This window comes from Janthinobacterium sp. 64, from assembly GCF_002813325.1.
In the GTDB taxonomy this organism is placed as follows: Bacteria; Pseudomonadota; Gammaproteobacteria; order Burkholderiales; family Burkholderiaceae_D; genus Janthinobacterium.
Genome location: NZ_PHUG01000002.1, coordinates 173,015 through 230,685, shown reverse-complemented (window position 1 = coordinate 230,685; position 57,671 = coordinate 173,015). Strand labels below are relative to the sequence as shown.

Genomic DNA, 57,671 nt, shown 5'->3' with positions numbered 1-57,671 from the left:
GCTGCCGAGCAAACGGCAGCAGTTAGCACCGCCCAGCGGGAGCATTTAGCCGAGCGTGTAACCGAGAATAAGCTGCGCATCGAGTCCCTGGAAGGTCAGTTAACCACCAGCCAAGAGCGGGAGCGCCGCCAGGTCGCCGAACTAACATCGACACGCGTGGCCATCGAGGCGGGCAACGCACGATTGGAGCAAGCAGAACGCACCATCAGTTCGCTCAGGGAAAACCTCGCAGCCTCGCGCTCCAGCGAGCGCCAGGCAATCGAGACCACGGCTGAATTGCGCGGCAAGATCGCGGCCTGACTAGGCCTGATACTGGCATAAATCGATGCACATCGGAACGCCAGACATCACACCCAGGAAAACCCAAAACCGGGGCAGCTAATCAGCGCTGCAATCTGAAGTAACTTCCACCAGGGATAGCGGCGCTAACGCACTCACTTTGCAGTGGCGTCAGAATTCGACGATCATGTTGTTTAGCTGTAACTGCTCGATTAGCTGCGCAGCTAAGCAAATACAAATGCATAAAGGAAAGCGACCAGCACGTCAGAGGCTTCAACGGGGACGCTAGCGAAAACCAGTCTGATAAAGAACAAACTAAAAGGGCATAGCCATGAACGTAAAAACCGAAATCAGCAAGTTTCACGCTCTGCTGTACCTTGCCGGCATGCGGTTCGATGTGGACGATGAGATCGCCTATCAAAAACGGCTCTTGCTCTCTCTAGGGGCAGCCCCTGATGAGGAAATCCACAATCGAGATGCGCGCAAATACATCTCGACCAGTCAAGCAGAGGTAGCACTAGCGTCCGTGCGACAAGGAGCCATGCTTGCTGAAGTTCCGCTTAAAAGACAACCCCATATTAGCCAAAGCAAATACAGCCCAACTCCAAAGGAAATTTCCGCAGCCTACTTGCGCGCCCGCGGCAAGTAAACATATGCGCACATTTTCGGCGCAACGCACGGCGCATGAGTCGGCTGACGATTGCTGCTCGCAGTATCAACACCAGCTATTGCCTCGCTGTCGCTCCAGACCAACGTGCAGGGATGCTGCGTACCTGCCAGGCGGGGGAAGAATGCCAGCCACAACAGACGTACCCGCAAAGAAAATCATGCGCCATATCCGGCAGTTGCCGAAACAATGGACAGTGCACCGCGCCATGTAGTGACAGGCGACGCACAGGCAATCCCTGCCGTCTGACAGACATACCTCTGCCGCCGCACGCACGAAGACTAGCCGGCGCCTGCCGGTATGGGCACTGCGTCAACCTCGGCCAATACTCCCGGCCGGCGCCGCTCCCAAGCCCTGATTTGATCGAGCGCACCCTGCTCCGTGTAGATCATGGTGGTGTCGACACTGGCATGGCCCAGGGCGGCGGCGACGTCCACCACACTGTGCCCATGCAACAACGTCGCCTTGGCGAAGGTGTGCCGCAGCCAGTGCGGCGAGGCCTTCAGCAATTCAGTGGCGGCATCGTGCATGCCGTCGCGCTGCAGCACCTGCGCGGCATCCGTGATCCGGCCCTTGACGATCTTGTAGAGTCCCTGCCGCGTGGTGACGCTGCCCCAGGCGCCAAAGAAGCGCCGGTCGGCCGCGCCCTTGACGGCACGGGCGTTGATTGACAGCGGCCGGGTGCGCGGAGACAGCACGATGGGCTGCACCTCGTTTGGAGCGGGCAGCGCTGGGAGCCCGAAACCCAGCCGGTAGGCGATCAATGCATCCATTGCCACGCGGGTGAGCGGAATCGAACGTTCATTGGCGCCTTTGGCATCCTCCTCGTCGACGCGCACCACCCAGTAGGTTTTACCCGCTTCCGGATCGCTCAGCGCATACACGGCCCCCATGCTGGCACCCACCAGTTCTGATGCGCGCAGGCCCGTTTCGCGCAGGAAGACCAGGACAAAACGGTCACGCAAATGCCGCTGATACGCCACCTGCCCCTCGTCCCGCTGGCGCTCCATCACGCCCAGCACCAGGTCATAGATGTCGGGTGCAATCGACCGGCTGGTGTCCAGCCGGCGCGGCTTCGGTGTCCGGGTGAGTATCATGGGATTGACGCGCAGGTAGCCGGTGCCATGGAAGGCCGTGAACATCGCGCGCGCAAAACGCATGATGTCGGCCTGGCTGCTTGGTGAAGGCTGTTTGCGGAACGGCGTGTAGCCCATGTCGCCAGCGCGCGCACCGCGCGCCGAGATGGCCCGCGCCGGCAGCGCGCTTAAAAAATCGCGGAACGCCTTAACGTCCGGAATCGTCCAGCGCGACGGCGGAAGACGGGCGATCTGCTCGCAGTACCAGCGTAGCTTGGCCAGGTGAAAACGGTACGTCGCCAGCGTTTCACGGGAACTGTTGCGGCTATTATCGGCCACTTCACCTAGCCAGATCTCCGCTGCTACCCAGTCGTCGCTGACCGCGCCGAACAGGTGCGCAGGCGGCGCCGTACTCGCCAGCGCGTCCTGCGATCCATAGCTGGTCAGCTCGCTCATCGGACGGGGCCGCCATTACGCTGGCCGGGAATCGGCGCGCCATGCCGGTAGGCGATCTGGCGGAACGTCTCCAGCGTCGCCTCCTGATCCTTCAGCTGCTGCACCAGATAGGCATTGTTCTCCTTGACCGCGCGCGTCTCGCCACGCACCTCATCCATCGCCCGCAAAGCAAACTGGCGCATGTCCTGCAGCGCCTGGGGCAGCTGCTCGTTCGCCTGCGCCTGCTTGGCGGCCGCAGCCTGGGCCAGCGCGAGCTGCTCCTGGTAGAAGGCAGCCTGGCTTTGCACCACTTGTAACTGCGCTACCAGGCGGGCGGCCGTTTCGCGCGCGCTGGCCAGCTCCGCTTCGGTACGCTCCAGCCGTTCGCGCAGGTAATCGGCATGCGCACGGTGCTGCTGCAGTAGTGCCTCGGTGCCATCCTGGTCACGCCCGCTGCCGGCCAGCGCCTCCTTCACTACCTGGCGCAACAGCTCGGCCAGTGGTGCACCGCCCTCACCTGCCTGGCCAGTGACTGCGGCAACGGCGGGAACCAGGGCCAGGCGCTGTTCCAGGGCAGTCTTTTCGGCAGCCAGGGTGGTGGTTGACGGCCGGCGCTCCGGTGCATAGGCCGCCAGCAGGCGCCGGTACACATCCGGACCATAGGTGCGACCGGTGGCGCTGTGCACAGCCGCGACAAAGTCGCGTACAAACGGACGGTGGTTGCGCAGGTCATTGGCGTGGCGGGTCACGATGGCAGGCAGCAAGGCCAGCAACGCGCGCGCCTCATCATCGGCCAGGCTGAAGGACGGGCGGCTCATGGCCTGCCCCCATGCCCGGCGCGGTAGTGCAACGGCGCGCCTGTGGCGAGCACGCCATTGTGCGGCGTCGCACGGGCCACGTGCGCCAGTGGCAAGGGCTGCAAAGGGACATCGGACAACATCATGCGCTCCCGCGTCGAGGTAGGGGGCCAGCTGCGACAGCGCTGACGGGCGCCGCCAGGACTGGGCGGACTCAGGGCGGGCGCCAGGGCGCCGCGTGACAGGTAGTTTAACCGGTATAAAGATACCTGTAAATATCATCTAGTTTACTTAGCAGCGATTAAGTAAACGAATCCAATGCATCGGCCTCAAATGCTATTTGGGCGGCCATTTGACTAAATATGTTCCCATATTGTGACTAAATTTGTTCCCGCCCCCTTGGGACACTTTGAGGCACACTATGTCCCTCAAGCATTGTGGAATCTCAACATACAGGAATGCATTCTCCAAAAATTGACATTCACTGAAAGGCTCTTGGCGCCGCTGGTGCAGCATGCCGATCGACAGACGGCGAACCTCATGCGAATGCAAGCGCTGCTGGAAGGGCGCACTAGGTGCGCCCCATCACTTACCAGCTAGCTGGCCAGTGACGTGGGGCGTATGCCCCTTAAGCGAACCCGGTCCGGGAGAATGGCAAGCGGCCAGGCCGTTACCGGACGCGGCGCGGTCGATCGCCAGCCACAGCAGCGGCCAGCTGGTGACGGCGCACCGTTCTTGTGATTGCGGCCGCTGCGGGCATGCTGGCGACACCAGCGCGTTCCTGCGGTACGCTGCCCCGCAGGTGGATACTCGCGCCGCCTCGAGGTGCCGCGCGCGCCTGCTGCTAGTGGCGTGCCCTCGCCCACCGGCCAGTTTGCCAGCGCCGTGGATAAATGTTGCGCATGAGCCCTGGGCGGGCCCGGCCCGAGAGGCTGGCCAGCGGCCAGGCCTTCATCGGGCGCGGCGGAATGTTCGTCAGCTGCTGACGGCGCTGCAACGGCACCGGCCAACTGGTCGACGTCGCAACCGTTTTTGAGATTGCGACCGCCACGCGCTTCGGGCGTTCTGGCGCCACCAGCGCGTGCTAGCGGCACGCCGCACTGCAGGTAGAGCTTCCCTGCCTGGACGCGCCGCGCGCGCCTGCAACACCTGGCGGTGCATACCAGGTGTGCGTCCTCAACCACCGGCCAGTTGGGCAGCAAAGTGGGGCTGTTTGCGTATGCATCGGGCCTGGTCCGGGAGGCTAGCCAGCAGCCTGGCCGTCAACCGCAGCCGGCTGCCGCCACTGCACCGGCCAGCAGGTCAACGGCACAGGCCTTTTATGGGAGACAGCCACACGCGCCACAGGCATGCTGGCACCACCGGCGCGTGCCAGCGGCAGGCCGTCACCGGGCGGCGTGCCTGATTTCCTGCCGCTACACGCCACCGCTGTCGGCGCCGACAAGGCACCATCTGATCAACGGCGTCAAAGGTAACCAATTGCGTCCGGGCCCGCAACAGCGGACACGCGATGCCGCGCAATGACTTGACACCCGAATGACAGGGTGCAAATCACCGCGTTCGATAAATCCGGCACACTGCAGTCAACGTCGTCGGAAATCTTTACACACGCTGCCAACAATTCCCGAAACGAATCGTCGAACGTCGCAACGCAAACAGCAATCTACTGATTTCATGCGACTTTTTCTACATACTGCGACTGCGGCCCACTTCTTGCATTCGAACTGAATACAGGACTACGGCGGCCAGGTGAAGCGGTTCGAGACAGCGCCCTGCTTCGACAGCGCGACGTCGATTCATAGGAGACACAATCATGCTCTTCCTTTTCTACCCGAATGGATCAACTGGTACGCAACGCCGCTGGCCAGCCAGGCGAACAAACCTTGCCCGTAGTCTTGCGGCGCTATCCGTGGCACTGCTCTTCCTTTGTCCCACCTCATGGGCGGCGCCGATTTTCTTGACGATCCACACGCCAGCTTTGCATGGCATCGCAGGTCAACTCGCCTTCAACCTGATCGATGGCGGTGGCCCCACCAACAGCGTTACGATTGCCGGCTTCTCCTCTGACGGAAGCCTCGGCTCCGTGCAGAGTGTCGGCTCCGTGACCGGTGAGCTACCGGCGGCGGTGAACCTATCGGATGGCCAGTTCTTTAGCGAGTATTTGCAGGATTTCGTCTTCGGCACCGCCTTTTCCTTTACAGTCAATGCGACGGCCCATCCTGCCGGCGGCACCGGTTTTCCCGATGGCTTCTCACTATTCCTGCTCGACCCAGTCAGCGGCCAATCATTGATCACGTCATCGGACCCAACCGGCGCCAATGCATTACTTCTATTAAGCATAGGCAACTCGCCACAACTCGTGCTGTATCAAGCTACGGGAGTGGAGATCACTGTGGATGTGGCAGCGATACCGGAACCCGGTACGCTACCGCTCATGGTGGTGGGTCTGCTTGCTGCCGCCTTGCTGGTGTGCCGACGGCGCCGGTCAGTACGTGACAACGTCGTCTCAGCAACGATCAATGTTGTGTTCATCCCATCGATATGGCAGCGCAACGCCAGTGTTTGTGTGCTTGGCATGATAGGTAGTTTCCTCGCAACCCACGCCTGCGCCACAGACGTGACGGCGACAACACATATATCGCGCAGCGCGTTAGTGCTCAACCGTAGCACCGCCACATTCGACAGTGTCGTGACCCTAACTAATACCGGCCAACAGAGCTATGCCTCACCATTACGCTTGATCGTACAAGTCAATCCGAGTGTCGTGTCATTGTCGAACGGGACAGGCGTGACGACCGACGGCAAAGCGTTCATCGACATTCCCTTGCCAACCGGAAATTTGAATCAGGGACAGTCAGTACGTACGACAGTGAAGATCAACAACGTGCCGCGGATACCGTTTACGGTCCAGTTTTTCGCGGACGCAGCAGTAGCCGAACCGCCGGGCCTACCACCCGATCCAGGACCAGGAGGCGAAATTCCGCTGCTCGGAGTAGACAGTGACAGGGACGGCGTACGCGATGATGTGCAACGCTATATCGCCCTCACCTATAGAACAGATGCGAATACGGTAAAGGCATTGCGCGAATTATCCAAAACCTATCAGGCAATGCTCGCAATACCGACCGGTAACGCTGCTGAGGCCAAAGCCATCAATATCAAGGCATGGCGCAACCGCAGTTGCCTGGTCTTTTTATACGGTGCGGTCGAAGGCCACCGCCGTGCCCAAGAGCTCTTTGCTTTGCAATTCAACACGTTGGCCCGTTATCGTATGTGGTCCCGACAGGATGATCTGCTGGCCGGCGAGGTCTTCGAGTCGCCACCGAAAAGTGCAGCGAACTGCGATTTCGCGATCACAGCACGCTAACGCTGTCCTTTACTTCTCTCGATGACTCGGAGGCTGTCATGCTGCGTCTTACATTTCAAACGCTGTCACTGCTCACTCTGCTGCTGACAAGTGGACTAGCACTTTCTCAAACGAGCCCTTCGTGTTCCACCGACCGTGTCGTCTTTTCCATCAACGGGGTGCTGACGAGCGACACCGAAGCACAACAGAATAGTGATGTGCTGATGGAACGCTACCTGGCCGCCAATCCATCCGAAACAGTGCCACCCAGGTTCAAAGTACTGTACAACCCCTCTGGCAAGAAATATGCACGTGGAGCTGGCGGCGCAATCGATTTTATCGAGGTCATCATGCAGCAGACCGGCCTTGGCTTATCCCGAGCAATTAGGATGGTTATGTCCTTGGAGCCGATTCCTGAGCCGCTCAACACGCCGATTACAACTATTTTGAGTGCGGTCGCTGTCATGAACGGCAACCCGGATGCGGGGACTTTGCAGCGGATGCTCAACGGCGTCAATGCCGATATCGATCAAGGCAGCAAGGTATTATTAGTGGCCCATTCGCAGGGGAATTTGTGGGCGAACTCCATACTTGCGCTGACCGTCGATCAGCACCGACGCGCCGCATTGGGCCAGGTTGGCATCGCTGTGCCCGATACGCGCCTGGAAAAATCCTCTGTATCACACGTGACGCTCACCGAGGATTTGGTGATCCGCGCTGTTCCCTTCGCGCTATCTACCACTACCAGCAATGGCTATAGCCTGCGCGACATCCTGACTAGAACGATGGGGCATAATTTCATCAGCGCTTATATGGACGCCAAGCGTCCAGCGGAAAAGGATATTCTGGCGGCCACAAAAAGCTCCTTCGCGGCGCTGACCCCTGTTCCCAACCCAAGCGGTCAGGGACCGTTCACGGTAACGCTAACGTGGGGTGCGCAGCCGGACGTTGATCTGCATGTGTTTGAACCTAACGGCACCCACGTTTACTATGCCAGACAATCGGGCGCCGCCGGCTACCTTGACGTCGACGACACCACGTCTTTCGGTCCCGAGCACTACTATGCAAGCTGTACTCGTATCCTGACAGGCGAGTATCAAGTTGGCGTTAACTATTATTCCGGCAATGGACCTGAAGTAGCCACCGTCTTTATTCAAGCTGGCACTGCTTCGCTTTCGCGTCAGATACCGCTCCCTGTCGCACGTGGCACATCCGGCGACAATAGTCCATTGCCTGTGGCGCGTGTCACGATTCAGCGCAACCTTACAACCGGGGAAATTGAAGGCGCCATCGTGCCATGAAACACCTATCTCGATGACATTGTCTTGACTGATGAATTCGCTTTAGTAGGGGAATGTGGAAATCCAAGGAAGGTGCGGTGAAAGCCTATAACGAGGGGCGGCAAGCGCGCGGCGACGTCAAGCGTTCCATGTTTGAATATTTCAACAGGTCCCCTGTACCATTTTTACTTGAAACACCTACCCGATTCATTTGGAGTGCCGAGCTAGGTCCCAACATGTACACCGGAAGCATCAAATTAGCGTCCCTGCAGATACCGAAAATGCAGCCGATCCAATATCCATTGACGCCCTGCGCCCCGACCCCGAGGTGGCGGCCATTGCCAATCGGCGAGCGTTTCCAAGGCTGAGAATTTAGGGGTAGTCTTGGCATCGTGCAGCGTTCCGGTCGTACCATTACCTGGATGACGAACCACTGCAACGCGAATATGGTGCGCCTGCTCGATGGCATGTGCACATTTCCCGCCATAGGCGCGGTCGATATAGAGCTTGTCCAGGCGAGGGCTCATGCTGCACGCTTGCGTCACCACGGTTGCTGCCGCATCCCGGTCTTGCACGCTCGCGGCGGTGACGGACACGGCGATGATCAGCCCCATGGTATCGACCACGAGATGACGCTTGCGCCCTTTAACCTTCTTGCCTGCATCAAATCCGCTTGCGCGACCTTGTGGCGAGATACGGGTGGACTGTGCATCAATGATTGCCGCGCTTGGCGTACTTGCGCGTCCCATGCGTACCCGCCATTGTTTGCGCAGCCGGACTTGCATCTGTTCGAATACACCGGCGTCAACACAGCGCGAAAACGCCTTGTAGACTGCCCGCTAGGGGGTAAACGACTATCGGGTAACAGCCGCCAGGCACAGCCTGTCCGCAGCACGTAAGAACACACATTGACAAGATCGCGGTGGCTGTAATGCACGGGCGTGCCTCGCTGTCCGGGCATTCCCTCGAACAAATCAGCAACCAGTTCCCATTAGGCATCTGTCAGGTTCGTGCTGTACGGATAGATCGCCTTTCTCCTGTGGGCCGCCGTGTAGCCATATCGCTTGGCTCCCTCGGCTCGCACGGCGACCGTACCGCGTAGTTGCTTGCGCCGTACGACGTCTAACACGCGTAGGACACGACGAATCGTTGCTGCGCACACGCGTAGAGCGCAGCGGTGATGCAGTTCGTCAGCGATTTCCTGCAAGCTGGCCTGGGCGCGTTCTATGACGATATCGTGCAAAACTGCGATATGTTCAGATTTGAACGCTGGCAGTCTGCCGCCAGCACTGCTTGACGGTTCAGTGCCGTCTTGTGGATGTGTCGTTGCCATGGCATGCTCTTCCCACATCGAGATAGCATGCCACAATTTCCTTGTTGATTTGGTCTACACCCTCTAAGGCTTGGCTTGCGGTGGTACATGCACATCGCTCCAGGTCAACGCCCGGTAGCAATCATTTGCAGCAACCCTACATGATCAGCAGACGACACCATCTGCCGGATTTCTGTCAGCGGAGTAGTCAACTACATACTCGGCGATGAGGTTAGGCTGCATTCATAGCGCTTCTGAGCATCTCATGTCTGTGCCAAGCACTGCTAGCGTTATGCTGCACCAGGGCGAGCATGGTTTGTTTCTGCTTGTCGTGCATTGTTTTTCTCCTGGAAGGATTGGCGTGTGAGAAGGATGAGCCAACGTCGAATGCTCCAGCCGTATAACCAGGCTGTTTAGCCTGTTTTACTACAGCTCTAACCACGTCACTCTTTTCTTGAAATGATATTTGATTGGCACCAGTTCCCCTTCCAAGACTCCCTCAAGACGCCGCCGGCCAATGCAGATAGATGGGGCTTTCCTTGATGGCGGTTGACGTTCCTCAGGCGGATTTTAAAGAATTGCAAAGTCATCCACCAGCCGATGGCACATTGACACGCTGAAATACAGCCATCCCTGATATTACTCAGTAATACCGTCTAACTCTTTGATTTAATACAGATTATATCGAAACGGTGTAGCGATAAGCCAGACCAGAGATGACAAGTGAAGGTAGCCCATGGATCACGGGACTGCCCCGCATGGCACATTGAATGCCCGTCCGCGTTTTATTGAGGAAGCAGGCCTCCTGGTTGTATGTTACAAGGCAGAGTGCCTTTGAACGTTGATATCCCCCCTAAAGAACAGGAATTCCTACAGCGCTGCACAATGATTTCCGGGTTGCATCACTGGGACCCGCCTCCGCGAGTGAGCTGATTGCGCCATCTCCCCACAGGCAAACAAGCGCTGTCCTCACTTTATAACATTGATCGCGCTCAATTAATTTGGGTATCCGCAATCGACGCAAAGGAATGACGTCTTCGTCTTCCGATCCGTAAGATGCATTCGGATGGCGCACTATAGTCGCCCTCACACTTTGCCGCCGCTATCCGTCAGCACATCGAGCAACCGCAGACCAGGAACTAGCCATGCCAAACCAGAGATCTTCGCAGCCAATATTCTTAACCTGCCCTGAAAGGCGAGGTTTTGCGTGCAACAGATCAAAGTCACATCGCGTGGTACCTTGCATTACAGAGATTGATTGTATAAAAGGTCCATACCCACACCGCGACATTTGTGATCGGATAACTCGATGTCACCTACCGCTGTCCCGATGCTGCAGTTCAGGAGAGGCTGGCTCCTCAACAGTAGCCGCTATCTGGCCGCGACCACTGTTCTGATGACCTACTGCGCAATTTCTTTGGGAACTCCAATAAAATCAATGAGTTAGACAGTATTACTGAGTAATATTGAAGGAACGGACCGTTGAGCGGTCGCTGCCTCTGTCACCGGTTGTGGGGAAAGTGTCGTTTGCCACACAGAACCGTAACCGTCTGCACGCTGCAGCAGTCGGCAATGTCTGCGCCCGATGCCTTACAACGTCGCGGCGCCGGCACGGCCCGACTGAATGTTGAAATTGCCCGTCATACGGATGGGGATGCGGCCTTTGTGCACGCCCTGGCCCTTGCCGGACCGCACCATCACCAGGTCGCCAGTGCGAAAACCCAATGCGGTCTTCTTCCGCCTCAGGTGCAGGCGCGCTAGAAGCCGAACCGGTGGCGCAGGGTCTTGCAGAGCGGACACGACCCGGTGCAGGTGATGTGCAGGATTGTCCCGTGCATGCCGTGCCCACACAGGCAGCGTCCAGCGCATGCGTCTTGACCAGGCCGAACCGGCTGCGGTTCCACTTCGTGTGCCCGCCGGTTCCCGTCTGAATCCAAAGAGCGGTCTTTTAAGTGTCGCCAGCAGCACGCGCGTGGCATGACGGCGGCCGCATCGCGCAGCGGCATTCTTACCTGGTGCAGGATGCGTGTCAGCCTCGCCGAGGTATTCACCAAGAAGTCCCGGATGATCTGCGCAGCCTTGTTACTGGAGCAGAGTCTGCACGCTAGTGTCAGGTTGCTCACATGGTTCGAGGCGCCGGCGGCACGCATGAATGTGTTCCATCTGCAGCGGGACGACGGTGGCATCACAATAGGCAGAGGTGTGCCCAAATTTTCCATCCAGGTACTCGTGCACTTCGTAGTCGGCAAGCATACCCTGCTGATAGCCGACGCCGCTGATGTACGAATTCTGCGGCAGTTGCATGTCGAAGCACACCAATTCCTGAGCCAGGTGCGCGACCGTTTCCAGGCGGCGTAGCCGGACAACGCATGCCATGGTCGTATCGATGCACGGCTGCTGCCAGTCCGTCGGTCTGCTGCGGTTGTTGAACTGCTGTGAGCGATAGCGAAGATTGTCCCGGCGCCAGCGCCGCGCGGCTGCACGGGCCGAGCAGGGCATCACGGATGGCAGTAACACTGCTGTAGCAGCTGGAACAGGAAATACACTCGGCCACGCCGCTGGCGTCGACAGCGTCTTCGATACGGCAGAGCGCCAGGCTGGTGGTTTTTCTGCCGAAGTCGAACGACAACTGCAGGGGCTGCAAGACGCCTGTTTCTCGAAGACGCTCGGCAAACTGGATATAGAACGGAAACAGCTATGAATCCGCGTACTGCAGCAGGCAATAAGGCTCTCTTCTCGCTTCGGTGTACACGGCATCAAGGACTGCTACCGATTATCCATAACCACTACAACCACGTTGAGTCTTTTGTCGCGTTGCCATGAAAATCCGTAACAGTTTGCACTTACGTGCCTTCCGGTGGAGGTAGCAGATTCACTACCTCGCTCTCCTTGAGAATGTTGCAAGCCGGTATCGGCCGGAGTTGGATGACGCATCCCGGCCTCGGTCTTGCACACACTTGCAACGCAGTACCTGAATTCTCGGGGTATTCGCCTTTCAAGCTACGCCCTTCTGGGTGTGGTAATTGAGAACAAATAACATCGTAGTCTTCGGCAATTGTGAGATGCACATCTATACCTCTATCCTATCTTATGGCGAAAGTGCAGGACTGACTCGCCAGTAAACATGATCGCGCAGCGTGAATGCAAGGACATGGCGATTTCTGGCCTCAAGAGTTTGGCTCCCCGTAGAAGCTCCCTTTAAAAGAGCAATGCCTTGAACTGAGAGTAGGTCTGCAGACATGCCTCCGAACAAACAACAGAACAGCTGGCACAACAGGGTTGAAGAACATCTGGCTAGCGTGGCACCAAGTCACTTGTGCTCGAGTGGCCTGAGTGCCTTCTGTCGTGCCGCGTAGGCTAGAACCACAAGAGAATGCCAGGACTTGATAGCGGATAGATGACAGCAGACTGCGCAAGCCATACTAGCCACAATGCAGTTGACGTCTAGCCAGGTGAAAGACAAGGAATCTTCCCAGTCTAACGCCAGGTTGTCAGCACACTGTCAGAACGACTCCAGTCGTCTCGCCGCATCTATTCTATCCAGACAGCAGACAGTAGGGTAGTCAAACACTGACAGACATGTCGGAAATACCATATCGATGTCCTGAATGTACATTTCGTTATGGGGCGTCAGGCACTGATTGTTGCAGTATTTGCGGCCAGTATATTAGCGAAAACTTCTGCTCAACCGGCGGTGGGTGAGATTGTGGCGGCATCTTGGCAACCAAGAAACCTATACGCCGGCGATGGCCTAAATAATCAAGAAACCGTTCTTTGTATGCCAATCAATTCTGCAGCGTGAACAACTGGCAAAAGACGATACCAGCCAACTATCGCCGGCACGTCTCCAAAGCGATTTTCCTGTCAAGTTACCCACGCGGGTATTAGGTGAGCTTTATCAGGGACTACTTTTGATAGTCCCTGATAAAGCTCACCTTTAATGGATAAAAAATATCAGGTTGTTATTAGCTATCTGCGTAACAGCACCTCTACAGCTTCATGTAATGCTAAATACACCTGGAAAGCTATTGGTGGCCAGCATGCAACGGTTTCAGGAAGGATAAGAAGTGATGCTTGATCATGGAAATGATGTCTGTCAGTGAATCTACATTAGGAATGCATAGCGATGACATGGAATTGACTCCCTGCCACATCTCACCTTGAATGAAAATCCATGCTTCTAGAATAAGAGTGCTGTGATGGAAATGCACCTGGCACGTTGTACGGTATGGAGCGAGATGCTAGATAAAGCCATTCTCGGGGAGTGGTCCCTGTTCGATCTCACCATTCGCATCAAGGCTAGTTTTCTTACCTAGGCAAAAATAGCCCGCAGATGATCCTGGATGCGGTGTTGTTACGTCACAATCCACAGCGCTCCCCAATGCAGCTGAAATTGGCCATGCTTCTCCTGCATAATCTATGGATGTTGAATCGAGAGAAACTGGTACTGGCATTGCACAGCAACGAGCCATTTTTATGCAATGGTTGCCATGGTTGGATAAGATATGTGTGATCGAGTGGTCGATTGGATGTTTGGCTTCAGTTACGCCAACAACATTAGATTTATCGCCGTTCTCTTGAGACGGGTGGATATCGAAAACGTGGCAGATCTCTCGGCGTTTTATTCCACCAGAGTATCCGGATATGAGCAATCAACTTCCAAAAAAAAGCCTGGGGAATCCCAGGCTTTTGACGTATAACAGATCATGTTATTACTCAGTAATACTCTGTAAGTCATTGATTTAATTGAATTTATTAAATTATTCCGTTACTTCGTCAGCCATTTTTCTTAGCATTTCATCAATCTTTTGATGCACCATCGCAGCATCGATCGATCGGTCTGAAATACGCACGATGATGTCGCGGTCCTTCGCCTGTGTCAAATACCGCGGTGCACCTGACGAAGAAGGAATCAAGTGCTTCTGCGCCCGGGGAGGGCGGCTGGCGGCGTTAATTTGCTGTGTGACCCACACTTGTATCGATCCCTGGTCAGCGCCTTCCTTGAGGCGCTGGATGGCCTTCAGGATGACGTGGTGGTGGGTAGGATAAGTCTCCCACAGCGAATGGATCACTTTTGCCGCATGCGCGCCAAATAATCCGGGTTCTTCATCCAGCAGGCTGAGTACTTCGGCAGGCAGGTTGAGCATCGCCAGGCCATTGGAGACCTTGGCCTGAGAAACCAGGAACATCGCAGCGACTGCCTTTTGTGTGGTCGCATATTCCTTGCTCATCGCCTTGCGGAACATCAGTGCTTCTTCGTACTCGGTCGGAGGCGCGCCGGTGTTGTCGACCATGACGTCCAGTTCGGCTTCCCGATCCGTTCTCGAGACAACCAGGACGCGTGCCTGCTTCCAGCCGATGTTGATGGCAGCCTTTTTGCGCGTCTGGCCTTTGATGATTTCGTAGCGGCCGTTAGGCATCTGGCGTGCCGTAATGGGTGTGCTTTGTCCAGCGCTCAGGAACGACTGTGAAATTTCATCGATACGTTCCGGGTCATACTTCAACCGGGTTTGAAATGGGCTGTCGTCGAGCAGATCCAGATCAATCAGCTTCTCCACGCCGAGCGCATTCACCGGCGCTACAACCGCTGGGGTGTTAGCAGGCTGGGCGTTGTAAGCCACTTCAGCTGGTTGATCCTGGCGAATCTCTGCCGCTGGGGATTCTGCTGGGGTATCAAATGCAGTCGATGCGGTGATGCCGGCCTGCGGCACCAGACGGCCAGACTGAATCAGGCCGGATACTTTCAATGGTTTTCTGCTCATAATTTTTCCTGCCCTGGTAATGTCGTGCCAGCCAAGCGCAGGCCGTATAGTTTGATAAGCGACTTGGTTAAGTCGATGATGTCGCGTGCGCCCCCGCTATTGGGCTCTTTCTCCAGTACGGGGCCATTGCTACTGATGTTGTCGGGATCCGATTCGCGCAGGAAGCCGACAAAATCACGGATGATGGTGTCGTTGATCTTGCCAGGAAATTTCGGCAGTAGTTTTGACAGCTGGTACTGGTGCGGTGTTTTCGACGTATTGAACTGGTTCACCACAATGTGCACGTCCAAATGAATTCCTTGCCGCCCAAAAGCAGCATTGATTTCTTGTACGTTCGATGCGAGCACGTCGAGTGCTGCAATGGCCTGTCCTTCGGCTGTCACCACGGTCAGCAGGGTCTTGCAGGCAACCATGAACGTCGTGGCCAGGACGGATGTTCCTGGTGCGGAATCAATGATGATGACGTCGTACTGGCTGAAAAACTCGATCTCCGCCTCCAGCAAGCGTGTAAAAGCCTGCTCCCGGTTCATGGCGCCCATCAGCCAAGATTCGTCGACCATGGTGATGTCGCTTGGGATCAGATCCAGCATGCCATCAGGATAGATCGAGCGGATCGCCTTTTCTGGATGCGCACGCTGACCTTGCGAGGTGCGTTTCATCAGCTCGCCAATGTGCGTAATTTCTTCGTCAAGCCAGTTGATGCCATACAGGCTCGTCAGCGACGACTGTGGATCACCATCAATCAATAGTACGCGGTAGCCTGACAAGGCGATGCAGCTGGCGACGTTACCGCAAATGGTGGTCTTGCCGACGCCGCCCTTGGCCATGCGCGTGTCGATTACTGGTGGCAGTGTCAAAGGGCGTTTGGTATCTGGAGGAATATTCAGAAGTCCGAAGCGGATAGCGCGGATTTCAGCGGCACTGTAGAGCTTGTGCTTGTTGTCTGCTTGTTCACGATACCGTGTGCGAAACGTTTTTGGCGTACCGGTGAAGCCGCTCAATTCCATCGCTAGTTTCTGCTTTACACCTTCAAATGCGCGCATGTGGATCCCGTGGTGATGATTATTTCAATGATGATAGCGGGTTTCAATGTACTTTTCAATCGAACTTTTCCAAATAAAGGGAGATTGACGAAAATAAAGTCTATCGACAAGTTAAAAGGAATAGTCTCTTTTAAAAGCCTGGATGCGTTTTTCAGGCCTTCATGAGGGTGAAAATTGTCGTTATGGTATGTGAAAAGCGGATGTCCATGTCTGTACGACAGAATTTAATTGTTTTTCATTCAATAAATGCGATGAAGATACTCAAGGCCTGTTATAGGTGAGCTTGAACAGGGACCACGAACATAGCTCATGCATTGATTTATTGATAACTTAATAAGTGATCTATTGACCCAGGTACGTTTGGGGAGCTTTTACAGGGAGCGTTAGGAAAGGAAGTCGGTATATGGTGAGCCTTTACAGGGACATCAGGTCAAGCAAGCAAATATTCTCTGAATTCATAGCAAACTGTCTGTCCAGGTACTGGTCGGACGTGATCCGAGTGGATGAAAATTAGTCTGAAGCAGAGCGATCTGAAAACTTGGCGGGTATGTTAGTTTCCTTTTAGAAACTTTCGTAAAGCATTCTCCAGTAATCTTGATTCACACTCCCTGTAATACCTCACCTTTAGAATCCTGTCTGGATAACGTTTGCGATGAAAATATGTATCTACGGACTGACAGTATGTTGAAATTTGAGCTCAGAGGGATCATGCAGGAGCTTTTACAGGGACTAAGATTGATGAGACTCATTCTTTGTTTATTTATTAATCAATTGCTTAATTGGTAAAGATAGAATGTGTTTTTTGCAGAAAATGATGTTTTTATAACAATTTAACCCATACTTTTTCTCGCTATTTACCTATGGGGAGCTTCTACAGGGGCAGAGTAAGAGAGTGTTGCTATCGATCTATCATTTGTTAAAGAGATATGTCTCACATAGTATGTGGTCGCCAGATTAGTTTTGTTTATGGAAAGTTTTTTAGTGTCTTAATGTCGAAATCGAGTAGTCCATGTCCTGACGATGTTTTTTGTATGCGCTATGCATGCAAAGCTAGTACATTTGCTTGTATTGCATGGCTTATGTTCTTTATGAAGCGATATCATTGTTTTATAGCAAGTGAAATTTCTTGATTTTTTACTAAATTATCTCTATTTCTAGGCAGTTGAGTCATCGTTAAACGTTCATTGGGATATTTTTTTGCTTGAGAGGTTTTTTGATAAAGAACCCTTTTAAAACCTTAAATACAAATTAAGCGCGCGTAGACCGAGCATTCATGCGGCTTTCCGGGGGATTCGGTGAGCTTGGCCGGGGACAGGGGTGAGGCTGTACAGGGAGTTCGGTGAGTCGTGTCAGGGAGTGAATGTTTTTATGGTGAGACTGTACGGGTACCGAGGGGAGGGGATACGGTGACTGAAGGTCATCAAGGTGAGTTTTCACAGGGACAGTGTTTAAGAGGAGATGTGGATAACTTTTTCCCATCAGGCGCTGCTTCGGGTGGAGGCGGGTGAAGTGCTGTATGAGTTTAGGCTGTTCTTTTGCCGGGTACTACTGGCCAGCGGTGGTCTTGCGTTGTTACAGCAGTGGGCTGTCAGTTTTTTTGGGGAGGTTTTACAGGGAGTAGATTTGATTGCCGTTAGATAGAGGCCTTGGTATCGCCTCGAGATGTCTCTTGCAGGAGCTTCCACGGGGAGTGCTTTTGGTAGTGCTGGATATTTGTGGCGGTGTGCTGGCGTGCTATGGTCTTCAGGTGCCGTTTTTACGCGAAATAGGTCAATTTGGTCGAGTGGTATGTGGTTGAGGGCACTGCGAGGCGTCTACAGCGTCGATAGGTGAGATTGCACAGGGAGCATGAAGGACGTGATGGACGAAATTGCGTAGCTCTGGGTAGATTGCTGGTTCGATGGACGTGTCGATGCAATAGTACTGGACACAGCCAGCCATGCGGCTCTGGTGTCAGATGCTTGTTTATGTGGCTGTGATATCAGGTGAGCTTGCACAGGGAGCTTGTTAGTCAACGGTGCATGTCCGCAGTATGTGGTCCGATTTTAAGGTGAATTATTTTTCAAAAAAAAATCACTTTTTTTGGTGAAATTTCCTGTGCGAGCATGCAAAGGTGAGTCAATTCGCGTTATAGTTCGCACCATGTAAAGGCGAGTATGGGCATGTGGAGCCATGCTTTCTCGATGAAAGAGGATCGGCGTGGCAACGAGAAAACCCAAAGCAGCCAAGAATGGCGAACTGACATCACCATCGATGGAATTTCGCAAGACGAATGATGCGATCGGTCTGCGCGTGCGGGAAGGCAAGATGTCTTTGCTCACCCGTAAGGTGTTCAACGTCATGATGTATCACGCCCAGCAGCTGAAGGTCACGGGCGTCAATTCGCCGATCGATACGCCGGCGTCAAAAAAATACTTCTGGATTCGCTTGGCAGATCTGGCGCGTGATGCTGCCTACGATAGCAAAGACACCGAGTTCCTGAAGGCCCAGCTCGAAGAGATGCAAAACATCAAGCTGCTGATGGAAAATGACCGCCAGTGGACGTCCGAGCGCCTGGTCGCTTCGGTCACGCTGGTCAATCCGATGGGCTTGAAAAAGCATTCCGGGCAGGTCTGGTTTGGCTTTGCATTTCCACCGGAAGTGCATGAGCTGGTCATGGCCCCGGGAACTTACACGCGGTTCAGCATTTTCTACCAGGGCTTGCTGCGTTCCGGTTCGTCGCTCGCGCTGTATGAAATTTGCCGCCGCTATGCCACCAATCCATCCAAGGTCACGCTGATCGAGACGTATGAACACTGGTATGGTGCGCTGACCGGCAATCCTGTTTCCGCGGATGCGCCACCGCCGCAGTATAAATATTTCAAGCGCGATGTCATTCGGCCAGCGATGGCAGAGATCAATGCGCTCACGGATATCCAGGTTGAGCTCATCGAACACCGCGTGGGCCGGCGCGTCGAGCGCCTGCAGTTTCGCGTCGAGCATACCAAGCAGCCGCAGCTTGGTTTTGCAGCGCCGCCCGTCATCGATCTGGAACTGATGGGCAGCATCATGAAATTCGGTCTGACCCAGGTCGATGCAGCTGATGTGATGGCGCAGCATGGCGACGACAAGATCCGCAGCGCCGTGGCCTTTGTTCAGGCTCGGATTGATCACAAGAGTAGTGCGCCACTGGATTCTCCAGCTGCCTATTTCCGTTGGACGATGAAGCAGGGAGCTGATGCGGCGAAAAACTTGCAGCTCAAAAGCAGCGCGGCAAAAAATAGCGTCGCCAAGAAAGACAGCGGCACAACGGTATTGGAGAAGTTCCTCGCGGCGCGCGCGCAGGACGCGTATGACCTGTACAACGAACTCGATAACGCCGATCGCAACGCCATTTTTGAGCGCTTCAAGGATCAGAATACGAACACGGCCGTCAATCTGGACCGCGGCGTCGAGAACGTCCTGGCACGCTCGCTGTTTACCAACTGGTACGCCCAGGAGCTATGGGGTGAACCGACCATTGAGGCACTGGCGGCCTTCGTTGAACAGTTCAGCCTGGCACCACGCTAGCTTCGCGCGCAGGATCAGCTGCGGCGCCACTTTCGGTGTCTTGTTCGGCCTGCATATGCAAAGCAGCCCAGTGTCAGACCGCACCATGGACTTTATGTAGCCGACAGGTCGATGGTGATGCCGCGGATAAGTGCCGCGCGCAGCTGCGCTGCATGCTGTTCCCGGAAGGCGGCCGGCACCGTTCCTGGATCAGCTGTTTGCACGGCGAGCTGATTGCCTTGCAGCGTGGCGCGCAGCAGTAGCACACCGGCCGATGCCATCACCGTTCCCGACAGCATGTGTACTGGCAGGGCAGGTTGTTGCAGGACCTGGTCGGCAGCCGTCGCGGCGTGGTGGTTCGACGGATTCAATGGTAATGAGCGCAAATAGTCGACCGCTTTTGCAAGGGCGTTTTCTAGCTCGGTGATACGTTGTTCTGCCGCTGGATTAATCGGATGCATCGTGGCAGCTTTCAGAAGAGGGTGGTGGAGCATTGTTCAGATTGTTGCTGGACGTCGATTCTATCGTGCTTTGCTGTAGCCCGGAACGGCGGCACCATGCCGCATGGGCATGTGAAAAGCGCCGGGCAAACTCCATCCTGGAGTAGCCCATGTATTCCCGCACGGCGTCCAGGCCCAGTCCATCCTCGAGCAGGCTGGCGCCGTAGGAGTTGCGCAGGGTTTGCGGACTGACCCGTTCGCCGCCAGCCATTGTCCCCAGGTCCGCCAGCAGTTTTTTCGCACCGATGAATGCTCGTGCATAGTCGACCGGATGCTCCTTGTCCGAGGGCGCGCCGGGAAACATCAATCCTTCGCTTCCGCTCAACGCCAGCCATCGGTCAATCGCCGGCCAGGCAGCCGGATGCACCAGGGCCCGATGAGACGTCATGGTACCGCATTGCGGCGCAACGATAAACCGTTCGCGCCCATGTCCTACACAATTAACTGAGGTTATGTTGGCTTGACCAGGCTTAAACCCGGCGCCCAGCATCAACGCACACATCGCCTTGGCGCGGATGCGCACCAGGTTCTCCTGATCCTGCGGATCGCTGGTATCGCATAGCAGGGCAAACACGCGTACTCGTTCAGCTGGGAGCAGAAAGGGCATCGGCTTTTCGTCGGCAGGCTGGGTTGCCGGGCGGAAGGTCGCCTCGGTCGGATTGACGAAATCAGGATCGGCTTGCTGCAAGGCAGCGTAAGCGCGCCGCAGCAGTAGCGCATAGCGCTGGCGCGCTTCGACACGTTTGCATACATGCGCCTGATCCAGGAAGTGACGGATATCCTCTTCATCGGCCAGCACGATGCTTTTGCCGCGGAATGTCCGCAGGTGGGCAATGAAGATCGCCCACATCGACGTGTAGACCGCGATGGTCTTGGCGCTGAAGTTGTGACCTTCCTCGTACGCGTCTTTTTCAAGCCAGCGGTGAAAGGCTGTTTTTGGATCGGCGGCCCATAAGAGGCTCCTTTTGTAGACGGTGTTGGCCGCGCGTAAGCGCGGTGATCTGTTTGTCATAAGTTAACCTCAGTTAATTGCGCTAACGAAGGTATTGTATTATATTTTCATTGGCTGGCGGTTTTGGCCTATTAAGTCGGAGGTGTGCCTGGCCAACCCTTCTCGCTTCGTTTGGTCGGTGTTTGTATGAATCGGGCCGAAGGCGGTTCTACGATTTGCCGGTGGCGTCAATATGCAGGGACGCCTGCGCATGCGCAGGCGCGAGGGAGTGTGCACTTTCGCCTCTGGAGTGGTGTTGATGCGAAGGGTGCCCTGATATATGGCGGGTGCCTTGGCAAGTAAAGATACGCGCATCATCAGCTTCCCTGTGGATGTAGGGTGAGAACTAAGCGGACGCCAGATGGTGCTCGATATTAGTCCAGGCGCACACACGATCATCACAATGATCACTGTAGCGCAAACAATCGATGCATAGTGCATCCTCACGCGTAGCCGTGCGCATAGCATGCACTTTTGGTAGCGCTCCATATTGCCTGCAGCTGTGTTCCTGTCCCGCCATAGACAGATGCTGGCGGCTATGGCGCTGTGCGATGCTGATCCAAAAGCCTACTAAAAACGTGACGCTATTGGTTACTGACGGAAGGGATTGCGAGGCATGATGCTCTCAGCTGAATGATTGGGAGATTTACATGGACACCGCCTATGTCGCCGCATCAATTGATATGATTAAACGCGTGATGTCAGGGCAGACGTACGGGCAGGTTGGCGAAGCGTATACCTTGAAGCGGACGGCGATACAGCACCGAGTCCGGCTCATTGCGCGCGACCTGCAATCCATCGTCGGCGTGGTCGATGTGCCCGATTATGCCATTCCTACGGCGCGTATGCTGCGCGACAATCGCAGCGCCTACCTCGAGGCGCTGGAGCATTACACGCCGGAGCGCGCTTGTCACTCGCGCATGAAGAAATGCGTAGTGCCAGACGAGCAGGTCGATGCGCTAGCGCAGCAGCTTCGGCAGCATAGCCGAAATGCGCAACGCGATGTCGCGCTGCTGATGATCCTGTTCTCTACCGCAGCGAAGCCCCTGGAAATCGCCAGACTGGAAGTGCGCGACTATCTTGCATCGGACGGATCGGTGCGCGCGCAATCCATCATTCGGCCAGAGGTTGCCATCAACGGTACGCAACGGCCCGTGTATTTCTGCTGCGATGCAGTGAATATGGCAATTGACCTGTACCTTGTCCAAAGGATCTCGAAACACCAGGGAATCGGCGACGCCGAGCATTTCCGCGGGCTTGCTCCTTTCTCGAAGCTTTTTCTGCGCCCGGACGGCGAGAACATGCGGATCGTACAAAAGAAGACCAGCGCCGGAATACAATACTTGTGCAGCGATATCCTGCTTGCCTATAAACGTATTTTTAGCTTTGGGCCTTTCGTCGGCATCACGGCGATGAGTGCGCGCCGAACGATTGCACAGAAACTCGATACGCGTGGCGTTGGCTCCGCAGCCATCGGAACACTGCTGGGCGTCAGCGAGCGCGCTACCGTTAAGCGCTTGCTCGCGGCGGGCAACAACAGGGGCAATCCCAGTACAGTCGTACGGCATCGGACCGCTCTTGGGCAACATGCCTGACGGAGGTTGAGTGGACACTGCGATGTATCTGGTGAGAGGGCGGCGTATGGATGACAATGCCGCCGAACTGCAGCAGGCTCTGGCCGAGCTGCACGGCACCTCCGAGCGGCCACGTTGCCTGTGTATGCCTGGTGGTGTCGACATGTACATTGCAAGGATGGATCGCTGCTTACTCAAGCGCATGCCCGGCACCGGCCACAAGCACCATCCGTCCTGCAAATCGTTTGAGCCGGAATACAGCGACTCTGGGCTGGGTGAATTGATGGGTGAGGCGGTAGTCGACAATGGCGATGCGCTCACCGAAATCTATGTCAATTTTCCCCTCAAAAAGAGCTGCGGGATAGCCAGGCACCCGGTAAAAAAGACGGAGCCGGTCGACGTGAGTGTGGCAAAAAGGAAGATGTCGCTGCGCGCCGTCATGCATTATCTCTTCGACCGGGCCGGCTTCAATCGATGGTTGCCGGCGATGGAAGGCAAACGTAGCCAGGCCGTCATCCATAAATACCTCATGGAGGTGGCGGATAGTACCAGGATCAAAGGAAGACCGCTTTCGGAGCATTTATACGTGCCAGAGCAATTTAACGAACAGCGCAAAACAGAGATCGCCGAAAGGCGCCGCCGCAAATTCGGTTCCTTGACCAGTCATGTTGAAGAGGGATCAACCGGCATGGGGATCATCGTCGGTGAATTCAAATGCGTCGCAGATTCTGTAAATGGCAAAAAAATCGCCATAAAACACATGTCGGACGTACCGCTGTTCATTGACGAAAAGTCCTGGAAGAAAATTGAACACACCTTTGCCGCGACATTTTTGATGAAGGATGCCGATCCTGAGTCAGCATTGCGCATTATCCTGTGCGCACTGATCTATCCAAAGACTGAAGCGGCGTTCCTCATCCATGCGGTAAGTCTGATGACGACAACTGCAAACTGGATCCCCATTGAGGATGCACATGAGGCGCAGCTGGTACATGCACTCACCAGCGCACGCCGGCATTTTATGAAACCGCTGGCATATGACAGTACGCATGCAGCACGTTTCGCCACAGCGCTACTGCTCGATGCAGGGCCCATGCCCGTGCCTTTGCATACCATCAGCACCTTCTGGACCGAAAAATCTAAAGCCGAGAAGGCCGCGCAGCTGCGCGCGACTCCAGGCGCATGGGTATGGGTCTCCGACCAGCCTATGCCGCCGCTACCCGAGCCAATCAAAGGCCCACGCCCGGCGCGCTCCTCCATGTAGCTTCCTGTATAGACACCGCGCCGATACGGTTGTCGCGGATGAAGTCTTACCTCGACGTGCCAAATGCAAGGGGGAAACTTCTAAAATCAGGGTGCTTTTCGTCGAACTTGGCCATTTCCGCCGCTTGCATTGCGACGCGACCAGTGCAAAAATAGACATGCATATGTTGAGAATCGCTCTCAAGTTGCTCCGGTCCTTGTCCATCGCGGACTTATCACTGGATCTTGCCGCACCGTTGCGGCAGGCGTAGCGGTCGTTACCCGCCACTCTCATCGGTGCCTCTGGCACCGATACGTTGCCCTTGCAACAGTGAACTGGCCATTCATCTACCTGGCCAGGTCTTTTACATGAATAGCTCCACAGGTACTGGAAATTCCATGTACTGAGGCGCTCCTGTCTGGCGGCCAGTATCGCCACATCACCGACCAGCTTGCACGCAGATTGTCTACTTACATTTCATTCACTTGCGGGGATCCCGAAAACCCCGCCTGGGGCTTGGGTGACTCCGTCTTTTCTGGAGAACTATCATGTCCCATCGATACGATCTACTGCATCACGACCGTCCAATCTGTATTCTCGTTGGCGGTTCCGGCATTCTCCCTGCCTGCAAGGAGCAAGCTAGCCCGAACGTGATCCCGCAGGGCCAAGCACTGACGGCAGGCATTCAGCTGAGCCCAGCCAAGGCGCGCCTGCTTTCAGACTGGCCGCAGATGTCGCATACCTGCCGGCTCCTGGGTCCTGCACGGCACAGGGTCTCGGCGTACGCCATGGCACTCGCGTCACTTTTCCATGCATCGGTCAGCAAGCTGCCGCAATGGGCGATGCGCAGTCATCCATGCGTCAACCTGGCAAATAAACAGGGAGGCTGAGATGAGTACCGTAGTATTTGGCAACGGCGTTGAACCTGGAGGTATGCAGCTGGACGATGAGCGCTATCCAGGAGAGTGTCCCGGATGCGGTCATGAATGGGCACGCTACCGCTACTGGGAAAATGCCGACTCCGGGTCAATCAATCAGTATTGGAGCATTGACTGTCCCGCCTGCGGTTACTGTTTTCCCTATGGGGAGGAGTAACCAGTTCAACGGCTGCACCAGCCATTCGCCGGCGAGCTGCGTTCCAAGCCTGCCTGTGCAGTAAAGCATCGCGGCAGCTTGTGCTGTTTGCAGCAACTGGCTAATGTCAAGGATAGCGCATCTCACGCCTATGCTGCCGGACTACGTCCGGCGTGCAGGCGTGGCATGCGGCCAATGCAGATATCAGCCACGTGGCAAGCAGTCCATAGCCGCGTCACTATCAGAGCCTGCCGCTAGGCTTCCTGCGGCGCCAGGCCCGCCGAAAAACTATCCCAGGCTCAGCATGACCCAGTGATGGAACGCGATATCGCATAGTCACAGCCATGCGGTGAGCGGCAATCATTCACGGCCGCATGGCTGGAACTTATTGTTCAGCAACCACCCCACAACCCTAAGTACGGAGGAGGACATGAAACACCATTTTTTACCTTTCAATGGAACACATGAGCTAAGCACTGCCAGTTCGGCTGGCGCGCCTGGCGCATCGATTGAGCAGCTCGAGGCACTGCTTCCAGGTACGCGCGTCATGACCAGGGATGGCGCGCATTTCATTCGAACAAACAGAACGTGTTTTTGCTTCTGCGACCTCGCGACGGGGCACCTGTGTTCGGCAAAGGATCTTTGCTATGTGCACGGAGGGGTGCTGCAAGACGGCGCAGGGCATATGCATTAAGGAGCAATAAAATGGATGAGGTTCTGAGTATCACCATCAGATTGATTTATCAAGGCTATTGCCGCGCGCTGGGCATGCAATACGATGCACAGCACCGGTATGAACGCATGAGTGTTTTGCTATTTCGCGCTGAAGAAATCGGCTTTGACGACTACGCGCGCGGCAATAACCAGGTGCCGCGCCTATTCAGCTGCCAGGTTGAGCTGCGCGATGCCTGGCTGATGGGATTTGCCGAAGCAGCCATTCGCGACAGCGTGAATCAGCTAAGGAGCTCTTCGCAGTCGAGCCGGCAGTCCCATGAGGCTGACGTACAAAGACAGTAAGCAGGTACTGCTTCCGAGTGATGCGGAAGCTGGCAGTCTGCACGCCGACAGTGGCCGTTGCAGCGCGCGGCCATGACGATGTGGCACAGAGTGTTGACAACTACACCGGGAAAAGCGGCCACTATGGCCGCAACCGGCATCGCGGTGCCAGCATGCAGCGCGCTGCGCGCTCCATGGGTGCATTACCATTCCTTAACGTGAGTAGGTCAAGATATTGCCTTGGTGACCATACGTCAGCACGCAGATTCTGACCTGTCTGGTTCTCCCGTAATCGCAGTCGCGTGGACTATCCTATTGCAAACACACACGTACACGCACCGCCCGTACGCTTTTCGTCGCTCCGAATTTGACTTCACCAATGACGTGTCCTACATTACAAATAGTTCAGCAGCAGCTGGCCCTGCAAGCATCGGCGAGCCACCATATTTGCGCGCAGTGCCTTCACTTTGTCTTTCGATCGCTGTCGCGTCACCACTGTCCTCCTGTCGCCATCCTTTCCATCTTGAGGCCTTTCGTCGCGCCGCATCGCTGTTTCATGCGCGCGTCAAAAGGTTTGTAGGACGGTAGCTGGCAGCCCGTCATTGCGGTTCGCACCGCATCTCTAAGCCAGTCTTGTCATTGCCGGCTCCGCCGGTATTCTTTCACCCCCAGGGACAAACAATCCCGGGGGATTGATTGTCCCTCTTTTCATGGGAGGCAATCATGCATAGCACACCTACTCATTCCGGCCAGACACCCGAATCCGGCCGCAGCCTGTCACAGCCAGACATGTTTCAGATCGACCAAGGTAGCCAAAGCGATCTGAATAGTCAGGCATTGCTGCGATCCATTGATGCTGAAGCTGACGTACAGTGGGATGAACAAGCAGTGGTCGACCTGCACTGGCTGCTCCTGACGAAAATCGACGGGCTTCGCGATCCACTTGCACCATTGGAAGAGAAATTTGAGCTGCTGCGGTGGATCTTTACTGATCGTGAACACGACCGGATGCCCTTTTCCTTTGCCAGCTGCCTGGAAGTGGTGGGAACAAGTCCGCTTTCTCCTACTGCCTACTTCGGCAAGCTCTGCGCTGACGACATTCGCAGCTGGATTCTCAATCAGTTGAAGGCATGGTTCAGCACTTCGCTGCACCACTATCCGGCCTGGATACAGTCCGAAATCCTGCACCACCCTGACTGGGTTGCACACCAGCTGGAAAAAAATCCGCAATGGATCAACCAGCAGATCAAGCAATCTGCCGTCCAGAGTGACCTGTTCTCCTGACACATGGACACATCTCGGGGAGCAGGGCTCAGTCAAGCCAACAACCATTGCCATTTATTACGAATGAAAGGAGATGAATGTGAAAACTGCATCCAACTATGTCAATACAATCCGTAGCCGCATGCTTCGCGTCACAGCGATGGCGGATCTGTCGTATCTCGTCAAGGAATGGGAAGTGGTATCCGGACATTCAGGCCGGGATTTCTTTGTAGGGAGGCGCCGGGACATGGCCTTTGTGATCCATGCCGAAGGCAATGGCTTCGAGATCAGGAGAGTGGACAGCAGTGCGGCGAACGAAGTGCACTACGTGACGGACCAGCAAGCCGCCGAACACATCATCGGCAGCGCACTGCACGACGGCAAGCTGTTCACGCCAAGGCTCGCCGATTAACCCATTTCATCCACAAGCGGGGTGCAGACCCCGCCGGTCGCGCTTCGCTGCAGGGGTGCTGATCAATGGAGGAGATGATGAGGAAAGAGGAATTTGACGAAAGAATGCGCAGGATGCTGCCGCTGGCACATGGCCGGTGGACGTCGATCCTGGCGCAATGTGGCGTTGACGAGCGGCTGTTAAATCACCGCAATGGCCCGTGCCCCATCGCCGGCTGTGGCGGCAGAGATCGTTTTCAGTACACCGATAAGTTTGGTGAAGGAAACTATTTTTGCCGGCACTGCGGCGCCGGCGGCGGCTTCAAGCTGCTACAGCATTGGCTACGCATCAGCGCTGGTGAGACATTACGCACCGTCGAGCGCGTGCTCAACGTGCTTCCCGAAGAAGCTCCCGGTGGAGCAGCGCAACGGGCGGTCCACGATACCCGGCGAAGCCGGAACAAAGTCTGGAGCGAAACCATACCGATCCGGACAGGTGACGAGGTTGACCGCTACCTGGCCAATCGCGGCATCGCCCTGGAGCACTATCCAGCGACGCTGCGTTTGCACCCAGCGCTGCCGTATTTTGTGAGGGACGGTGCGGCAGGCAAGTACGTGCATGTCGCCGATTTCCCGGCTATGGTGGCCTGCCTGCAGGGAAAGGATGGCGGTATCGTGGCTTTACACCGCACCTACTTGAAAAATGGTGCGAAAGCCCCTGTCGACGAACCGAAAAAGTTGCTGGGCGATGCCTGGTTCGGCTCAGCGGTCCGCCTGGGAGAGCCCACGACTGAATTGTCGGTGTCGGAAGGCATCGAGAATGGCATTGCGGTGCTCAAGCGCACCGGACCACCAGTCTGGCCGGCGCTGACGGCCGGCAACCTGGAGCAGATATGGATCCCTGATTCGGTCATCAAGCTGCGAATTTACGCCGACAACGATGCAGATAGCTGCTTTGATGGCCAGGCATCGGCCTACTTCCTGGCGCGGCGCTTGAAAAAGGCTCGCCGTACGACGCCCATCGAAGTGGAGGTGTTTGTTCCCAAAGCACCAGGATCTGACTGGACGAATGTGTTTGCAGCCACATTGTGCTGCAACAGCAAGGCAGCGTGATCCTCCGATAGGATTCTTACCGGAACGTAAAGTATCACGTCTGCTGCAGGCGCCACCGGCAATGCCGGCGGGCGAATGGACGCCGCACAATGCGTCCAAGTAATTGACTACTTTCTATTGTCACCCTGCGGGGATGTTCCCGCCCGGGTGCATCTCCGCCTTTTTTAGGAGATCATCATGAGAGAAGGCCGCACCCTGAAAAATCTAGCTGTTGAACTTGAACGTCAGCTGGCCAGCAAGAAAGACCTGATCGTACCGTCGATGAAGATGCGCCTGTCCACCAGCATGACTGGACAATGCACTTTATTGATTGACGAATCCGATGGCGCGCACGAATATCCCGTCAATGCGTTCGCTTTGCGCCAGATCGCCGATAAACATGCGATTCCGCATGGCTACTTTGAACGCATGCGTCAGGACAAGCCCGTGCTGCTCGACCGCAACGTGAATACCTGGCTGCACGCACAACCCCATATCAACCGTCTAGTACGCACGCTCGATGGCAGGGCACGTGCATTCCTGACCGATCGGTATCGCCGCATCGACCACTGGGATTTGGCAAACTACATTTTACCGATCCTCGACCGCTTGCCTGGCGCACGCCTTGAATCGCTGGAACTAACGGAGTCACGGCTGTACCTGAAAGTAGTGACCAGCAAGATCTGCTGCGAAGTCGCCCCTGGCGACGTGATACAGGCGGGTGTTGTGGTGAGCAATTCGGAAATAGGCAGCGCCAAATTGCGTGTCGAGCCACTCATCTATCGCCTGGTGTGCAAGAACGGCCTGATTGCAGCAGATCGCTCGATGCGCAAGACGCACCTGGGACGTAAGATGATCAGCGAAGAGGATCATGTGATCGTATTTCAGGACGACACCTTGAAGGCCCACGACCATGCTCTATTCCTGAAGGTACGGGACATGGTCGAAGCAGCAGTCTCGGCAGCGACCTTCCAGCTGATCTCCGCCAAAATGCAGAAGACCATGGGCATCAAATTGACCGGCGACCCCGTCAGATCGGTGGAGGTACTGGCCAAACGGTTTTCCTTGAATGATGATGAGCGTGGCGGGGTATTGCGTTATTTGGTTGAAGGCGGCTCGCTATCCGGCTATGGACTTGTCAACGCCGTAACGGGCTACTCGCAAGAAATTGCCGACTATGACCGCGCTACTGCATTTGAGGAATTCGGCGGGCATATGCTCGATTTCGAACCGCCTGAGTGGAAAGCCATTGCGGCTGCAGCTTAACCGCACCTATCTGCGCGATAACAATTCTTCTTGTTATCGCGCAGTACTCTCGTCCCGCTGCCAGGATATCCACGTCCGCTTTGTCTGCTAGCACCAAGATAAACCATGGTGGCCGCCACCGAGGTGCATGGTCGGCACGTGGACGCACACTATCCTCCGCACCGCCAGCGAATGCGGTTCCCCCAGCTCGTCTGCGCAGGCCCCCACTCTGTCTGGGCCGCCGGGCGGTTCAGAAGTGCACTGGATTGAACACCAGTTTTACTTTTCCCATGACCGTCAAGCCAGCCAAGGGACGCGGGATGCTAATCGGCGCATAGCGCGTGTTCTCGCATCGCAACAGAAGATCGCGTCCGAGCTGCACGTCAACGTGCCGCACCAGCATCCGCCCCAGATAGTCGAGCACATAGGTACCGTTGACATCCGTAGGCGTGTCGATCATGTCAAAAAAAACGGCGGCGCCTGGATTAATCAAGGGCGCCATATCATCGCCCGCCATCACATGCACCTGCCATTCGTGCAAGTTAGAGGTAGTTTCAGCAATCAGGGTCCCGATCCAGTCTGGGCGCTTCTGACGCTCGCCGGCTAAGTGTTCGGAGACACCTTCTGCCAGGTCATCAAATAGAAAAGCAGTGCGGTGTTTGGTCAGTCCGAGCAACCAGTTCGCGTCCACGCCGAACTGAATGCATAAGATGGCCAGCGATCGCAAGTCCGGCAGGCCAGGCATTCCCGGCTCAATCCAGCGGCTGACCGTCTGCAGCGCGCGGCCAGTAATGTCCCTCAGAAAACGTTGACGTTGTGTCACAGGAATATTCAATTTTGCAAGCTCGACACCTAACCTGTTGCGAAAACCTGGCACGAGATCAATCTCGACAGTGCTTGCTGTCTCTTTTGACAACGGTACAATTTTTTTCAGCGTATTCATTTTAGTGCTACTCCCCAGAGTCAAAAATCGCGGAGCCAATTTATTTGTAAGGCATTTGCAGCAGTTGCTATTTCATTCCATCACTAAATACATGTCACATTTCGAGAGCTACCACAAAAATAATTATAATCAAGTCGCACCTCCCATATTCTCTCTCTCCTATCAAAAGAAGCATCTGCTATTGACTCCACGTTTTTCGTGGTGTAGCCTAAAAATTAAATAGCCGCACGAATTATTCATCGCAAATAATTTAATAGATGAGATTGCTAATTTTTCTGGCAGCCACCAAAGTTATTACCTTTTTCAGTTTCAATATGGAAAAATTGAGGACGACCATGGATAACGACCACGTTTTTAATAGTGTGCAATGGATGAATTTTCAGTTATTGACGCTCATTCATTCCAACCTCAAAACCAACCCTGCGGCGACTGCCTACAGCTTCAGGCTCACGAAGGAACAGTGCACGCGCTTGCTCAAGATGAGTTTCACGGACATCCAGACCATCGCCGCCAACATGACGGGGGAAAGCCTGTTCTTGCCGCGTGACGACCTGCTTCAGCTGCTCGATGCCCCAGCAGGGCTGGCCAGCATCCTGTCTGCGGTACGCAAGCATGTGCCGCCCGGCAGCAGGATGGAGCCGGGCATGGCGATGTCTTCATGAAGGAGGTGCGTCATGGGCCATATTCAGGTGAATCGCCATATCAACGCGTTTATTCTTGCCGATACCTGTGCGCAGTTGGGCGCCACCATTGGCACCGCATCCTGTGTCAGCGGGTTGAGCATGACCGTCCTGCGCCGTCTCTTGTACGACCAGTCCGGCGAGCGGCGGGGGAGGGGAATTGCTTCGGCGATTTTCTGGTATGAACGGACGAACAATATGGCCAAGGCAGACGCCTGCATGTTTGCCGCCATTTTCATGCAGGTCTGTGAACTCAATGACTTTGGAGCAAGCTATACGCCAGGCAATGCGTTAATTGATAGTTTCAAATTGTATTCAGAACGATGCCGACGTGATCCATATGTATCGATTGACCGTGCATTTTTATTGGCCTGCCACTTAAAAGGCATCTGGACGCAGCGTTCGCCATCGCTGCTACTGAAAACATGTCGTCACTGTACCTCTCAATATATTGTCCATCGAAAAAATGTAATGAGTTGCAATAATCCATGCGTCTTCTGCCATCTGGTCAAAGCCTATGCGACAGATCCGCGCATTCGCCGGCATTTCCCACAACCGGTTCCGCCCAATGCCCTGCAGGCGCAGCAGCCGGATCTCGCGGCGGAATATGCCCTTCGGCGCACCGGCCATGCCTAGCCCTCAGAACAGATCGCTCCCATGGACAACGGCCCCATGCTGATGCAAGAAGGAACCAATGATCATGCACCTGCCCGCCTGGCTCCAATCGATCTTGCGCCGTGATCCGCGCTGCGGCACGGCAGCGCAATGGGGAACTACTCCGCAACAGCATCCCAAACAGAGCATTGCTGATCCGCACCGCCAGCATGAGGGCATGGCCATGCGTTCCGCAGAGGAGATCATGCAGAGCCAGCATGCGTTCATTCAACGCATCAAATTGTCATATGGCAGTGATCACGAAACATTCCAGAGAGAACTCATTCCACCGATCCGGAAGTTCGTCGACTATGTACTCGACTTGCCAGCGACGCCGAATCAGCACTTCTGCGCAAGCGGGGGGATGGTCGACCTGGGATTGAGGACGGCGTTCTTTGCGCTGCAGGCCACCGATGACCAGATTTTTGAAGGGCGCGCGACCATTACGGCCCGGCGACACCTGGAGCCGCGATGGCGGCGGGCCACGTTTATCGCCGGTCTGTGCGCTGACCTGTACCGTACACTGAGCCATATCAGAGTCTGCGATGAGCATGGCGAGCAATGGCAGCCCTTCCTCATGCCGTTGGCACAGTGGGCCGCACGGCGCAAGGCAAGACACCTGGTGGTGCGCTGGGAACCCGGCATGCAGGAAACACGCTCCGCGGGCCTGTTTGCACTGCCGATGATCATCACCCCGGAGACCATGGCGTATCTGGCAGAGGGTAACAGCGTGGTGGTGCCGCACATGCTCGCCGCGATCAGCGGCAGCACGACACGGCAGCAGCACAACTTGCTCGACGAGCTGGTACGCCGGGCCGCCGCCTTTGTCATCGATAGGGATCTGCAAGAAAGCGCCCGAGTACAAGGGGTTTTGAAACCCGCGCTGCATCTGGGCCGCTATTTTCTCGACACCATGAAGGAGCTGGTCGACGCGCATCCCGGATGGGTACCCAATGGCGAGAAATCGCGCGTTTGGTTCGGCCCTGACGGGGTGTTCATCATCTGGCCAAACGCGGTTGCCGACATCCTCAAGGTCCTGGAGGAAGCATTGCTGCCGGGGCTGCCCCAATCGGCCAGCGAAGTATTGGACATCCTGCTGGCCAATGGCATCGCGCAGCCGCAGGACGAAGTGCAGCTCACCTGGCTAATCAAACCACCCAACGTGGTCAGCGCGCTGGAGGCGGTCAAGCTCGATAGCCCGGGCTTGCTTTTCGAAGGCATGGTGCCGCAACCGGTGCCGCTGGCGATCCCATTGATGGTGATGGCCAAAACTTCCCGTCCGCCTGCGCCACCCGCGCCCGAGCCCTCTCCGGGCGTGGCGCAACGATCAGCACAGCGTCCGAAACCGTCTCCATCGAGTGCGACGAAGGCCAGTGCGCCAGTTCTCCATTTACGGCTCGCCGCTGATAACACGGCACCCACGCCGGCGCCCGTGGTGCCAATCACATCTGGAAATAAAACAGCCGGCGAGGAGGATTTGTTATCCGGGATCGAGCCCGGCAGAGAAAATGTTCCGGAGGGTATGGACGACATGCCGCCGCCAGCCGGGACAGTGGAGGCAATGCCTGCCGGTCAGAATGACTTGCCGGGGCGGGAGATCGAGGTGTTGTCTTTCGCCGCGCCCATGCGCATGCACCCGGCGCTGGTGAAAGCGCTGGCCGACGTCCTCCATACCCTGAACTTGCCGGTCTCGCGGATGGCCTGTTCGACCACCTCGGAGGGAATTTTCGTTCCGCTCGGTGAGCTGGCGCAACGCCAGATCGATATACAGACCGCCATCCGCAGCATGACAGAACTCGGCATGCTGGTACGCCAGCGTGGCAAGGGGGCAACCACCGACTTGCCATTTCGCGGCAAGACCGTTCCAGGCGTGGTCCTCAAGCCGGCATACGTCAACGGACTGCATGTCGAGGATTTCAACGATCCTGGCGCCGAGGAGTGACCCCATGCTGCTGCGCAAATACGAAATGCCGTGGCGCCGGCCGTCGGAGCTGCTGGCAAGCGCGGCATGGACGGCCGCAGCGGCGGCCTTCGTCTACCTGACACCGGATGGCATGCCAGTCAAACTGGGCCTGTGTTCTGCCGCGGCCTCGTTGCTCATGGCCTCTATCCGCATGCGGCAGGGCCTGCATATCGTCAAAGTACGCGCCGCCCTGTCAGGGCGCGCCATGGAAATGATCAGTACCAGGACCTTGGCAAAATACATCCAGCAGGACGACCAGCTTTTCCTGGGCTTTGGTTTCGAATGGACGCCGGTGCATTCGCAGCGCCTCTACGAGCTGTCGAAGATCGACTACAAGGACTACCTGATCTCGCCGCTGGTGCAGAAGGTGCTGGGCTATGCGATTGGACGCAGTTATGTGATCCAGCCGCAGCCCGATGCCGAGATCGGCCTGCCGATACTGCATGGCGTCAGTCCCGTGGAACAACCACTGTACCGGCCGCTGCAAAACTTCGAGGGTGGCACGGTCATCGTCGGCACCACGCAGGCTGGCAAGGGCGTCATGCTGGGCAACTTGCTGACCCAGGCCATCAAACGCGGTGATGTCGTGATCATCCTCGATCCAAAAAATTCCAAGCGCCTCAAGCGCATTGTGATGCAAGCCTGCCACGACTATCGCGATCCAGACACCTTTCTCTGGTTTCATCCCGCTTTTCCAGAAAAAAGCGCTCGTATCGACTTCACGTTCAACTGGCAGAAGCCAACCGAGATCGCCTCGCGCCTGGAATCGATCTTGCCACCCGATACGGCCGGCGCCTTCACGGCATTTGCCTGGAACGCCGTCAATGTGGTGTGCCAGGGCATGGTCACCCTGGAACGGCGTCCAAATTTGATGAAGCTAATGCGCTACATCGAGGGCGGGATCGAACCGATCCTGGAAGCCTGCTTACGGCGGCACTACCAGACCTTGTTCGGCGCCGGCTGGCGCAGCCGGCCGGACATGGCGCATCTGCTAGACAAATCCAGCCGTGGCCTGATCAAAGCGCCGAGCCCGTCTGCCAGTGCCGACCTGCTGGCGTTCGTCGCCTACTATGAGCTGCTCCTGCCGGAAGCGCAGCACGACAAGGTCATTGACTCCCAGGTCGGCGTCTTTCGCCACAACCGCGAGCACTACCAGAAGATTACCGCCAACCTGCTGCCGATCCTGTCCATGCTCACCTCGGGCGACCTGGGCAAGTCGCTCTCGCCGAATCCCTTTGATCCCGATGACGAGCGGCCAATCATGAATTTCGAGAAGATCGAACGGGGAGGGCATGTCCTCCTGATGTGCCTGGACTCGCTGCCAGATCCCTCTGTTGCCAGTGCGATCGGCGCCCTGGCACTGGCCGATCTGGCAGCGCGCTCAGGCATGCGCTACAACCTGGGCGGCTATCGCCGCATCACCCTGGCGGCGGACGAAGTGTCCAACGTGATCAATCAGCCGCTCATCGAGATACTCAACAAAGGCGCCGAGGGTGGCATCTATTCGATCGTGGCGATGCAAACCATTTCGGACCTGGTGAACCGCCTGGGTAGCCAGGATGCGGCCAGGATGGCACTGGGCAACCTGAACAACTTGATCGCTTTCCGCTCCAAGGATCAGCCGACGCAGGAATTCATCTGCGAGACGTTTGGAAAAACCGGTATCCACAGCATGAAAGTGGGGCGCAACACCGCCTCCGATGGGCACCTCTCCGATTTCACTTCCGTGACGTCGCAGCAGGTGACGGAGGAACTGGACGACGCGATTCCGCCTTCGATGCTGGGGAAACTGCCCAATTTGCAGTATTTTGCCTCTGTTTCCGGAGGCCGGCTGATCAAGGGACGCTGCACGCTGCTCGATCCGGGCCCTGAAGATGCAGAGGAGGCCGCATGATTATCCGCATTGTTGCCGCGGTGTCATTGTGTCTGATGCTGGTTTTGGTGCTATATCTTCCGGCAGCCTATACCACGGCGCAATTCCTGCAGCAGATCCGCGTGGAGCATGCTGTCTGCACCCAGTACTGGGAAGGTGGTGCTGCGGCACGCATCTTGGAGCGGACCTTTGCGTTCGTTGAAAGCAAGCCGACGCGCGCGCCGCTCATTATCCAGGACAAGCCGCCAGCATCGCCCTCCGCTGCCGTGACGCTGGAAGTGGCAAAAGTCGGCACCCGCATGTTCGACAACGCCTACATCCGTTCGCTCAACGGACTCTTCGCCCTGGGCGCCTATCGCCTTGCGACACTGATCGAATGGCTGCCCCCGTTCGGGATACTGCTTGGCGCCGCCAGCATCGACGGCATCATCCGCCGCTCGGTCAAAAAACATGAATTCATGCGGCACAGCCCGGAAATCGTCAGCCTGTCCGCCTGTCTGATGATCATGACCGCATGCGCCATGGTGCTCATGCTGGTCATTCCCTGGACCCAGCACCCGGCTGTGCTGCCTGCCATGTTCGTCCTCATCAGCATCTTGATGAATCTTGGCATCGCCAACTATGCCAAGGCGTAAGGCTTACCCTGCTCATCGACTGTAACTATTGCGCCGCCGACTAACCTGGCAGCCAGAATCAAACTATTCAATGCCGGCGTCCATCACAGTATCGAAATCTGCCTCAGGGCCAACGTGCTGTCGCTCTGGATTCCCAGTAAATAGCAGTCGCGCGCGGCCTTCAAGCACATGGCGCTGGACTTCCTGACGTTCGGCAATGCCTACGTGGACGACCTGCCCGGCGGTCGCGCCAATGCGCAGGCCAAGTACATGCGGCGCGGCGGCGACCTCGATACCGATTACTTCATCGACGGCGACCAAGCCATGCCTGAGTTCGCCAAGGGCCGCGTGTTTCACCTGATGGAACCGGATGATAACCAAGAGCGGCATGGCGCGCTGCGATCGCCTGGTTCAACGACGCGGCGCCCCTGTTCCACCGCAAGTATGGCAAGGACGGTTCGCAGCCGGTCGGTGCTCCGCTTTCCTATGCCGGCGCCAACACCCAGGACGTGGACATTTTGCGCCAGGCCACCTACGACAGCAAGGGACAGGGCAATTTCCGCAAGCTGTTCATGTATGCGCCGAACGGCAAAAAAGGACGGCATCTAGATTCTGCTGGTGTCCTAGGTGGCCGCCAAGGACGACTTTTTCAACATCAAGTGCGTCACGTGCGATGACCAGCCAGGCGCGCACCGCCACAACTGATGGGCATCTTGCCCAACAATGCCGGCGGCTTCGGCGTGGTGGAACCTGCCACGCGCGTCTTCGCGCGCAATGAGCGGCCACAGCGACAGCAGCGACAGCAGCGACATGATCATCTATGCAGAGCAAGCGCACGGCATGGCCGCCGTACGCCATCATTCGGCGCTGCTTGCTGACTTCTGCTGCCAATTCTATGACGAAGCGGTAGCGCACGAGTTGCTGTTCCGCAGCGTTGACTGCCGTGACGACTACGTGAAGAAGCCGGCGACTAAGACCCACGCTGGCCGTTCAGGAGGAATGCCCGGCAGCAAGAATCGGCATACTGGCTGCTATGATCCAGCCGCGCCAGAGTCCCCGCAATCTCCGCATAAGCAGTCTACGACACAGCTTCTTCACACTCTGCTCATTGATATAGCGAATTAAGCAATGCGCAAGCCAAGTTGGGCCCGGCGCGCGCAGCAGCCCCCGCCACAGCTGCCCGCTATGAAGCGGCCTGCTGACTCAAATTTACACCATGGTCGAAGGCGCATGAAGACTGTCGCGGCGGGTTAAAGGGATGGATGCGAACTAACCACTTTGACGTAGTGGCGCGGGAAGTGAATGCAGCCATTTCAAGACCAAATCAAGCTGCAATGCAAAATGATGAAGCTTCGCACTCCACGATGAATTCTTCTTTACGCGGCTCGCGAAATTAATCAATTGTCCTTATTGCTAATCCCGACCAAATCTATCGGGAATTGCTTAGGTTTGCTCAGATTCAAACTAACATCATATGTTAGATTTTGAGTAAGACTTTTTGCCAATTTCTTTAATTGACAAAATTGCAAAATAGCGATGCAAATCTGGTGGGCAAGGTAGCTAAAAAGTGCCTAATTAACATTTTATTTTTAGTACCTCTCCTTTTCAGAGGGAGGCGGGTTGCTGGAGAGTTCATGAGAGTATCAATTTTTAACTTCATTCCTTGGCTGTCCAAGAGAACGATATCCGCCGGATTATTGCTCGTAGCCTTGTTGCTTGCGAATGTCACGCAGGCAGCAGGACCTTCGATTGTCTCGCCGCCTTCCGGCACAGTCTTGCCGACTCTGGCAGTGGGTCAGTCGATGAGCGTCACCATCACCGCTGTATTAGATGCAGACGGGCGGCAGATCGACAGGTGGGCTGAATGCGACATCGAAGACCCCGATTACGATGGCATCACACCGTGTCTGCCACCAGGATTGATACTAGACGCTTCCCCAGGCAGCTTGACTACCACATTGCATGGTGCGCCTACCAAGCCGGGCAACTACACGTTTGCCATCGGAGTCAACGACCAGCGGAACCGGGGCGCCGTCGCGACCTATACCTTGGTCGTTCCCGGCAGTGCCGCTCCGACATTGACCTCGCTTAATCCTGCCAGTGGCAGTAGCGCTGGCGGTAAGTCGGTAATACTGAACGGTACCAATTTGACCGGTACAACAGCAGTCAGTTTTGGAGGTGCTTCAGCCACTAGCTTCACTGTTAATAACGCCACGACAATTACCGCTACGACACCTGCCCATGCAGCAGGAGCGGTGAGTGTTGTTGTGACCACGCCGAGCGGTCCCGTCACACTGAATAACGGCTATACCTATACGCTCCCCCCTCCGCTGGCCGATGCTGTCAGCGCCACGGTGGCCGCCAACAGCAGCGCCAATTCCATTACCTTGAGCCTCGGCGGCGGCACGGCCACCAGCGTCACCGTTGCCACCGCCGCCAGCCATGGTACGGCGACAGCCAGCGGCACGGCCATCACCTACACACCAACAGCTGGCTACTCGGGCACGGACAGTTTTACGTACACGGCGACGAATGCTGGCGGCACCTCCAGCGCAGCGACGGTGACGGTCACCGTCAGCGCACCGATCCTGACCCTGACGCCGGCGTCGCTCGGCAATGGCACGATCAACATACCTTACTCCGCCACCATCAGTGCCTCCGGCGGTACTGCGCCGTACACCTTTGCCATCACATCTGGTAGCCTGCCTGCCGGCCTGAGCCTCAACACCGCCACGGGTGCGCTCAGCGGCACGCCGATTGCCATCGGCACGGCGAACCTGACCATCTCGGTCGCCGATGACAACAGCGTGACGAGTTCCAAGCCCTACACCCTGGTGATCGGTGTCCAGGCGCCAGTGGCCAACGCGGTCAGCGCCACGGTGGCCGCCAACAGCAGCGCCAATCCCATCACCTTGAGCCTCGGCGGCGGCACGGCCACCAGCGTCACCGTTGCCACCGCCGCCAGCCATGGTACGGCGACAGCCAGCGGCACGGCCATCACCTACACGCCAACGGCCGGCTATTCGGGCACGGACAGCTTTACCTATACGGCGACGAATGCCGGCGGCACCTCCAGCGCGGCGACGGTGACGATCACCGTCAGCGCGCCGATCCTGACCCTGACGCCGGCGTCGCTGGGCAATGGCACGACGGGCACGCCTTACTCTGCGACCATCAGCGCCGCCGGCGGCACGGCACCGTACAGTTTTGCCATCACATCTGGTAGCCTGCCTGCCGGCCTGATCCTCAACACCGCCACGGGCGCGCTCAGCGGCACGCCGACTGCCAGCGGCGCGGCGAACCTGACCATCACGGCTACCGATGCCAACAGCGTGACGAGTTCCAAGCCCTACACCTTGGTGATCGGTGTCCAGGCGCCAGTGGCCAACGCGGTCAGCGCCACGGTGGCCGCCAACAGCAGCGCCAATCCCATCACCTTGAGCCTCGGCGGCGGCACGGCCACCAGCGTCACCGTTGCCACCGCCGCCAGCCATGGTACGGCGACAGCCAGCGGCACGGCCATCACCTACACGCCAACGGCCGGCTATTCGGGCACGGACAGCTTTACCTATACGGCGACGAATGCCGGCGGCACCTCCAGCGCGGCGACGGTGACGATCACCGTCAGCGCGCCGATCCTGACCCTGACGCCGGCGTCGCTGGGCAATGGCACGACGGGCACGCCTTACTCTGCGACCATCAGTGCTGCCGGCGGCACCGCACCGTACACCTTTGCCATCACATCTGGTAGCCTGCCTGCCGGCCTGAGCCTCAACACCGCCACGGGCGCGCTCAGCGGCACGCCGACTGCCAGCGGCGCGGCGAACCTGACCATCACGGCTACCGATGCCAACAGCGTGACGAGTTCCAAGCCCTACACCCTGGTGATCGGTGTCCAGGCGCCAGTGGCCAACGCGGTCAGCGCCACGGTGGCCGCCAACAGCAGCGCCAATCCCATTACTTTAAGCCTGGGTGGCGGCGCGGCCACCAGCGTGGCGGTGGCATCGGCCGCCAGCCATGGCATGGCGACAGCCAGCGGTACGGCCATCACCTATACGCCAACGGCCGGCTATTCGGGCACGGACAGCTTTACCTATACAGCAACGAATGCCGGCGGCACCTCCAGCGCGGCGACGGTGACGATCACCGTCAGCGCGCCGATCCTGACCCTGACGCCGGCGTCGCTGGGCAATGGCACGACGGGCACGCCTTACTCTGCGACCATCAGCGCCGCCGGCGGCACGGCACCGTACAGTTTTGCCATCACATCTGCTAGCCTGCCTGCCGGCCTGAGCCTCAACACCGCCACGGGCACGATCAGCGGCATGCCATTTGCCAGCGGCACGGCGAACCTGACCATCACGGCTACCGACGCCAATGGCGCCACCGGTGCGAAGGCTTACACTCTGGTGATCGGCACCCAGGCGCCAGTGGCCAGTGCCGTTAGCGTCACGGTCGTCGCCAACAGCAGCGCCAACCCCATCACCATGAACCTGGGCGGCGGTACTGCCACCAGCGTGGCGGTGGCATCGGCCGCCAGCCATGGCATGGCGACAGCCAGCGGCACGGCCATCGCCTACACGCCAACGGCTGGCTATTCGGGCACGGACAGTTTTACCTATACAGCAACGAATGCCGGCGGCACCTCCAGCGCGGCGACGGTGACGATCACCGTCAGCGCGCCGATCCTGACCCTGACGCCGGCGTCGCTGGGCAATGGCACGACGGGCACGCCTTACTCTGCGACCATCAGTGCTGCCGGCGGCACCGCACCGTACAGTTTTGCCATCACGGCTGGCAGCCTGCCTGCCGGCATGAGCCTCAACACCACCACGGGCGCGCTCAGCGGCACGCCGACTGCCAGTGGCACGGCGAACCTGACCATTACGGCCACCGATGCCTACGGCGCCATTGGGTACAAGAGTTATACACAGGTGATCGGCGTCCAGGCTCCGCTGGCTTCTGCAGTCAGTGCCACGGTGTCGGCTAACAGCAGTGCCAATCTCATTTCGCTTAACCTGAGCGGTGGCACTGCCGTGAGCGTGGCGGTGGCATCTGCCGCAAGCCATGGCACGGCTGTGTCCAGCGGCACCGGCATGACGTACACGCCAACGGCCGGCTACTCAGGATTGGACCACTTTACCTATACGGCGACGAATGCCGGCGGAACGTCTAGCGCAGCGACGGTAACGATCACTGTCAGCGCGCCAACCTTAACCCTGACGCCTGCGTCGCTCAGCAACGGCACGATGGGCACGCCTTACACTGCCAGCATCAGCGCCGCCAGTGGCACCGCCCCGTACAGCTTTGCCATCAGCGCGGGCAGCCTGCCTGCAGGCCTGAGCCTCAACACTGCCACAGGCGCGATCAGCGGCACACCGACTGCCAGCGGCACGGCGAACCTGACCATCACGGCTACCGACGCCAATGGCGCCACCGGTTCGATGGCTTACACCCTGCTGATAGGTGTCCAGGCGCCAGTGGCAAATGCCGTCAGCGCCACAGTCGCCGCCAACAGCAGCGCCAACCCCATCACCCTGAACCTGAGCGGCGGTACTGCCACCAGCGTGGCGGTGGTATCGGCCGCCAGCCATGGCGCGACCGCGGCCAGCGGAACCAGCATCACGTACACGCCAACGGTCGGCTATTCGGGCACAGACAGCTTTACTTATTCGGCGACGAACGCTGGCGGCACCTCTGGTGCTGCCAGCGTGACGATCACAGTCAACGCGCCGACGATCAGCGTAGGGCCGGCAAGCATGCCGTCGGGTAAGGTTGCTCAATTGTTTAGTACGCAATTGGTAGCGGCAGGCGGTACCGCACCATATGCCTATGTGCTGGCGAATGGCAGTGCTTTGCCGCCAGGCATGAGCCTCGGTAGCACGGGGCAGGTGAGTGGTACGCCCACAGCCGGTGGCAATTTCACCTTCGACATTCAGGCTGTCGATGCGCATGGTTTTACCGGTAGCCGCACGTATACGCTTGGCGTGGCATCGGCGACCATTAGCCTGGAGCAGGCCAGCTTGCCCAATCCAACAGCGGAAAGTGTCTATGGCGCGAGCCTGACTGCGACGGGGGGCACCACGCCCTACCATTTTGAGGTGAGCGGCAATTTGCCGCCCGGTCTGGTACTCGACATGCTCACCGGAGCGCTGTCCGGCACGACGAACGTGGCCGGTAGTTTCTCGTTCAGCATCAAGGTCACGGATAGCAGCACAGGCCTTGGGGCACCGTTCAGCGTCAGCAAAAACTACACGCTGGCGGTGGCCGCACCAACCTTGACGCTCACGCCGTCCAGCCTGGGCAGCATCCGTGCAGGTGACGCCTATCGCCAGCAGTTCACGGCGGCCGGCGGTGTCGCGCCGTATGCGTATGCTGTAAGCAGCGGCGCCTTGCCCGCTGGCCTGGCGCTCGATGCCGCAACCGGCATCGTCAGTGGCACGCCGACAGCGGCGGGCAGTTTCCCATTCAGCATACAAGCCACGGATGTGCATCAGTTCGCCGTGCGGCAGTCGTTGACACTGCTGATCGGTCAGGCACCGCCGGCCGTTGCCAATGACGCGACCGCCACCGCAGCCAACCAGCAAGTGAGTCTGAACATCGCTTCCACCGATGGCAGTCCGATCACGGACGTCACCATCGTCACGCCGCCGAAGCACGGGCGCGTCACGGTGGTGTCGACGGGGGCATTGGCGCGCATTGCGCGTGCCGTAGGCGCGAGTTTCAAGGTGACGTATGTGCCGAATGCCGACTACTTTGGCCCTGACGCCTTCAGCTACACGGTCACGGGCCCGGGCGGCACATCGGCACCCGCCACGGTCAGCGTGACGGTGGCGCCGCAACCAGTGCCCGTGCCCGTCGCCAAGACGGCGACGGTATTGGCCGGTACGCCGGTGACCCTGCATGTAACGGAAGGCGCCACTGGTGGCCCGTTCACGGCGGTGTCCATCACCACGCAGCCGGCCAGCGGCACGGCAGCAGTCAGCGGCATGGATATCCTTTACACGCCGGGTATCGACACCAGCGGCGACATCAGCATCGGCTATACCTTGTCGAACGTGTTCGGCACGTCGCTTCCGGTGAAGTCGACGATCAGCGTCAATCCGATGCCGCAGGTGGCCAGCCAGAGTGCTACGGTGGTGGCCGGTCTGACGGTCAATATCGACCTGGCGGCGGGCGCCACGGGTGGTCCGTTCACGGCGGCCAATGTGCTCAGCGTCACGCCGGCGGAAGCGGGCAAGGCTGTGGTGCGCGATGTCGGCACGGCCGGCAAGCCGTCGTACCAGCTGAGCTTTGCGGCGTCGGGCAAGTTTGCCGGCGCGGCCGTCGTCAGCTACACCCTGAGCAATGCCTATGCCACGTCGAAGCCGGGCGTGGTCAATGTGACCGTAACGGCGCGGCGCGATCCGTCGCTCGATCCGGAAGTGATCGGCCTGCAGGCGGCGCAAGCCGATGCGGCGCGGCGATTCGCCAGCGCGCAGCTGTCGAACTTCACGCAGCGCCTGGAAAGCCTGCATGGAGACGGCTGGGGAAGGTCAAGCTTTGGCCTGAGCCTGACGCCGCCGAACGACAGCGGCAATCCGACGGCGGCGCTGGCGCGCTGGCAGGAGCAGGAAGCGGACCGTGCTTTCGGCAGGAATCCCCGTAAACAAGAGCATCGCACCATCCTGCAAACGGACAAGCAGCAGCCAGGTGCAGCAGGAAGCGGCATCGGGGCGGACTCCGCCGCCTTGCCGGACATGCCGCAAAAACCGGATGCGCAGAAACGGGCGCTGTCCCTTTGGCTTGGTGGCGCGGTCGACTTCGGCCAGCACTATGTGAATGGCCGCGAAACGGGCTTCCGCTTCCGCACCAATGGCGTGAGCGTGGGCGGCGATTACCGCCTCAGCGACTTGGCGACCTTGGGCGTGGGTGCCGGTTTCAGCCATGACCGCAGCGACGTGGGCCAGCACGGCAGCCGCAGCACGGCCGATAGCGCCGTGGCGGCCGTGTATGGCAGCCTGCGCCCGAGCAAGGGTGTCTTTGTCGATGGCGTGCTCGGCTACGGCACCTTGCAATACGATGCGTCGCGTTACCTGACCGATGGCAGCGGTTTTGCCACCGGCGAACGCGACGGCAAGCAGGTGTTCGGCGCGTTGGTGGGCGGCATGGAGATGCGCCAGGAAACCTGGATGTGGTCGCCATACGGCCGCGTGGAACTGATGTCTGCCAAGCTCGATCCGTACACGGAGACGGCGGCGGGCATCAATGCCCTGAGCTACTTCAAGCAAACCGTACGTTCGCGCATCGGCGCGCTGGGCGTGCGGGCCGAGGGCATCTATGTCGGCGGTCTGGGTACATGGTTCCCGCGTGCGCGGCTGGAGTACCGCCACCAGTTCCAGGGCGCCGACGATGCACGCCTGGCGTATGCCGACCTGTCGGCGGACGGCCCCGTGTATGTGATCCGCACACTGCCGCAGCAGACAGGCAACTGGACGGCGGGGCTGGGCGTCAAGCTGCTGCTGTCGAACGGCACGACACTGACTCTGGACTACAACAGCAATCTGAATATCGATAGCGGGCGTACCCAATCAGTCATGTTTGGTGTGGAAGTGCCGTTGAAATAGTTGAAAGGAACGGTTAAACATCACCGCTGATGTTGCCCCCAGCATGGGCCCAGGGGCGTAATAAAATTGGCACATTTGAAGATGAGGACGCGTATTGGCCTGGAACCAGTTTGCGTGTCCTCATTCTCTCGTTTAGGAATAGAAGCTCATCGAGTTCGGCGAACCTCGCTGCCTTTCCGCTTGATGCACCGGTATTTTTTTGTCTCTTGCACCGCTTACCCGCCGGAGAGACCACGCAGTCAGCCCGGGTCGTGCTTTGGCAGGATGCGCCTGATCTGAGCGAACGATCTCAACATGTCATTCAGTCTGGGTAATTCTCCCCTCAAATACAAAAGTATCCACAGGGATGACCCCTTGTGCGGCGGCTACAGTACCAATCTCACCAGGCAGTAACCAGCAGCATGCGCATCCGACGATGAAGTACTTTGTCGAGTCTCCCAAACCTACGCTGGCCCTCTGCCAGTATCCGTGCTTGGCCGGATCGTCAACGGCACACCGTTTTCTCGCAGATCACTTCCCCCTCTCCTGCGCCGCCCCGCCTGAAGCCCTACCTCACTCCACAACTACCGTCAATCTCCAACCGGCGGCACAAGGCGCAGCATTGGCAAGCCAAACTGGGGCATTCGAGCAGGAGGTGACGACAGTCTTCTTATCGAACATCAGACGCATCTTGACGAAAAAATACACCGACATCTGGAACCAAACGCATCTGGAACAGGAGCTACCCCATCCCTGGCCCTCCTTCATCATCGCCAGGAATCTCGTGGTCCAACCTTGACGACGCTGAACACAGACCCCTACCAATACGGGGAAGCGGCTTTATTGCAACCTGAGGCAGGCCGACGTACACCTGAAGTAGAAGTAGCGTCCAACAAAACGAAATGCTAATAGAAATCCGCATTTTGTTGGCGACACGATGCACTCGGCCACGCTTACGATCCTATTCATGGATCACTTTTCGCACCCAGAGAACATGTCTACGCCACATCCGCCTTCGCCGCCGAGTTTTACTCCGCCATGCACGAATACCAGACACGCGCAGATGGACGATCCCAGGCAAACCGTGGCGACACGCGTGTTCCATGAGGAATTCCAGTGTGTGAAAGCGCTCTACCTGGATGCCGACAACTATGCTCCCCAGTTCAGCGCGACAGACCTGATCAGCGCGTACATTTCACTGGCCTTCACCTTCGACAACGCGGAAAAACTGATTTTTACCTATTTGCATACCGAGCTGCTTCTGCGCGATCAACGTACCCCGCGCCGCCAGGAGGAAATTTGGAAGCCGCAATACCAGCTGTTACGGGCACTGCAGCGATCACCCCTGAACTGTGATCCGCACCCCCATTTCACGCTGGACCATTTCACCACGGCCTGCATTGCCATTGTGGTGAAAAAAGAGATCGCAAAACACAACATCTTTGGGCAAGCCCGCAAAAATACCGTGGCCCGCTCCACCGGTTTGAAGAATACCCAGCAATCGTAACGATTACCAAGCAACAACCACCGCACCACCACCGCTTGCATCTACCTGGAAACACCCCTGCCTCGCGCTCTGCGCACGCGGCACCGGCTGATACCAAAGCGTCCTGTTCGTTGCACAACAGGCTGTTGAATCCTCTTTCCAGTGATTTTTACGCTCATGCAATCGCTCCTGTCATTCGCTGCTCTTTCTTGCGCACTACTGCCATGTGCCGCGCATGCCTGCTGGGACGATGCCGGCCGCCAGTACAGCATCTCTCCCGCACTGCTGTTCAGCGTGGCCCAGGCTGAATCGTCCCTGAATCCGCGTGCCGTGAACCGCACGCATTTCCATGTCACTCATACAGTCGACATTGGCTACATGGGAATCAATACGAACAGCACCATGCTGAAAAACCTGGGCCTGAGCGAAGACGACTTGTACAACCCCTGCAAGAACATCCATGCCGGCGCCCGCATACTGCGCGAGAAATTCCAGCGTTTTAATGTCACCTGGGAGGCCATCGGGGCCTACAACGCATCATGCGTCAAGCTTGCACCAGCAGCGTGCCAGGAAGCACGCAAACGGTATGCCTGGCGCGTATATGGCTTCCTCACCAACACCAAGGCGCCACCGGTACGCCGCTCCCCACCAGCTGCCAAGCGCAACACCCTCAACAACGCGCGTTCCGAACCGGTAGTGCCGGTGCCGGCCGCGCTTGTCTCAGTGAGTTTGTCATGAGGCGCGCGCTCACACACGCTGCACTGGCGTCCACAAAAATCACCGCCGCCTGCATGCTGCTGGCCTCCTGCGAAAGCCCGCACACCCAGCCTCAGTCGGCAGTCCTGGCTGCCAGGGCCGCCGCGCGTGGGCCTCATATGCAGCACATCGCCCAGCTGCACTACGGTACGCAGGCGCTCTACGGCCTGTGCATCGCACCGGCATGCCCTGCGCGCACGCCCAAGACGCTGGCAAGGCAGGAGGCGCGCCTTGGAGTGTTGGCCCAAACCACGATAGCGGCAGACGCCGCGCAGACATCTGCTGCAGCGCCGGTGGAAACCGGTGCAGAAAGCGACACGGGCTTGTTCGATGCCGCCGAACTATCGGTGTACTTTGCACCGGGCTCCTCGCGGCTCGATAGTGCGGCCCGACACGCTCTCCAGCGATTTCTGACGCTGGTGAAGCCTGGGAGCCGAATGCATATCGCGGGCAGAACCGACAACACCGGTACACCGGCATTGAACGATGCCATCGCCCACCAGCGCGCGGCCACGGTCGAACGGTATCTGCGCCGCCATCTGCACGTGACTGCGGTTCAGTTTGAGGTGGAAAGCGGCGGCGCCTGCTGCTACGCCACCGCCAATGCGACCGAAGGCGGCCGCCAGAACAATCGGCGCGTTGAGCTCAGTCTCATTGCCGATCCACCTCGGCAGGCGCAGCGATGAGAACCACGGCACCTCTGATCAACCTGACTGCAGCATTGGCAACATGCCGCTCAGGCCGTCCTCCCTCTAGCCAGCACTGCATCGCGTGGCATTGCCGCGTCCGCGGTCCTCCTGCGCCGCCATGCCGCGCCAGATAGCCGTCCTATAACAGACAGTCTTCCTTATTTTCACGATTGGAATGCACATGAACACCCTGCAATACGTCACTGTTCTCCCCTTCAGACAACACGGCAAGCGGCCCCTTGGCCTGCGCGTCTCCACCGCAGCCAAGGTCCTGGCACTGCTGACCCTGATCACCCTGGGTCTACTCGCCGCGATTCCCGCCACGGCCATCGACCTCGTCGCGTTCACCGGCATCACCGGCCCGCTGACGTCAGCACTGACGCAATTGGCCGCACTGGCACCCGGCGTTAAAGCACTGGTCGGCTTCATCGGCTTCGTCGTCGCCCTGATCTCGCTGACTGCCCTGCGCAACTTCAGTCCGGTGCTGTTCTACATCGGCATGGCGATCTTTGGCGCGGTTGGCCTGATCATTGGCGGCTCCATCATGGGCGCCACGATCTGAACCCGGTCGGCCGTTACGCTGCACATTGATAAAAGGAGGGCGCCATGCAAGCCGATACCTATATTCCCCGGCGGCTGGACGACCAATGGAAGATAGGCCTCTGGGACTTTGATGTCGCATTTCCCGTCCTCCTTTCCGTCTTTGTCGGCTATCTGGCCAGCAGCAAACTTGGATTTTTTCTCGCGGTCTGCGCCGGCGTCGCCGTGTCGCGCTGGCTCAGCCGCAAAAAAGCAGACAAGCATCCAGCCTTTGTCCTGCACTGGGCGTACTGGTATCTGCCTGTCAGTCCGCTGACGTCCATGCGCGCAACCCCGCCCTCACATATCCGCAAGATGGTCGGGTAGCACCAAGGAGAGCACCGTGAAACTGGAAACCTATCAGGATGACCTGGGCGCACTACGCCGCCGCGTGTTCGACCAGCGCCTGGCCATTGGCATCCTTTCCGTCTGCCTGATGCTGGCGTTGACCATCATTGTCCGCATCGCCGGCACCGAACGCACCGTCATCGTGCCGCCGGCGATCAATAAAACATTTTGGATCGAGGACGGCAAGGCCAGCAACGACTATCTGGTGCAGATGTCCGGCTATATCGCCTACCTGATGCTGGACGTCACGCCGAAGTCGATCGAATGGAAGAAGGACATGTTGCTCAGCTGGTGCCTGCCGGAGAACGCCGGCAGCATCAAGACACGCCAGGATCTGGAGGCGGCAAGGCTGAAAAAGCTCAACGCGAGCACCTACTTCCAGATGCAGCAGCTGGTACCGGACGAAGAAACGCAATCGGTCACGATGACCGGCTACCTCAAAACGCAGGTGAACGGGGCCAATACCTCCGACAGCCTCAAGACCTACCGTGCGGACTTTGTCTTCCGCGGCGCGCGCGTGCATTTGAAAGATTTTAAGGAGTTGAACGATGGAAAACCGGATACGGCCACTGGCGTGGCTGCTGCTGGGGCTCGTTGAGCTGCCCGCCTGGGCCGTACAGACCAGAGAGGCCAGGGACGGCGCCACCATCGAGGCGGTCATCGCCGCACATGAACCGACGCGCATCCGCATCGAGGGCGGCAAGATCATCGACGTCGTCGGCAACATCTACTCGAGCAGCAACTGTGCTCCCAAACCTGCCGACGCCAGCCTGCCCGTCGCGCCAGGCACCGGCGCCGCAGTCAATCCCGGCGGCCAGCTGACGCTCGCCTGCGACCTGGCCAAAGGCGAAATCTATATTCAGCCGGTAGGCACTTCGGCCAAGGCGATCAACCTGTTTGTCTCTTCCGCCACGGCCACCTACACCTTGCGCCTGAACCGCGCGGAGGTGCCTGCGGACACCATCGTGATATCGGACAAGTCGGCCAGACGCCAAGTCAAGGCAGCCAATGCCACTGGCCCGGCGCCGGCGAGGTCCGCCACATTCATCCGTTCCCTGAAATCGATGCTGATGTTCATGGCTTCCGAGCAGGTGCCCGATGACGTCCGGATGGAAGAGCGTGACGAAGCGCGCCTGCTGTGGGCGGAAGCAGACATGAAACTCATCCGACAGTTTGAAGGCCGCGGCCTCATCGGCGAGACCTACGCACTCAAAAACATCACCGGCGCGCCACTGGTGCTCGCAGAACAGGAATTTGACCGAGACGATGGCGATGTCCTGGCCGTCGCCATCGACAACCTCAACTTGCGCCCGAATGAGAGCACGCGGGTCTACGTCATCCGGGCAGAGGAGTGAACAGCCATGCGCATCATGCCAGCATTGAAATCGTTCACGGCACGGCTGACGCCCAGGCAGCAGCAGTACCTGGCCGCGGTTAGCATCGTGACGGCCTGCATTGGCGTCCTGTGGGCGGTATTGGCCTATTCCGAGTCCGGCAGCCCGGCCAAGCAGCTCCCCAAGGCGACAGACAAGCGCACCACCGTCAACGTGGATAGTCCCAACATGATGGTGCCGGGCCAGATCTCGCCGGAAGATCAATGGGTCGGCAACGCCGGCAAGAAACTGGCGCAATATGACAGCGACAAGGAAACGCAGGACAAAATCAACAGCGACCGCAAGGCCGTCGAAGCGGCCTTGCTCAAGCGGCTGGCCGATCTGGAAGTAAAGACGGCCGCGACAGCGGAACAGAGCCCGCCACCAGCGCCGCCCGCGCCCATCACGCCGCCCATTCCCCAGCCATCGGCGCCGGGTCCGTTGCAGTACCCTCCTGGCACGCCACCGGGAGGCAACGCACCGCCAGGGCCACCCGCCACCGACGTAGCCAGTGGCAACACCGGCGCAATGCGGCCAAGCGAGCCGCCGGAGACACACGCTCCGATGATCCGCGTGTCCCTCAGCGCCGAGTCAGATACCAGTGGGAGTACTGGATCCACCGGCGAGATCGGGGCCAACGGGAGAAAGACGGCGAACACGCTGGACGACTTCCTGCCAGTCGGCATCCTGCCAGGGGAACTGCTTGGCGGGATCGATGCGCCGACGGGCGGCCAGGCCCAAAGCAATCCGCTACCGGCACTCATTAAAATTTCAGCTGCGGCCATCTTGCCGAATCAGTTCCGCGCGGACGTCAAGGAGTGCTTTGTGGTTGCCTCCGGGTATGGCGACATCAGTTCCGAACGCGCGTACCTGCGCACCGACGTGCTCTCCTGCATCCGCTACGACCGCTCGGTGGTCGAAGTCAAAATCGAGGGCAACATCTTTGGAGAGGATGGCAACCTGGGGCTGCGCGGCACGCTCGTCTCCAAACAGGGCCAATTGCTGGCCAATAGCCTGCGTGCAGGCATCGTCAGCGGTATCGGCCAGGGCTTCGCCCAAGGCAACAGCTCATTCACGACTTCGCCGTTTGGCACCCTGTCGACGACGACCGGTGGCACCGGCGACCAGTTCCGCCGCGGCATTGGCAGTGGCATGGGGAGCGCGCTCAACAACCTGGCCAATTACTACATCCGGCTGGCCGAACAGACGTTTCCAGTCATCGAGGTGCATGCGGGCCGCAAAGTGGATGTGGTGCTGACCCGCGGCGTGCGCATTCCCGCCCGGCCAATGTCGCGCAGCGACGCGGACCAGCAGGATCGGATCGGCCTTGCCGAGGGCAATAGAGGAAATTCCAATGAAGACGCTGACTAGACTGGCCCTAGCGACGCTCGCCTGCGCGGCCACACTCGGCGTCCACGCCAGGACTGCCGAAGATAAACTGCTCGCCGCGCTCAAGCAAGCCTATCCCGGCACGGCCTTTGATACAGTCACGGCGACACCAATTCCTCACGTCTTCGAAGTCTGGATGGGCGACAACGTCGGCTTCGTCGCCGATACGCGCCCCAACTACATGATCTTTGGCCGGCTGGTCGATCTGCGTGCCATGCGCGACCTGACCGCGCCGAAACTAGCACAGCGCGCCAACGCCGCCAGCCCCGTAGCGCAGACGGCCGCAACGATCGATGTGCGCCAGCTCCCGCTGGCCGATGCGATCGCCTCCACGCAGGGCAAGGGCGAACGCGTCCTTTATCTCTTCACCGATCCACATTGTCCGTATTGCCGCCAGCTCGAACCGGAACTGGTCAAGGTACCAAACCTGCGCATCTACAACTTCATGGTGCCTTTCCAGGACCAGGCCTTGCCGCTGCGCATCTGGTGCGCTACCGACCGCCTGGCTGCCTGGCGCAGCGCCGTCAGCGGGTCGCTGGACGGGCAGAGCGCACCTGTCCGATGCGGCCATCCGCTCGACCGCAACCTGGCCCTGGCCAGCAAATTGGGCGTACAGGGCACGCCGACCCTCATCTTTGCTGATGGCGCACGGGAAACCGGTTTGATCAGTGCCAGCGAAATTGAGGCCCATCTGGCGCAAGCCGCCTCCAGCCGTACATCCGGCAAGAACATCAAGGAGTAATCATGCAACTGATTTCATCCATTTCATTGAGCGTCAAGAGCCTGTCCGCCGCAGCGATTTGTTTGAAGCTCCTGGGCGGGTGCGGCGACATGACAGGCCTCGGCGGCAAGTCCGAATATGCCTGCAAGGCGCCGGAAGGCGTGCGGTGCAACTCCGTCTCCGGCAATTACTACAACTCGTTTCCATCGGGCAGCGGCGCGGCGCCCAAAGGGGCACCTATCAAGGGCACCCCGCGTGCAGCCCCGCGCAGCATGTACACCATGGTCAAAGCAGCCAGCGGCAGTTCCATGCAGGGACAGCCTGCGTTTGAGCCCGCCGCGCTGCGCTCGCCGCCGCGCGTCATGCGGCTCTGGATCAAACCATGGGAAGACAGCGACCACGATCTCCACGATCAGTCCTTCGTCTACCTGCAAACCGACCCAGGCCGGTGGCAGGTCGCCCATGCGCAGCGCCAGATCCGGGATGCCTACGCAGTCTTGACACCGCCAGCGTCTCCGCAAGCAGCGGCGCAGGAGCCTACAGTCGGCACCGCGAAGACCAATATGAACGCAGGCACCAGCCCAGCCGCGCCGCTGGCGACCAAACTTGCCAGCGCGCCAGCCGATACCGGTACGCCCGCGCCCGAAAGCGCGCCGGCGCAAGTACCGGCGGCGAACCACCCATAACCGCTGCTGGATACAGGAAGGAACGATATGTTCACATTTTTTACAGCGGAAACCGGCGGCGACGGGATTGGTGCCGGCGTGCGCGACATGTTTGGCTTGAACCGGGGTGACGGTTTCGCCCCCGACCAGTTTGCCAGCTGGCTACCGTACGGTCCCTATGTCGACAGCGAGCAGCTGTTCATCAATCGCCATCACCGGCTCGGTTTCATGCTCGAACTCATGCCCCAGGCCGGTGCCGATGAGCGCATGGTGGAAGTGCTGCAAAGCCTGTATACCAACTGTCCCGCCAACACGGGTGTGCAATTTCACCTGTTTGGCTCGCCGGACATCCGCGCCCCGCTGATCCAATATGCCAACATGCGCATGGAAGACGAGGATCAATATGAAAACTCGCAGCAGTGGGGCCGGCCGGCCCGGAACAGCAACCTGTACCGCCAGCTGGCACGCCAGCGCGTGCAACATCTGCTGGCCGGGAGCCAAAAATCCCTGACCAAGGGATTTCATTTTACGCTGCGCGACTTTCGGTTGATGATGAGCGTCACGATGGACGGACGCGCCGATGATATCGGCAAGCGCGAAGCGGCCATCGGTTTGCGCGACTCGATGGCAAGCACCCTTGACGCCGCTTCTTTACCCAGCAAAGTATGCGATGCGGCCGATTTAATCAACTGGTGCGCACTGTTCACCAATCCGCACCGGCTCACCGATGGTCTCACCCCATGGATTAACTACGACGAGGGCAGGGAGCTGCGGGATCAGATTGTAGACTTCGATACAGTTCAGGAACCGACCAACGAAGGCATCCGGTTTTCGAAGCCAGGCAAGCCGCAGCACGTGGAAGCACGCTTCTTCTCCATTAAATCGTTTCCTGGACGTTTCCCCCTCTGGCAGATGGGTGCGCTCATCGGCCACGTCATGCAACCGGCACTGCAGTACCGTGCACCGTTCCTGCTCACCATGGGCGTGCACATCCTCGATACGAACACGACGCGGACATTGATTACTGCGAACCACATCCGCGCGACACAGAACGCCGGCAGCAAGATGGCCGACATCATGCCGGACGTGCAGAAGAAGCAGGAAGACTGGAATGCAGTCGCCAACGCGATGGATGTCGGCGGCAACCTCGTCTCGATGTACCACCAGCTGGCCATTTTCTGCCCGCCCGCTGAGGCGACGGCGGCGGCAGAAGCGGCCAAGGCCATCTGGCGTGCCAGCGGCTTTGAACTCAATGCCGATGTGTACATGCACCGCCAGGCGCTGCTGGCGAGCTTGCCCATGACCCTGACGCCCGCATTCCACAATGACATGAAGAAGATGAAGCGGGTGACGCGCAAATCCACGGCGAACGCAATCCATCTCGCGCCCTTGCTGGCGGAATGGCGAGGAACCGATACGCCGACGCTCATCTTCGCCGGCCGCCGCGGCCAGCTCGTGACGCTGGACCTGTATGACAATGACCTGGGCAACCCCAATTTTGCCGTCGTCGGCGCTCCAGGTTCCGGCAAGTCCGTCACCCTCAACGAGATAGCCTGGTCATACCGATCCGGCGGTGCGCAAGTGCGCCTGCTTGATCTCGGGCGCTCATTCGAGAAGCTGTGTAAGAAAGCCAATGGCACGCACGTCGACTTCAGTGCCCATTCCAACATCATCCTGAACCCGTTTACAGCGGTAAATGATATTCACGAAGACATCGACATGCTGCTGCCGGCCCTGGCGAAGATGTGTTCCATGAGCCAAAGGCTGCAGGAAGTGCAGTACAAGGCCATCTCGACGGTGCTGCTGAAACTGTGGAAATCCTACGGTAACGACCTGACGATCACCGCTTTGCGCGACGAATTCAAGACCGGCAATATCGCGGAGCTCGAAATCAAAGACGATGACCGCATCCGCGATCTTGCCATCATGCTCAATCCATACTCGAAGGACGGGCAGTACGAACGATTCTTCGAGGGCAAGAATAACGTCGACTTCTCGAATGACTTCGTTGTGATCGAAAACGAAGAACTCAAACGCAAGCCAGATCTGCATGCCGTTGTCAATATCCTGCTGATGTACCAGATCACCGGCGAGATGTACCTGAACCGCGATCGAAAGAAGCTCCTGATCATCGATGAACTCAAGCAACAGCTTGGAGAGATCGGTGCGGACGACCCGGTAAAAGCAGCCGTCGTAGAAGAAGCTGCCCGCCGTGCGCGCAAGTATGGCGGTGCACTGGGCACCGCGACGCAGGGTGCCGATGACTATTACGGTTCGGTGCAAATGACGGCCGCTTTCAACTGCTCCGACTGGGTTTTCCTGCTGCGGCAAAAACCGGAGTCGATTGAAATCCTGGAAAGTAACAAGCGCATCGTCATGGACGCCTCCAAGAAACGGCTCTTGAACTCGCTACGCACCGAGGCGGGGGCCTTTGCGGAAATGTATGTCTCGTCGCCCATCGGCGAAGGCGTCCTACGCCTGGTCATTGATCCAGCCACGCAGCTGCTGTTCTCGAACAAACTCGCCGATAACAAGCCGATTGATGCCTTGCGTGCCCAAGGCTACTCCATCGACGAGGCCATCGCCCGGGTATTGGCCGACAGGGGACTCCAATGAGGATCATGCTGATCAATATCCTCGTATCGGCCTGCTTCGTGGCGATCGGCATTGCGGCATATGACCGGCTGGTGCTGCGGCCGATGCTGGTCATCGGGGTCGTCGACGCGGCGAACGTCTTCAATGCAAAACAGGAACAGTACCTCAAAGCGATGACGACCAGCCATACCGACATAGAGCGGCGGCAGGCAATATCGGACGCTGAACAATTTGTCACCAGCTTTGCTGCTGCGTTGGCGCAATTGCCGGAGGAGTGCGCATGCCTGGTGGTCGACAAAACGGCGGTGATCGGCAGCCGCACAACGCTGATCGATCTCACTCCATTGCTCAGAAAAAAGGTGAAACTGTGACCCGTGATTTCTTTCAGCATGTGCGCAGACGCTGGTATCTGTACCTGGTGCTGGTCATGATCTGGACACTTGCCTATGTGCGTCTTTTTATCGATGCCACACCGCGCTTGCCTATTCTGTTTAACGTGACACCCAGCTTGCCCTACACGGTCGCGGTGGTCAACTACCGTGCCCATGGCATCCGCCGCGGCGACTTCGTGGTGTATGCCTTCGAAGGGCCGGCGCAGCGCATCTTCCCCGGCCTGTACCACCAGCCGTTCTTCAAGATTGTGCGCGGCGTGGCCGGCGACAAAGTGACCGTCCGGGATCGCCACGTTTTCGTCAATGGCGAGGAGGTCGGTATTGCCAAGACGCATACCACCGTCAAACATCTCCGGCTCGAACCTATCGCCGAGACGGTGATTCCACCCTCGTATTTCTATGTGCAAGGCACCAGCCAGGACAGCTTCGATTCACGCTACAGCATCAATGGCCTGGTACACGCCGACGCGGTCCTGGGCGTCGTCATTCCCATCTTTTAAACCAAGGAGTCAATCATGCTTTCAATGAAATTAACCCTCGCATCCCTGACTACCGTGGTGGTGCTGGCCATCCCAGGATGGGCGTCCGCCGCCGAGCCTCCTCACGAAGACTCCATGGGGAATTATTTATTTGTGCTCGACGCCGTTTCCCCGACGGTGCATTCAGCGGCGCAACATTATCTGCTTGCGTATGCGGATAAATGTCAGCGCCTGCTCAGTCTTCAGGGGCTCAAGCAGGCGTTCTTTGGCACACCTCGCGATCCCCTGGTGACGCAGATGATTGCGGCGGCGAAGGAAAGCGATCGCGTCAAGATGCGCGATCTGGGCGCGTCCATTACTTGCCACTAAAAGGCGGATCATGCGCACCACTGTGATCCTGTTGCTGGCCAGTAGCCTCATCGGCACCCTGGCCAAGGCAGAGGAACTGCCCGCGATCGGACCAACCTATCCGATTGCCGAGCAACACCTGCTCGACATGATCGCCCAGCGCTTGCGGGCGCTGGAAAAGAGCGGCCAGCTTCACAAGTTGCAGGAGCAGGCGATCGCCAAAGGCAGGGCGGCCGTGGCCAACCCGGCACCGGTGGCAGGCTTGACGCCGGCGAAGGAACCGCGAACCATTTATTTTGACCCCACCTATGTGCTCGACAAGAACATCCTCGACGCACAAGGTCACGTCCTGTTCCCCGCAGGCACCCGTACTAATCCGCTGGCGATCACGTCCATGTCGAAAAAACTGATGTTTTTTGACGCGCGCGATCCTGCACAGGCAAGGATGGCGCGCACTTTGCTTCAACGCGATGGTGCGCGGATCAAGCCGGTACTCGTCGGCGGTTCGTATCTGGAGCTGATGAAACAGTGGAAAACGCGCATTTACTTCGATCAGCAGGGCAGATTAGTAGGGCGCTTTGGCATCCGGCATGTCCCGGCCTTGGTCTATCAGGAAGGCATGCGCCTGCGCATCGACGAAATCGTG

The 57,671-nt window shown here is 57.9% G+C and carries 48 protein-coding genes and 1 pseudogene (2 of these 49 running past the window's edge); 35 read left to right on the top strand and 14 right to left on the bottom strand.

Annotated features, from left to right (window positions below; all coding sequences use genetic code 11):
• Window positions 1–300, top strand: the 3' end of a protein-coding gene (locus CLU91_RS27380; protein WP_100877070.1) for a DNA-binding protein. It extends 576 nt beyond the left edge of the window; the window shows 300 of its 876 coding nt (coding positions 577–876); its start codon lies off the left edge, out of view; its stop codon occupies window positions 298–300.
• A 310-nt stretch (window positions 301–610) separates the two neighbouring features.
• Window positions 611–928 (top strand): hypothetical protein, encoded by a 318-nt coding sequence (locus tag CLU91_RS27375; RefSeq protein ID WP_100877069.1) that lies wholly within the window; start codon window positions 611–613, stop codon window positions 926–928.
• A gap of 299 nt (window positions 929–1,227) precedes the next feature.
• On the opposite strand, the gene CLU91_RS27370 is transcribed toward CLU91_RS27375, so the two are convergent.
• Together CLU91_RS27370 and CLU91_RS27365 are read right to left on the bottom strand one after the other, a co-directional pair.
• Complete coding sequence (locus tag CLU91_RS27370) at window positions 1,228–2,478, bottom strand: tyrosine-type recombinase/integrase (protein ID WP_100877068.1); 1,251 nt, start codon at window positions 2,476–2,478, stop codon at window positions 1,228–1,230.
• Window positions 2,475–3,275 (bottom strand): hypothetical protein, encoded by an 801-nt coding sequence (locus CLU91_RS27365; RefSeq protein ID WP_100877067.1) that lies wholly within the window; start codon window positions 3,273–3,275, stop codon window positions 2,475–2,477. Before CLU91_RS27365 ends, CLU91_RS27370 begins: the two co-directional genes overlap by 4 nt.
• A 1,792-nt stretch (window positions 3,276–5,067) precedes the next feature.
• On the opposite strand from CLU91_RS27365, the gene CLU91_RS27360 reads away from it, so the two are divergent.
• Window positions 5,068–6,621, top strand: a complete 1,554-nt coding sequence (locus CLU91_RS27360; protein WP_100877066.1) for an NF038129 family PEP-CTERM protein — start codon at window positions 5,068–5,070, stop codon at window positions 6,619–6,621.
• Between the two features lie 38 nt (window positions 6,622–6,659).
• Window positions 6,660–7,901: a YfaP family protein gene (locus CLU91_RS27355; protein ID WP_100877065.1), complete on the top strand. Its 1,242-nt coding sequence runs from the start codon at window positions 6,660–6,662 to the stop codon at window positions 7,899–7,901.
• Window positions 7,902–8,137: 236 nt separating this feature from the next.
• Here the strand turns inward: CLU91_RS27355 and CLU91_RS27350 are convergent, their stop codons facing one another.
• From CLU91_RS27350 to CLU91_RS27325, 7 genes and pseudogenes are all read right to left on the bottom strand, one after another.
• Window positions 8,138–8,629 (bottom strand): transposase, encoded by a 492-nt coding sequence (locus CLU91_RS27350; RefSeq protein WP_100877064.1) that lies wholly within the window; start codon window positions 8,627–8,629, stop codon window positions 8,138–8,140.
• A 74-nt stretch (window positions 8,630–8,703) separates the two neighbouring features.
• Window positions 8,704–8,865: pseudogene (locus CLU91_RS28860) on the bottom strand (transposase); the annotation flags it as partial.
• A gap of 6 nt (window positions 8,866–8,871) precedes the next feature.
• A complete protein-coding gene (locus CLU91_RS28130; protein WP_157814867.1) occupies window positions 8,872–9,213 on the bottom strand; it encodes a hypothetical protein in 342 nt (113 codons plus the stop codon).
• 1,569 nt (window positions 9,214–10,782) lie between these two features.
• Window positions 10,783–10,917 (bottom strand): hypothetical protein, encoded by a 135-nt coding sequence (locus CLU91_RS28750; RefSeq protein ID WP_269800660.1) that lies wholly within the window; start codon window positions 10,915–10,917, stop codon window positions 10,783–10,785.
• A gap of 357 nt (window positions 10,918–11,274) precedes the next feature.
• On the bottom strand, window positions 11,275–11,691 hold the full coding sequence (locus CLU91_RS28855) for an RRXRR domain-containing protein (protein WP_442906617.1): 417 nt from the start codon (window positions 11,689–11,691) through the stop codon (window positions 11,275–11,277).
• Window positions 11,692–13,952: 2,261 nt separating this feature from the next.
• Entirely contained in the window at window positions 13,953–14,954 is a 1,002-nt protein-coding gene (locus tag CLU91_RS27330; RefSeq protein ID WP_100877060.1) for a ParB/RepB/Spo0J family partition protein, read from the bottom strand.
• Window positions 14,951–15,997, bottom strand: coding sequence for a ParA family protein (locus CLU91_RS27325; RefSeq protein WP_082654459.1), 1,047 nt, complete (start codon window positions 15,995–15,997; stop codon window positions 14,951–14,953). The genes CLU91_RS27330 and CLU91_RS27325 overlap by 4 nt, the downstream gene beginning before the upstream one ends.
• 2,199 nt (window positions 15,998–18,196) lie before the next feature.
• Between CLU91_RS27325 and CLU91_RS27315 the strand changes: the two genes are divergently transcribed.
• Window positions 18,197–19,546, top strand: a complete 1,350-nt coding sequence (locus CLU91_RS27315) for a replication initiation protein (protein ID WP_157814865.1) — start codon at window positions 18,197–18,199, stop codon at window positions 19,544–19,546.
• 92 nt (window positions 19,547–19,638) lie between these two features.
• Here CLU91_RS27315 and CLU91_RS27310 read toward each other — a convergent pair whose 3' ends face one another.
• Entirely contained in the window at window positions 19,639–19,986 is a 348-nt protein-coding gene (locus CLU91_RS27310) for a hypothetical protein (RefSeq protein WP_157814864.1), read from the bottom strand.
• The gene (locus CLU91_RS27305) at window positions 19,973–21,037 is read right to left on the bottom strand and encodes a tyrosine-type recombinase/integrase (RefSeq protein WP_100877056.1); all 1,065 of its coding nucleotides are present in this window, start codon (window positions 21,035–21,037) and stop codon (window positions 19,973–19,975) included. The genes CLU91_RS27310 and CLU91_RS27305 overlap by 14 nt, the downstream gene beginning before the upstream one ends.
• 629 nt (window positions 21,038–21,666) lie before the next feature.
• On the opposite strand from CLU91_RS27305, the gene CLU91_RS27300 reads away from it, so the two are divergent.
• The 8 genes from CLU91_RS27300 to CLU91_RS27275 all read left to right on the top strand — a co-directional run bounded on the left by CLU91_RS27300 (window position 21,667) and on the right by CLU91_RS27275 (window position 29,914).
• A complete protein-coding gene (locus CLU91_RS27300) occupies window positions 21,667–22,611 on the top strand; it encodes a site-specific integrase (RefSeq protein ID WP_100877055.1) in 945 nt (314 codons plus the stop codon).
• Between the two features lie 22 nt (window positions 22,612–22,633).
• The gene (locus CLU91_RS27295; RefSeq protein ID WP_100877054.1) at window positions 22,634–23,854 is read left to right on the top strand and encodes a DUF1173 family protein; all 1,221 of its coding nucleotides are present in this window, start codon (window positions 22,634–22,636) and stop codon (window positions 23,852–23,854) included.
• A 527-nt stretch (window positions 23,855–24,381) separates the two neighbouring features.
• On the top strand, window positions 24,382–24,723 hold the full coding sequence (locus tag CLU91_RS28120) for a hypothetical protein (RefSeq protein WP_157814862.1): 342 nt from the start codon (window positions 24,382–24,384) through the stop codon (window positions 24,721–24,723).
• Between the two features lie 889 nt (window positions 24,724–25,612).
• Entirely contained in the window at window positions 25,613–25,924 is a 312-nt protein-coding gene (locus tag CLU91_RS27290; protein ID WP_100877053.1) for a hypothetical protein, read from the top strand.
• 702 nt (window positions 25,925–26,626) lie between these two features.
• Window positions 26,627–27,187 carry a hypothetical protein gene (locus CLU91_RS27285; protein ID WP_100877052.1) on the top strand — a complete coding sequence of 187 codons (561 nt, stop codon included), beginning with the start codon at window positions 26,627–26,629 and terminating at the stop codon, window positions 27,185–27,187.
• 79 nt (window positions 27,188–27,266) lie between these two features.
• Window positions 27,267–27,578: a hypothetical protein gene (locus CLU91_RS28115; RefSeq protein WP_157814861.1), complete on the top strand. Its 312-nt coding sequence runs from the start codon at window positions 27,267–27,269 to the stop codon at window positions 27,576–27,578.
• Window positions 27,579–27,643: 65 nt separating this feature from the next.
• Window positions 27,644–28,669, top strand: a complete 1,026-nt coding sequence (locus tag CLU91_RS27280) for a DUF7146 domain-containing protein (RefSeq protein WP_232730972.1) — start codon at window positions 27,644–27,646, stop codon at window positions 28,667–28,669.
• A gap of 177 nt (window positions 28,670–28,846) precedes the next feature.
• Window positions 28,847–29,914, top strand: coding sequence for a DUF932 domain-containing protein (locus CLU91_RS27275; protein WP_100877051.1), 1,068 nt, complete (start codon window positions 28,847–28,849; stop codon window positions 29,912–29,914).
• A 229-nt stretch (window positions 29,915–30,143) separates the two neighbouring features.
• Here CLU91_RS27275 and CLU91_RS27270 read toward each other — a convergent pair whose 3' ends face one another.
• The gene (locus tag CLU91_RS27270; RefSeq protein WP_157814860.1) at window positions 30,144–30,836 is read right to left on the bottom strand and encodes a S24 family peptidase; all 693 of its coding nucleotides are present in this window, start codon (window positions 30,834–30,836) and stop codon (window positions 30,144–30,146) included.
• 335 nt (window positions 30,837–31,171) lie between these two features.
• Here CLU91_RS27270 and CLU91_RS27265 point away from each other — a divergent pair, with 335 nt between their 5' ends.
• The 5 genes from CLU91_RS27265 to CLU91_RS27245 are packed head-to-tail and all read left to right on the top strand — an operon-like array spanning window position 31,172 to window position 36,641.
• The gene (locus CLU91_RS27265) at window positions 31,172–31,498 is read left to right on the top strand and encodes a hypothetical protein (RefSeq protein WP_157814859.1); all 327 of its coding nucleotides are present in this window, start codon (window positions 31,172–31,174) and stop codon (window positions 31,496–31,498) included.
• A gap of 12 nt (window positions 31,499–31,510) precedes the next feature.
• Window positions 31,511–32,152, top strand: coding sequence for a FlhC family transcriptional regulator (locus CLU91_RS27260; RefSeq protein WP_100877048.1), 642 nt, complete (start codon window positions 31,511–31,513; stop codon window positions 32,150–32,152).
• 58 nt (window positions 32,153–32,210) lie between these two features.
• Window positions 32,211–34,112 (top strand): MobH family relaxase, encoded by a 1,902-nt coding sequence (mobH, locus tag CLU91_RS27255; RefSeq protein ID WP_100877047.1) that lies wholly within the window; start codon window positions 32,211–32,213, stop codon window positions 34,110–34,112.
• A 4-nt stretch (window positions 34,113–34,116) separates the two neighbouring features.
• Window positions 34,117–36,027: a conjugative transfer system coupling protein TraD gene (traD, locus tag CLU91_RS27250; protein ID WP_100877046.1), complete on the top strand. Its 1,911-nt coding sequence runs from the start codon at window positions 34,117–34,119 to the stop codon at window positions 36,025–36,027.
• Entirely contained in the window at window positions 36,024–36,641 is a 618-nt protein-coding gene (locus CLU91_RS27245; RefSeq protein ID WP_100877045.1) for a DUF4400 domain-containing protein, read from the top strand. The genes traD and CLU91_RS27245 overlap by 4 nt, the downstream gene beginning before the upstream one ends.
• A gap of 63 nt (window positions 36,642–36,704) precedes the next feature.
• Here the strand turns inward: CLU91_RS27245 and CLU91_RS27240 are convergent, their stop codons facing one another.
• Both CLU91_RS27240 and CLU91_RS28110 read right to left on the bottom strand, forming a co-directional pair.
• The gene (locus tag CLU91_RS27240; protein ID WP_100877044.1) at window positions 36,705–37,010 is read right to left on the bottom strand and encodes a hypothetical protein; all 306 of its coding nucleotides are present in this window, start codon (window positions 37,008–37,010) and stop codon (window positions 36,705–36,707) included.
• A gap of 233 nt (window positions 37,011–37,243) precedes the next feature.
• Window positions 37,244–37,432, bottom strand: coding sequence for a hypothetical protein (locus tag CLU91_RS28110; protein WP_157814857.1), 189 nt, complete (start codon window positions 37,430–37,432; stop codon window positions 37,244–37,246).
• On the opposite strand from CLU91_RS28110, the gene CLU91_RS28105 reads away from it, so the two are divergent.
• From CLU91_RS28105 to traW, 17 genes are all read left to right on the top strand, one after another.
• Window positions 37,431–37,745: a hypothetical protein gene (locus CLU91_RS28105; protein ID WP_157814856.1), complete on the top strand. Its 315-nt coding sequence runs from the start codon at window positions 37,431–37,433 to the stop codon at window positions 37,743–37,745. The two genes, CLU91_RS28110 and CLU91_RS28105, sit on opposite strands and share 2 nt — an antisense overlap.
• Before the next feature lie 509 nt (window positions 37,746–38,254).
• On the top strand, window positions 38,255–45,226 hold the full coding sequence (locus CLU91_RS27230; RefSeq protein ID WP_157814855.1) for a putative Ig domain-containing protein: 6,972 nt from the start codon (window positions 38,255–38,257) through the stop codon (window positions 45,224–45,226).
• Between the two features lie 1,042 nt (window positions 45,227–46,268).
• A complete protein-coding gene (locus CLU91_RS27225) occupies window positions 46,269–46,712 on the top strand; it encodes a hypothetical protein (protein ID WP_100877042.1) in 444 nt (147 codons plus the stop codon).
• Window positions 46,713–46,868: 156 nt separating this feature from the next.
• Window positions 46,869–47,429 carry a lytic transglycosylase domain-containing protein gene (locus CLU91_RS27220; RefSeq protein WP_157814854.1) on the top strand — a complete coding sequence of 187 codons (561 nt, stop codon included), beginning with the start codon at window positions 46,869–46,871 and terminating at the stop codon, window positions 47,427–47,429.
• A 137-nt stretch (window positions 47,430–47,566) separates the two neighbouring features.
• The gene (locus CLU91_RS28100; protein WP_157814853.1) at window positions 47,567–48,133 is read left to right on the top strand and encodes an OmpA family protein; all 567 of its coding nucleotides are present in this window, start codon (window positions 47,567–47,569) and stop codon (window positions 48,131–48,133) included.
• A gap of 184 nt (window positions 48,134–48,317) precedes the next feature.
• Entirely contained in the window at window positions 48,318–48,698 is a 381-nt protein-coding gene (locus tag CLU91_RS27210; RefSeq protein ID WP_232730971.1) for a hypothetical protein, read from the top strand.
• 44 nt (window positions 48,699–48,742) lie between these two features.
• Window positions 48,743–49,042, top strand: a complete 300-nt coding sequence (gene traL / locus CLU91_RS27205; protein ID WP_100877039.1) for a type IV conjugative transfer system protein TraL — start codon at window positions 48,743–48,745, stop codon at window positions 49,040–49,042.
• Window positions 49,043–49,058: 16 nt separating this feature from the next.
• Window positions 49,059–49,661 carry a type IV conjugative transfer system protein TraE gene (gene traE / locus CLU91_RS27200; protein WP_157814852.1) on the top strand — a complete coding sequence of 201 codons (603 nt, stop codon included), beginning with the start codon at window positions 49,059–49,061 and terminating at the stop codon, window positions 49,659–49,661.
• Complete coding sequence (locus tag CLU91_RS27195) at window positions 49,612–50,418, top strand: type-F conjugative transfer system secretin TraK (protein WP_100877037.1); 807 nt, start codon at window positions 49,612–49,614, stop codon at window positions 50,416–50,418. Before traE ends, CLU91_RS27195 begins: the two co-directional genes overlap by 50 nt.
• Before the next feature lie 6 nt (window positions 50,419–50,424).
• The gene (locus CLU91_RS27190; protein ID WP_100877036.1) at window positions 50,425–51,807 is read left to right on the top strand and encodes a TraB/VirB10 family protein; all 1,383 of its coding nucleotides are present in this window, start codon (window positions 50,425–50,427) and stop codon (window positions 51,805–51,807) included.
• A complete protein-coding gene (locus CLU91_RS27185) occupies window positions 51,791–52,567 on the top strand; it encodes a DsbC family protein (RefSeq protein ID WP_100877035.1) in 777 nt (258 codons plus the stop codon). Before CLU91_RS27190 ends, CLU91_RS27185 begins: the two co-directional genes overlap by 17 nt.
• Before the next feature lie 2 nt (window positions 52,568–52,569).
• Window positions 52,570–53,232, top strand: a complete 663-nt coding sequence (locus CLU91_RS27180; RefSeq protein WP_100877034.1) for a TraV family lipoprotein — start codon at window positions 52,570–52,572, stop codon at window positions 53,230–53,232.
• Between the two features lie 27 nt (window positions 53,233–53,259).
• A complete protein-coding gene (gene traC / locus CLU91_RS27175; protein WP_232730970.1) occupies window positions 53,260–55,827 on the top strand; it encodes a type IV secretion system protein TraC in 2,568 nt (855 codons plus the stop codon).
• A 5-nt stretch (window positions 55,828–55,832) separates the two neighbouring features.
• Window positions 55,833–56,177: a hypothetical protein gene (locus tag CLU91_RS27170; RefSeq protein ID WP_100877033.1), complete on the top strand. Its 345-nt coding sequence runs from the start codon at window positions 55,833–55,835 to the stop codon at window positions 56,175–56,177.
• Window positions 56,174–56,698: a conjugative transfer signal peptidase TraF gene (gene traF / locus CLU91_RS27165; protein WP_232730969.1), complete on the top strand. Its 525-nt coding sequence runs from the start codon at window positions 56,174–56,176 to the stop codon at window positions 56,696–56,698. The genes CLU91_RS27170 and traF overlap by 4 nt, the downstream gene beginning before the upstream one ends.
• A gap of 15 nt (window positions 56,699–56,713) precedes the next feature.
• Window positions 56,714–57,046 carry a hypothetical protein gene (locus CLU91_RS27160; RefSeq protein WP_100877031.1) on the top strand — a complete coding sequence of 111 codons (333 nt, stop codon included), beginning with the start codon at window positions 56,714–56,716 and terminating at the stop codon, window positions 57,044–57,046.
• A gap of 10 nt (window positions 57,047–57,056) precedes the next feature.
• Window positions 57,057–57,671, top strand: the 5' portion of a protein-coding gene (gene traW, locus CLU91_RS27155) for a type-F conjugative transfer system protein TraW (RefSeq protein WP_100877030.1). The gene runs 12 nt beyond the window's last position; the window shows 615 of its 627 coding nt (coding positions 1–615); the start codon lies at window positions 57,057–57,059; its stop codon lies beyond the right edge, outside the window.

Bases quoted from the DNA above. Each gene is read 5' to 3' on its own strand.
- CLU91_RS27375 (WP_100877069.1), top strand. From the start codon at position 611: ATGAACGTAAAAACCGAAATCAGCAAGTTTCACGCTCTGCTGTACCTT.
- CLU91_RS27370 (WP_100877068.1), bottom strand. From the start codon at position 2,478: ATGAGCGAGCTGACCAGCTATGGATCGCAGGACGCGCTGGCGAGTACG.
- CLU91_RS27365 (WP_100877067.1), bottom strand. From the start codon at position 3,275: ATGAGCCGCCCGTCCTTCAGCCTGGCCGATGATGAGGCGCGCGCGTTG.
- CLU91_RS27360 (WP_100877066.1), top strand. From the start codon at position 5,068: ATGCTCTTCCTTTTCTACCCGAATGGATCAACTGGTACGCAACGCCGC.
- CLU91_RS27355 (WP_100877065.1), top strand. From the start codon at position 6,660: ATGCTGCGTCTTACATTTCAAACGCTGTCACTGCTCACTCTGCTGCTG.
- CLU91_RS27350 (WP_100877064.1), bottom strand. From the start codon at position 8,629: ATGGGACGCGCAAGTACGCCAAGCGCGGCAATCATTGATGCACAGTCC.
- CLU91_RS28130 (WP_157814867.1), bottom strand. From the start codon at position 9,213: ATGGCAACGACACATCCACAAGACGGCACTGAACCGTCAAGCAGTGCT.
- CLU91_RS28855 (WP_442906617.1), bottom strand. From the start codon at position 11,691: ATGCCCTGCTCGGCCCGTGCAGCCGCGCGGCGCTGGCGCCGGGACAAT.
- CLU91_RS27330 (WP_100877060.1), bottom strand. From the start codon at position 14,954: ATGAGCAGAAAACCATTGAAAGTATCCGGCCTGATTCAGTCTGGCCGT.
- CLU91_RS27325 (WP_082654459.1), bottom strand. From the start codon at position 15,997: ATGCGCGCATTTGAAGGTGTAAAGCAGAAACTAGCGATGGAATTGAGC.
- CLU91_RS27310 (WP_157814864.1), bottom strand. From the start codon at position 19,986: ATGCATCCGATTAATCCAGCGGCAGAACAACGTATCACCGAGCTAGAA.
- CLU91_RS27305 (WP_100877056.1), bottom strand. From the start codon at position 21,037: ATGACAAACAGATCACCGCGCTTACGCGCGGCCAACACCGTCTACAAA.
- CLU91_RS27300 (WP_100877055.1), top strand. From the start codon at position 21,667: ATGGACACCGCCTATGTCGCCGCATCAATTGATATGATTAAACGCGTG.
- CLU91_RS27295 (WP_100877054.1), top strand. From the start codon at position 22,634: ATGTATCTGGTGAGAGGGCGGCGTATGGATGACAATGCCGCCGAACTG.
- CLU91_RS28120 (WP_157814862.1), top strand. From the start codon at position 24,382: ATGTCCCATCGATACGATCTACTGCATCACGACCGTCCAATCTGTATT.
- CLU91_RS27290 (WP_100877053.1), top strand. From the start codon at position 25,613: ATGGATGAGGTTCTGAGTATCACCATCAGATTGATTTATCAAGGCTAT.
- CLU91_RS27285 (WP_100877052.1), top strand. From the start codon at position 26,627: ATGCATAGCACACCTACTCATTCCGGCCAGACACCCGAATCCGGCCGC.
- CLU91_RS27280 (WP_232730972.1), top strand. From the start codon at position 27,644: ATGGAGGAGATGATGAGGAAAGAGGAATTTGACGAAAGAATGCGCAGG.
- CLU91_RS27275 (WP_100877051.1), top strand. From the start codon at position 28,847: ATGAGAGAAGGCCGCACCCTGAAAAATCTAGCTGTTGAACTTGAACGT.
- CLU91_RS27270 (WP_157814860.1), bottom strand. From the start codon at position 30,836: ATGAATACGCTGAAAAAAATTGTACCGTTGTCAAAAGAGACAGCAAGC.
- CLU91_RS27265 (WP_157814859.1), top strand. From the start codon at position 31,172: ATGGATAACGACCACGTTTTTAATAGTGTGCAATGGATGAATTTTCAG.
- CLU91_RS27260 (WP_100877048.1), top strand. From the start codon at position 31,511: ATGGGCCATATTCAGGTGAATCGCCATATCAACGCGTTTATTCTTGCC.
- mobH (WP_100877047.1), top strand. From the start codon at position 32,211: ATGATCATGCACCTGCCCGCCTGGCTCCAATCGATCTTGCGCCGTGAT.
- traD (WP_100877046.1), top strand. From the start codon at position 34,117: ATGCTGCTGCGCAAATACGAAATGCCGTGGCGCCGGCCGTCGGAGCTG.
- CLU91_RS27245 (WP_100877045.1), top strand. From the start codon at position 36,024: ATGATTATCCGCATTGTTGCCGCGGTGTCATTGTGTCTGATGCTGGTT.
- CLU91_RS27240 (WP_100877044.1), bottom strand. From the start codon at position 37,010: ATGCCGCTCTTGGTTATCATCCGGTTCCATCAGGTGAAACACGCGGCC.
- CLU91_RS28105 (WP_157814856.1), top strand. From the start codon at position 37,431: ATGATCATCTATGCAGAGCAAGCGCACGGCATGGCCGCCGTACGCCAT.
- CLU91_RS28110 (WP_157814857.1), bottom strand. From the start codon at position 37,432: ATGTCGCTGCTGTCGCTGCTGTCGCTGTGGCCGCTCATTGCGCGCGAA.
- CLU91_RS27230 (WP_157814855.1), top strand. From the start codon at position 38,255: ATGAGAGTATCAATTTTTAACTTCATTCCTTGGCTGTCCAAGAGAACG.
- CLU91_RS27225 (WP_100877042.1), top strand. From the start codon at position 46,269: ATGGACGATCCCAGGCAAACCGTGGCGACACGCGTGTTCCATGAGGAA.
- CLU91_RS27220 (WP_157814854.1), top strand. From the start codon at position 46,869: ATGCAATCGCTCCTGTCATTCGCTGCTCTTTCTTGCGCACTACTGCCA.
- CLU91_RS28100 (WP_157814853.1), top strand. From the start codon at position 47,567: ATGCAGCACATCGCCCAGCTGCACTACGGTACGCAGGCGCTCTACGGC.
- CLU91_RS27210 (WP_232730971.1), top strand. From the start codon at position 48,318: ATGAACACCCTGCAATACGTCACTGTTCTCCCCTTCAGACAACACGGC.
- traL (WP_100877039.1), top strand. From the start codon at position 48,743: ATGCAAGCCGATACCTATATTCCCCGGCGGCTGGACGACCAATGGAAG.
- CLU91_RS27195 (WP_100877037.1), top strand. From the start codon at position 49,612: ATGGAAAACCGGATACGGCCACTGGCGTGGCTGCTGCTGGGGCTCGTT.
- CLU91_RS27190 (WP_100877036.1), top strand. From the start codon at position 50,425: ATGCGCATCATGCCAGCATTGAAATCGTTCACGGCACGGCTGACGCCC.
- CLU91_RS27185 (WP_100877035.1), top strand. From the start codon at position 51,791: ATGAAGACGCTGACTAGACTGGCCCTAGCGACGCTCGCCTGCGCGGCC.
- CLU91_RS27180 (WP_100877034.1), top strand. From the start codon at position 52,570: ATGCAACTGATTTCATCCATTTCATTGAGCGTCAAGAGCCTGTCCGCC.
- traC (WP_232730970.1), top strand. From the start codon at position 53,260: ATGTTCACATTTTTTACAGCGGAAACCGGCGGCGACGGGATTGGTGCC.
- CLU91_RS27170 (WP_100877033.1), top strand. From the start codon at position 55,833: ATGCTGATCAATATCCTCGTATCGGCCTGCTTCGTGGCGATCGGCATT.
- CLU91_RS27160 (WP_100877031.1), top strand. From the start codon at position 56,714: ATGCTTTCAATGAAATTAACCCTCGCATCCCTGACTACCGTGGTGGTG.